This window comes from Pseudomonas sp. GL_103 (assembly GCF_057835175.1).
In genome coordinates this window covers 2,046,191-2,103,861 of sequence record NZ_CM174420.1, presented here as the reverse complement: position 1 = coordinate 2,103,861, position 57,671 = coordinate 2,046,191, and the positions used below count along the sequence as shown (strand labels likewise).

Annotated in this window: 46 protein-coding genes and 1 other RNA gene (1 of these 47 cut by a window edge); 25 read left to right on the top strand and 22 right to left on the bottom strand. The window is 59.2% G+C overall.

Going from position 1 to position 57,671, the window contains the following annotated elements; genetic code table 11:
• The first annotated feature begins 104 nt into the window (after window positions 1–104).
• From ccoG to AC3IP0_RS09540, 8 genes are all read left to right on the top strand, one after another.
• Window positions 105–1,520 (top strand): cytochrome c oxidase accessory protein CcoG, encoded by a 1,416-nt coding sequence (gene ccoG, locus AC3IP0_RS09575; protein WP_489319740.1) that lies wholly within the window; start codon window positions 105–107, stop codon window positions 1,518–1,520.
• 11 nt (window positions 1,521–1,531) lie between these two features.
• Entirely contained in the window at window positions 1,532–2,065 is a 534-nt protein-coding gene (locus tag AC3IP0_RS09570) for a FixH family protein (RefSeq protein WP_489319043.1), read from the top strand.
• Window positions 2,066–2,160: 95 nt separating this feature from the next.
• Window positions 2,161–4,611, top strand: a complete 2,451-nt coding sequence (locus AC3IP0_RS09565; RefSeq protein ID WP_489319042.1) for a heavy metal translocating P-type ATPase — start codon at window positions 2,161–2,163, stop codon at window positions 4,609–4,611.
• A 22-nt stretch (window positions 4,612–4,633) separates the two neighbouring features.
• Complete coding sequence (gene ccoS / locus AC3IP0_RS09560; protein ID WP_056721958.1) at window positions 4,634–4,852, top strand: cbb3-type cytochrome oxidase assembly protein CcoS; 219 nt, start codon at window positions 4,634–4,636, stop codon at window positions 4,850–4,852.
• Entirely contained in the window at window positions 4,845–5,528 is a 684-nt protein-coding gene (locus AC3IP0_RS09555) for a sulfite exporter TauE/SafE family protein (RefSeq protein WP_103394973.1), read from the top strand. Before ccoS ends, AC3IP0_RS09555 begins: the two co-directional genes overlap by 8 nt.
• A 114-nt stretch (window positions 5,529–5,642) precedes the next feature.
• On the top strand, window positions 5,643–7,025 hold the full coding sequence (gene hemN, locus AC3IP0_RS09550; RefSeq protein ID WP_489319739.1) for an oxygen-independent coproporphyrinogen III oxidase: 1,383 nt from the start codon (window positions 5,643–5,645) through the stop codon (window positions 7,023–7,025).
• 90 nt (window positions 7,026–7,115) lie between these two features.
• The gene (gene fnr, locus AC3IP0_RS09545; RefSeq protein WP_046041331.1) at window positions 7,116–7,850 is read left to right on the top strand and encodes a fumarate/nitrate reduction transcriptional regulator Fnr; all 735 of its coding nucleotides are present in this window, start codon (window positions 7,116–7,118) and stop codon (window positions 7,848–7,850) included.
• 77 nt (window positions 7,851–7,927) lie between these two features.
• The gene (locus tag AC3IP0_RS09540; protein ID WP_489319041.1) at window positions 7,928–8,476 is read left to right on the top strand and encodes an adenine phosphoribosyltransferase; all 549 of its coding nucleotides are present in this window, start codon (window positions 7,928–7,930) and stop codon (window positions 8,474–8,476) included.
• 147 nt (window positions 8,477–8,623) lie between these two features.
• Here AC3IP0_RS09540 and AC3IP0_RS09535 read toward each other — a convergent pair whose 3' ends face one another.
• From AC3IP0_RS09535 to dnaX, 5 genes are all read right to left on the bottom strand, one after another.
• Window positions 8,624–9,772, bottom strand: a complete 1,149-nt coding sequence (locus AC3IP0_RS09535; RefSeq protein WP_489327243.1) for an acyl-CoA dehydrogenase family protein — start codon at window positions 9,770–9,772, stop codon at window positions 8,624–8,626.
• A gap of 184 nt (window positions 9,773–9,956) precedes the next feature.
• Complete coding sequence (gene recR, locus AC3IP0_RS09530) at window positions 9,957–10,559, bottom strand: recombination mediator RecR (protein ID WP_489319039.1); 603 nt, start codon at window positions 10,557–10,559, stop codon at window positions 9,957–9,959.
• A 79-nt stretch (window positions 10,560–10,638) separates the two neighbouring features.
• Entirely contained in the window at window positions 10,639–11,670 is a 1,032-nt protein-coding gene (locus tag AC3IP0_RS09525) for an NADP-dependent oxidoreductase (protein ID WP_489327242.1), read from the bottom strand.
• Between the two features lie 195 nt (window positions 11,671–11,865).
• On the bottom strand, window positions 11,866–12,204 hold the full coding sequence (locus AC3IP0_RS09520) for a YbaB/EbfC family nucleoid-associated protein (RefSeq protein WP_007971455.1): 339 nt from the start codon (window positions 12,202–12,204) through the stop codon (window positions 11,866–11,868).
• Window positions 12,205–12,271: 67 nt separating this feature from the next.
• Window positions 12,272–14,353, bottom strand: coding sequence for a DNA polymerase III subunit gamma/tau (dnaX, locus tag AC3IP0_RS09515; protein WP_489319037.1), 2,082 nt, complete (start codon window positions 14,351–14,353; stop codon window positions 12,272–12,274).
• Window positions 14,354–14,476: 123 nt separating this feature from the next.
• Here dnaX and AC3IP0_RS09510 point away from each other — a divergent pair, with 123 nt between their 5' ends.
• From AC3IP0_RS09510 to AC3IP0_RS09500, 3 genes are all read left to right on the top strand, one after another.
• Window positions 14,477–15,274, top strand: coding sequence for a substrate-binding periplasmic protein (locus tag AC3IP0_RS09510; protein WP_489319036.1), 798 nt, complete (start codon window positions 14,477–14,479; stop codon window positions 15,272–15,274).
• Between the two features lie 292 nt (window positions 15,275–15,566).
• Window positions 15,567–16,859 (top strand): site-specific integrase, encoded by a 1,293-nt coding sequence (locus AC3IP0_RS09505; RefSeq protein WP_489327241.1) that lies wholly within the window; start codon window positions 15,567–15,569, stop codon window positions 16,857–16,859.
• Between the two features lie 501 nt (window positions 16,860–17,360).
• Complete coding sequence (locus tag AC3IP0_RS09500) at window positions 17,361–17,915, top strand: hypothetical protein (RefSeq protein WP_489327239.1); 555 nt, start codon at window positions 17,361–17,363, stop codon at window positions 17,913–17,915.
• A gap of 838 nt (window positions 17,916–18,753) precedes the next feature.
• On the opposite strand, the gene AC3IP0_RS09495 is transcribed toward AC3IP0_RS09500, so the two are convergent.
• Window positions 18,754–19,695, bottom strand: coding sequence for a DUF4145 domain-containing protein (locus tag AC3IP0_RS09495; RefSeq protein ID WP_489327237.1), 942 nt, complete (start codon window positions 19,693–19,695; stop codon window positions 18,754–18,756).
• A 344-nt stretch (window positions 19,696–20,039) separates the two neighbouring features.
• Here AC3IP0_RS09495 and AC3IP0_RS09490 point away from each other — a divergent pair, with 344 nt between their 5' ends.
• Window positions 20,040–20,255 carry a hypothetical protein gene (locus AC3IP0_RS09490; protein ID WP_489327236.1) on the top strand — a complete coding sequence of 72 codons (216 nt, stop codon included), beginning with the start codon at window positions 20,040–20,042 and terminating at the stop codon, window positions 20,253–20,255.
• Between the two features lie 67 nt (window positions 20,256–20,322).
• On the top strand, window positions 20,323–21,066 hold the full coding sequence (locus tag AC3IP0_RS09485) for a recombinase family protein (protein ID WP_489327234.1): 744 nt from the start codon (window positions 20,323–20,325) through the stop codon (window positions 21,064–21,066).
• 267 nt (window positions 21,067–21,333) lie between these two features.
• Here the strand turns inward: AC3IP0_RS09485 and AC3IP0_RS09480 are convergent, their stop codons facing one another.
• From AC3IP0_RS09480 to AC3IP0_RS09430, 11 genes are all read right to left on the bottom strand, one after another.
• Window positions 21,334–22,113 carry a hypothetical protein gene (locus tag AC3IP0_RS09480; RefSeq protein WP_489327231.1) on the bottom strand — a complete coding sequence of 260 codons (780 nt, stop codon included), beginning with the start codon at window positions 22,111–22,113 and terminating at the stop codon, window positions 21,334–21,336.
• Window positions 22,110–22,496 (bottom strand): hypothetical protein, encoded by a 387-nt coding sequence (locus tag AC3IP0_RS09475; RefSeq protein ID WP_489327230.1) that lies wholly within the window; start codon window positions 22,494–22,496, stop codon window positions 22,110–22,112. Before AC3IP0_RS09475 ends, AC3IP0_RS09480 begins: the two co-directional genes overlap by 4 nt.
• Before the next feature lie 42 nt (window positions 22,497–22,538).
• Entirely contained in the window at window positions 22,539–23,024 is a 486-nt protein-coding gene (locus AC3IP0_RS09470) for a hypothetical protein (protein WP_489327228.1), read from the bottom strand.
• 52 nt (window positions 23,025–23,076) lie between these two features.
• Window positions 23,077–23,454, bottom strand: a complete 378-nt coding sequence (locus tag AC3IP0_RS09465; protein ID WP_489327226.1) for a Rap1a/Tai family immunity protein — start codon at window positions 23,452–23,454, stop codon at window positions 23,077–23,079.
• 61 nt (window positions 23,455–23,515) lie between these two features.
• Window positions 23,516–24,421 carry a DUF4352 domain-containing protein gene (locus tag AC3IP0_RS09460; protein ID WP_489327224.1) on the bottom strand — a complete coding sequence of 302 codons (906 nt, stop codon included), beginning with the start codon at window positions 24,419–24,421 and terminating at the stop codon, window positions 23,516–23,518.
• Between the two features lie 348 nt (window positions 24,422–24,769).
• Window positions 24,770–24,866: signal recognition particle sRNA small type (gene ffs / locus AC3IP0_RS09455), an RNA gene on the bottom strand.
• A gap of 111 nt (window positions 24,867–24,977) precedes the next feature.
• Complete coding sequence (locus AC3IP0_RS09450; protein WP_489327222.1) at window positions 24,978–26,144, bottom strand: zinc-binding metallopeptidase family protein; 1,167 nt, start codon at window positions 26,142–26,144, stop codon at window positions 24,978–24,980.
• 173 nt (window positions 26,145–26,317) lie between these two features.
• Window positions 26,318–28,675 (bottom strand): NAD-dependent DNA ligase LigA, encoded by a 2,358-nt coding sequence (gene ligA / locus AC3IP0_RS09445; RefSeq protein ID WP_489327220.1) that lies wholly within the window; start codon window positions 28,673–28,675, stop codon window positions 26,318–26,320.
• Between the two features lie 150 nt (window positions 28,676–28,825).
• Entirely contained in the window at window positions 28,826–29,686 is an 861-nt protein-coding gene (zipA, locus tag AC3IP0_RS09440; RefSeq protein ID WP_489327218.1) for a cell division protein ZipA, read from the bottom strand.
• 258 nt (window positions 29,687–29,944) lie between these two features.
• Window positions 29,945–33,433 carry a chromosome segregation protein SMC gene (gene smc / locus AC3IP0_RS09435; RefSeq protein WP_489327216.1) on the bottom strand — a complete coding sequence of 1,163 codons (3,489 nt, stop codon included), beginning with the start codon at window positions 33,431–33,433 and terminating at the stop codon, window positions 29,945–29,947.
• Between the two features lie 2 nt (window positions 33,434–33,435).
• Window positions 33,436–34,095 (bottom strand): GntR family transcriptional regulator, encoded by a 660-nt coding sequence (locus AC3IP0_RS09430; RefSeq protein WP_489319031.1) that lies wholly within the window; start codon window positions 34,093–34,095, stop codon window positions 33,436–33,438.
• 277 nt (window positions 34,096–34,372) lie between these two features.
• Between AC3IP0_RS09430 and xdhA the strand changes: the two genes are divergently transcribed.
• From xdhA to guaD, 4 genes are all read left to right on the top strand, one after another.
• A complete protein-coding gene (gene xdhA, locus AC3IP0_RS09425) occupies window positions 34,373–35,827 on the top strand; it encodes a xanthine dehydrogenase small subunit (protein WP_489319030.1) in 1,455 nt (484 codons plus the stop codon).
• A complete protein-coding gene (xdhB, locus tag AC3IP0_RS09420; RefSeq protein ID WP_489327214.1) occupies window positions 35,820–38,219 on the top strand; it encodes a xanthine dehydrogenase molybdopterin binding subunit in 2,400 nt (799 codons plus the stop codon). The genes xdhA and xdhB overlap by 8 nt, the downstream gene beginning before the upstream one ends.
• A 136-nt stretch (window positions 38,220–38,355) precedes the next feature.
• Window positions 38,356–39,213, top strand: a complete 858-nt coding sequence (gene xdhC, locus AC3IP0_RS09415; protein ID WP_223542336.1) for a xanthine dehydrogenase accessory protein XdhC — start codon at window positions 38,356–38,358, stop codon at window positions 39,211–39,213.
• A gap of 7 nt (window positions 39,214–39,220) precedes the next feature.
• Window positions 39,221–40,525: a guanine deaminase gene (gene guaD, locus AC3IP0_RS09410; protein WP_489327213.1), complete on the top strand. Its 1,305-nt coding sequence runs from the start codon at window positions 39,221–39,223 to the stop codon at window positions 40,523–40,525.
• A 142-nt stretch (window positions 40,526–40,667) separates the two neighbouring features.
• Here the strand turns inward: guaD and AC3IP0_RS09405 are convergent, their stop codons facing one another.
• Window positions 40,668–41,432: a GntR family transcriptional regulator gene (locus AC3IP0_RS09405; protein ID WP_489319027.1), complete on the bottom strand. Its 765-nt coding sequence runs from the start codon at window positions 41,430–41,432 to the stop codon at window positions 40,668–40,670.
• Between the two features lie 293 nt (window positions 41,433–41,725).
• On the opposite strand from AC3IP0_RS09405, the gene AC3IP0_RS09400 reads away from it, so the two are divergent.
• Complete coding sequence (locus AC3IP0_RS09400; protein WP_489319026.1) at window positions 41,726–42,916, top strand: benzoate/H(+) symporter BenE family transporter; 1,191 nt, start codon at window positions 41,726–41,728, stop codon at window positions 42,914–42,916.
• Window positions 42,917–42,975: 59 nt separating this feature from the next.
• On the opposite strand, the gene AC3IP0_RS09395 is transcribed toward AC3IP0_RS09400, so the two are convergent.
• Window positions 42,976–43,320: a YggL family protein gene (locus AC3IP0_RS09395; protein ID WP_489319025.1), complete on the bottom strand. Its 345-nt coding sequence runs from the start codon at window positions 43,318–43,320 to the stop codon at window positions 42,976–42,978.
• Window positions 43,321–43,554: 234 nt separating this feature from the next.
• Here AC3IP0_RS09395 and dacB point away from each other — a divergent pair, with 234 nt between their 5' ends.
• Window positions 43,555–45,015 carry a D-alanyl-D-alanine carboxypeptidase/D-alanyl-D-alanine endopeptidase gene (gene dacB / locus AC3IP0_RS09390; RefSeq protein WP_489319024.1) on the top strand — a complete coding sequence of 487 codons (1,461 nt, stop codon included), beginning with the start codon at window positions 43,555–43,557 and terminating at the stop codon, window positions 45,013–45,015.
• 124 nt (window positions 45,016–45,139) lie between these two features.
• Here the strand turns inward: dacB and AC3IP0_RS09385 are convergent, their stop codons facing one another.
• Together AC3IP0_RS09385 and rlmKL are read right to left on the bottom strand one after the other, a co-directional pair.
• Window positions 45,140–47,539, bottom strand: coding sequence for a sensor domain-containing diguanylate cyclase (locus tag AC3IP0_RS09385; RefSeq protein WP_489319023.1), 2,400 nt, complete (start codon window positions 47,537–47,539; stop codon window positions 45,140–45,142).
• A 142-nt stretch (window positions 47,540–47,681) separates the two neighbouring features.
• Complete coding sequence (gene rlmKL / locus AC3IP0_RS09380; RefSeq protein WP_489319022.1) at window positions 47,682–49,952, bottom strand: bifunctional 23S rRNA (guanine(2069)-N(7))-methyltransferase RlmK/23S rRNA (guanine(2445)-N(2))-methyltransferase RlmL; 2,271 nt, start codon at window positions 49,950–49,952, stop codon at window positions 47,682–47,684.
• Window positions 49,953–50,482: 530 nt separating this feature from the next.
• Here rlmKL and rmf point away from each other — a divergent pair.
• The gene (gene rmf / locus AC3IP0_RS09375) at window positions 50,483–50,698 is read left to right on the top strand and encodes a ribosome modulation factor (protein ID WP_003223300.1); all 216 of its coding nucleotides are present in this window, start codon (window positions 50,483–50,485) and stop codon (window positions 50,696–50,698) included.
• Between the two features lie 223 nt (window positions 50,699–50,921).
• Here the strand turns inward: rmf and AC3IP0_RS09370 are convergent, their stop codons facing one another.
• Complete coding sequence (locus tag AC3IP0_RS09370) at window positions 50,922–51,941, bottom strand: quinone-dependent dihydroorotate dehydrogenase (RefSeq protein ID WP_008048626.1); 1,020 nt, start codon at window positions 51,939–51,941, stop codon at window positions 50,922–50,924.
• A 228-nt stretch (window positions 51,942–52,169) separates the two neighbouring features.
• Here AC3IP0_RS09370 and AC3IP0_RS09365 point away from each other — a divergent pair, with 228 nt between their 5' ends.
• From AC3IP0_RS09365 to nirB, 5 genes are all read left to right on the top strand, one after another.
• Entirely contained in the window at window positions 52,170–53,381 is a 1,212-nt protein-coding gene (locus tag AC3IP0_RS09365; RefSeq protein ID WP_489319021.1) for a CmpA/NrtA family ABC transporter substrate-binding protein, read from the top strand.
• 15 nt (window positions 53,382–53,396) lie between these two features.
• Window positions 53,397–53,972: an ANTAR domain-containing response regulator gene (locus AC3IP0_RS09360; protein WP_150671837.1), complete on the top strand. Its 576-nt coding sequence runs from the start codon at window positions 53,397–53,399 to the stop codon at window positions 53,970–53,972.
• Between the two features lie 319 nt (window positions 53,973–54,291).
• Entirely contained in the window at window positions 54,292–55,503 is a 1,212-nt protein-coding gene (locus AC3IP0_RS09355) for a nitrate/nitrite transporter (protein WP_489327211.1), read from the top strand.
• A gap of 7 nt (window positions 55,504–55,510) precedes the next feature.
• Window positions 55,511–57,178: a bifunctional protein-serine/threonine kinase/phosphatase gene (locus AC3IP0_RS09350; RefSeq protein ID WP_489327210.1), complete on the top strand. Its 1,668-nt coding sequence runs from the start codon at window positions 55,511–55,513 to the stop codon at window positions 57,176–57,178.
• Window positions 57,179–57,468: 290 nt separating this feature from the next.
• Window positions 57,469–57,671, top strand: partial view of a nitrite reductase large subunit NirB gene (gene nirB, locus AC3IP0_RS09345; protein ID WP_489319018.1) — the start only. Its footprint extends 2,251 nt past the window's final position; the window shows 203 of its 2,454 coding nt (coding positions 1–203); it begins with the start codon at window positions 57,469–57,471; the stop codon falls past the right edge of the window.

The window sequence follows — 57,671 nt, the reverse complement described above, 5'->3', positions numbered from 1 at the left end:
AGGCTAGAGCGACAGGCGTATCATTGCGCCACTGCAACACCCCTTTTTGACCGCGGTCGGCACGTACTGACCGAGGCATTTTTCCACTGCCGTGGGATGCAATGATGAGCAACCAGATTCCGGTACACGACGTCACTCCACCCACCAGGAACGCGAACAACAGCGTCGACCTCTACGCCGCCAGGGAAAAAATCTACACCCGCGCCTTCACCGGCCTGTTTCGCAACCTGCGGATGACCGGCGGAGCCCTGTTGTTCCTGCTGTATTTCGGCACGGTGTGGCTGAACTGGGGCGGTCATCAGGCCGTGTGGTGGAACGTGCCGGAGCGCAAGTTCTTCATTTTCGGCGCCACCTTCTGGCCTCAGGACTTCATTCTGCTGTCCGGCATGTTGATCATCGCCGCCTTCGGCCTGTTCTTCATCACCGTGTACGCAGGACGGGTCTGGTGCGGCTATACCTGCCCGCAAAGCGTCTGGACCTGGATCTTCATGTGGTGCGAAAAAGTCACCGAAGGTGACCGCAACCAGCGCATCAAGCTCGACAAGGCGCCCATGAGCGCCAACAAGTTCCTGCGCAAGTTCAGCAAACACAGCCTGTGGCTGCTGATCGGCTTCGTTACCGGCATGACCTTCGTCGGCTACTTCTCGCCAATCCGCGAACTGGTGTTCGACTTCTTCACCGGCCAGGCGGATGGCTGGTCGTACTTCTGGGTCGGTTTCTTCACCCTCGCCACTTACGGCAACGCCGGTTGGTTGCGCGAACAGGTGTGCATCTACATGTGTCCGTACGCACGCTTCCAGAGCGTGATGTTCGACAAGGACACCCTGATCGTTTCCTACGACCCGCGCCGTGGCGAAGGCCGTGGCCCGCGTAAAAAAGGCATCGACTACAAGGCTCAGGGCCTGGGCGACTGCATCGATTGCACCATGTGCGTCCAGGTCTGCCCGACCGGCATCGACATCCGCGACGGCCTGCAAATCGAATGCATCGGTTGCGCCGCCTGCATCGATGCCTGCGACGCCATCATGGACAAAATGGATTACCCGCGCGGGCTGATCAGCTACACCACCGAGCACAACCTGTCCGGGCAGAAAACCCATAAACTGCGCCCGCGCCTGATCGGCTATGCCGTGGTGCTGCTGGCGATGATCAGCCTGCTGGCGACGGCGTTCTTCATGCGTGCGCTGGTGGGCTTCGATGTCAGCAAGGACCGCGTGCTGTACCGCGAGAACGCCGAAGGCCGGATCGAAAACGTCTACAGCCTGAAAATCATGAACAAGGACCAGCGCGACCATACCTACCTGCTCGAAGCCTCCGGCCTGCCGGATCTCAAAATGCAGGGTCGACGCGAGATCAAGGTCGCGGCCGGCGAGATCGTCAGCCAGCCTGCCGAACTGTCCGTCGCGCCGGAAAAACTGCCGTCGAGCACCAACGAGGTGAAATTCATCCTCAAGGACGCCGATGACGAAAGCGTCCACATTGAAGCCAAGAGCCGGTTCATCGGCCCACAAATTCGTTGAGAGAACTGAACATGCCCGCAGCAACTGCCGCTAGTCCCTGGTACAAGCACCTCTGGCCGTGGATCATCATCGGGATCCTGGCCTGCTCGGTGACCCTGACCTTGTCCATGGTGACCATCGCGGTGAACAACCCGGACAACCTGGTCAACGACAACTACTACGAGGCCGGTAAAGGCATCAACCGCTCCCTCGACCGTGAGCTGTTGGCCCAGACCCTGAAAATGCGTGCCAGCGTTCATCTCGATGGCATGACTGGCGAGGTTGACCTGCGCCTGAGCGGCGACAGCCAGCCCGGGACCCTGGAGCTGAACCTGATCTCGCCGACCCAGCCGGAAAAGGATCGCAAGATCACCCTGACCCGCAGCGAAACCGAACAGGGCCGCTACATCGGCCAGTTGAGCGACAAGATCGAAGGCCGGCGTTTTGTCGAGTTGCTTGGCACCCAGGACGAGCACATCTGGCGCATGTTCGAAGAGGAACTGGTCGGCCATGACAAGGACCTGCTGCTGGGTGACGAACCGCTGCAAGGTGCCGAAGACCTGTAGGAGCTGCCGAAGGCTGCGATCTTTTGATCTTGCTTTTTAATTAATCCAGAAAGATCGCAGCCTCGTTTCACTCGTCAGCTCCTACGGAATATTTGATGACCACCCCACTCCCCTGCTTCCACTGCGCCCTGCCCGTCCCGGCCGGCAGCCGCTTCACCGCTGCGGTCCTCGGGCAAACCCGCGAGTTCTGCTGCCCGGGTTGCCAGGCCGTGGCCGAAGCCATTGTCGCCGGCGGCCTGGAAAGCTATTACCAGCACCGCAGCGAAGCCTCGGCCAACCCCGAAGCGCTGCCGGTGCAACTGGTGGATGAACTGGCGCTGTACGACCGTGCCGATGTGCAGCAACCCTTCGTTCGCCACGAAGGCGAACTCGCCGAAACCACACTATTGATGGAAGGCATCAGCTGCGCGGCCTGCGGCTGGCTGATCGAAAAACACCTGCGCACCTTGCCGGCCGTGGCCGAAGCGCGCCTGAACCTGTCCAACCATCGCCTGCACGTACGCTGGGCCGATGGGCAATTGCCGCTGAGCCAGGTCCTCAGCGAGCTGCGCCACATCGGTTACGCCGCGCACCCGTATCAGGCCGACCGCGCCAGCGAACAACTGGCCAGCGAAAACCGCCTGGCCCTGCGCCAGCTCGGTGTGGCCGGGCTGTTGTGGTTCCAGGCGATGATGGCAACCATGGCCACCTGGCCTGAATTCAACATCGACCTCAGCCCCGAACTGCACACCATCCTGCGCTGGGTCGCGCTGTTCCTCACCACCCCGATTGTGTTCTACAGCTGCGCGCCGTTCTTCAAAGGCGCCATGCGCGATCTGCGCACCCGCCACCTGACCATGGACGTTTCGGTGTCGCTGGCCATTGGCAGTGCCTACATCGCCGGGATCTGGACGTCGATCACCGGGGTCGGCGAACTGTATTTCGATGCCGTCGGCATGTTTGCCCTGTTCCTGCTGGCCGGGCGTTATCTGGAGCGGCGCGCCCGCGAGCGCACCGCCGCCGCCACCGCGCAGCTTGTGAATCTGTTGCCCGCCTCGTGCCTGCGATTGACAGCCGACGGCCAGAGCGAACGCATTCTGCTCAGTGAACTGCGTGTCGGCGATCAGGTGCTGGTTCATCCGGGCGCCATTCTCCCGGCTGATGGCAAGATCCTCGACGGCCAGTCGAGTGTCGACGAGTCGCTGCTGACCGGCGAATACCTGCCGCAACCACGCACCCTCGGCGACGCGGTCACCGCCGGCACCCTGAACGTCGAAGGCGCACTGACCGTCGAGGTCCAGGCCCTGGGCCAGGACACTCGCCTCTCGGCCATCGTTCGCCTGCTCGATCGTGCCCAGGCCGAAAAGCCGCGACTGGCGGAAATCGCCGACCGCGCCGCGCAATGGTTCCTGCTGTTGTCGCTGATCGCTGCCGCCGCGATTGGCCTGCTGTGGTGGGAACTGGACTCATCGCGTGCCTTCTGGATCGTGCTGGCGATGCTCGTGGCGACCTGCCCGTGCGCCTTGTCGCTGGCGACGCCGACCGCCCTCACCGCTGCCACCGGCACACTGCACAAACTCGGCCTATTGCTGACCCGTGGTCATGTGCTGGAAGGCCTGAACCAGATCGACACAGTTATTTTCGACAAGACCGGCACCCTCACCGAAGGTCGCCTGGCGCTGCGTTCGATCCGCCCCCTCGGCGCGCTCGACAGCGATCAATGCCTGAGCCTCGCCGCCGCCCTGGAAAACCGCTCCGAACACCCGATCGCCCGTGCTTTTGGTCGTGCGCCGATGGCTGCCGAAGAAGTCCACAGCACACCGGGCCTTGGCCTGGAGGGGCTGGTTGATGGGCGCCGCCTGCGCATCGGCCAACCGCGTTTCGTCTGCGAACTCAGCGGCGCCGTAGTGCCGTCGATGCCCGAAGAAGCCGGCCAATGGCTGCTGCTGGGCGACAGCCAGGGACCGCTGGCCTGGTTCGTCCTCGATGATCGCTTGCGGGCCGATGCGCCCGCGCTGTTGGCCGCGTGCAAGGCGCGGGGCTGGCGCACGCTGCTGTTGTCCGGCGACAGCTCGCCGATGGTCGCCAGCGTGGCGGCGGAACTCGGTATCGATGAAGCCCGTGGCGGTTTGCGTCCGGACGATAAACTGCAGGTCCTGCAACAATTGCACAAAGAAGGTCGCAAGGTGTTGATGCTGGGGGACGGGGTCAATGACGTGCCAGTGCTGGCAGCTGCGGATATCAGCGTCGCCATGGGCTCGGCCACCGACCTGGCGAAAACCAGTGCCGACGCCGTGCTGCTGTCCAACCGCCTCGACGCGCTGGTGCAAGCCTTCAGCCTGGCGCGGCGCACCCGCCGGGTCATTATCGAGAACCTGTTGTGGGCCGGGTTGTACAATGGCCTCATGCTGCCCTTCGCCGCCCTCGGCTGGATCACTCCGGTCTGGGCGGCGGTGGGCATGTCGATCAGTTCGTTGACCGTGGTGTTGAACGCGCTGCGCCTGACTCGCATGCCGAGCGCGCCCGCCCCCGGCACCACGCCAGAAACCCGCCCGCTGCCGGCTTGAGCCGCGCGAGCATGGAGTCCAGATGCCAGCTCTTTACGTGATGATTCCCGCTGCATTGCTGATCGTGGCCATCGCCGTCTATATCTTCTTCTGGGCGGTGGACAGCGGTCAGTACGACGACCTCGACGGCCCGGCCCACAGCATCCTGTTCGACGACCAGGACCCGAACCACACCGCCGCAGTCGATGAGGCCAGCGGCCAACCGGCCAAAACGGACGACAAGGCCCCGCCCCATGCTTGAATTGGCGCCACTGCTGGTGTCTGCGGTGATCCTCGGCTTGCTCGGCGGTGGCCATTGCCTGGGCATGTGCGGCGGCTTGATGGGCGCACTGACCCTTGCGATTCCCAAGGAACAACGCAGCCGCCGCTTTCGCCTGTTGCTGGCCTATAACCTGGGCCGGATCCTGAGCTATGCCTGCGCCGGATTGCTGATCGGCCTGGCCGGATGGGCCGTGGCCAGCAGCCCGGCGGCGATGTTCCTGCGTATCCTCGCCGGGTTGCTGCTGATTGCCATGGGCCTGTACCTGGCCGGCTGGTGGAGCGGCCTGACCCGTATCGAAAGCCTCGGTCGCGGCCTGTGGCGGCATATCCAGCCAGTCGCCAACCGATTGCTGCCGGTATCGAGCGTGCCGCGCGCGCTGCTGTTGGGCGCGCTCTGGGGCTGGCTGCCGTGTGGCCTGGTCTACAGCACCTTGCTATGGTCGGCCAGCCAGGGCAACGCGCTGGACAGCGCCTTGTTGATGCTCGCGTTCGGGCTCGGCACCTGGCCGGTGCTGCTGGCGACAGGCCTTGCCGCCGAGCGCATCACCGCACTGTTGCGCAAACGCAGCGTACGGATGGCGGGCGGATTGCTGGTGATGTTGTTCGGCATCTGGACCTTGCCGGGGCCGCATCAGCATTGGCTCATGGGGCACTGATCCACAAAAACCCATCAAAGCCAACAACCACCCTTGATGCAAATCAAGATGCCCCACCCCGCCCTCGCATAAAGTGGCTGACACTGCCAGCCTATCCGGGGGAATGCCCGCATGATGCTCGACGCCATTCGTTGGGACACCGATCTGATCCGCCGCTATGACCTGGCGGGACCACGCTACACCTCGTACCCGACCGCCGTGCAATTCAACAGCCAGGTCGGCACCTTCGACCTGTTTCATGCCCTGCGCGACAGCCGCAAGGCCCAACGCCCGTTGTCGCTGTACGTGCACGTGCCGTTCTGCGCGAACATTTGCTATTACTGCGCCTGCAACAAGGTCATCACCAAGGATCGCGGGCGGGCGCTGCCGTATTTGCAGCGCCTGGAACAGGAAATCCAGTTGATCGCCTGCCACCTCGACCCCACGCAGAAAGTCGAGCAACTGCACTTCGGTGGCGGCACGCCGACCTTTCTCAGCCACGACGAACTGCGCCAGTTGATGGCGCATCTGCGCAAACACTTCAATTTGCTGGACGACGACTCCGGCGACTACGGCATCGAGATCGACCCGCGCGAGGCCGACTGGTCGACCATGGGCCTGCTGCGGGAACTGGGTTTCAATCGGGTCAGCATCGGCCTGCAAGACCTCGACCCGGCGGTGCAACGTGCAGTCAATCGCCTGCAAAGCCTGGAAGAAACCCGCGCGGTGATCGACGCCGCCCGCACCTTGCAGTTTCGCTCGATCAATATCGACCTGATCTACGGTCTGCCGAGGCAGACGCCGGAGAATTTCGCCCGCACCGTCGAAGAGGTCATCAACCTGCAACCGGACCGGTTATCGGTGTTCAACTACGCCCACTTGCCGGAACGCTTCATGCCCCAGCGGCGCATCAACAGCAATGAACTGCCGACGCCTGCGCAGAAACTGGAAATGCTGCAGCGCACCATCGAGCAGCTGATCAGCGCCGGCTACCGCTACATCGGCATGGACCACTTCGCCCTGCCCGACGATGAGCTGGCGATTGCCCAGGAAGAATCGACCCTGCAACGCAATTTCCAGGGCTACACCACCCACGGTCATTGCGACTTGATCGGCCTCGGCGTCTCGGCAATCAGCCAGATCGGCGACCTGTACTGCCAGAACAGCAGCGACCTGACCGAGTACCAGAACGTACTTGCGTCCATGCAACTGGCCACCAGCCGCGGCCTGCTATGCAACGCCGATGACCGGCTGCGGCGCGCGGTCATCCAGCAATTGATCTGCAATTTCAGTCTCGAATACGCCGACATCGAGCAGGCCTTCAACATCGATTTCCAGGGATATTTCGGCGATCTCTGGCCCCAGTTGCAAGACATGGCCAAAGACGGGCTGATCGAACTCGATCGCGACAGGATCACCATCCTGCCCGCCGGGCGACTGTTGGTGCGCTCGGTGTGCATGGTGTTCGACGCGTACCTGGAACAACACAGTCGCCAGCGCTTTTCACGGGTAATCTAATTCTGCAAGCAAGCGCCCCAGACTGGCCTCGATATCCTATGGTGAGTTACCCTTACGTCTTATGTGTGAATTCCCACAAGGATTGAAGAAATGTCCGAGCCAGTAAAACTGCGCGCTCATAATCAAGCCCATTGCAAGGATTGCAGCCTGGCCCCTCTTTGCCTGCCACTTTCGCTGAATCTGGAAGACATGGATGCGCTGGACGAAATTGTCAAACGCGGCCGGCCGCTGAAAAAAGGCGAATTTCTGTTCCGCCAGGGCGATACCTTCGATTCTGTCTACGCAGTCCGTTCTGGCGCCCTCAAGACCTTCAGCCTGAGCGACACAGGTGAAGAACAGCTCACCGGCTTCCACCTGCCCAGCGAACTGGTCGGCCTGTCGGGCATGGACACCGAAAAGCACCCGGTGTCGGCACAAGCCCTGGAAACCACCTCGGTGTGTGAAATTCCTTTTGAACGCCTCGATGAACTGGCCCTGCAATTGCCGCAGTTGCGCCGTCAGCTGATGCGGGTGATGAGTCGCGAAATCCGTGACGACCAGCAGATGATGCTGCTGTTGTCGAAAAAGACCGCCGACGAACGCATCGCCACCTTCCTGGTCAACCTCTCGGCACGTTTCCGCGCCCGGGGTTTTTCCGCCAATCAGTTCCGCCTGAGCATGTCGCGTAACGAAATCGGCAACTACCTGGGCCTGGCGGTGGAAACCGTGTCCCGGGTCTTTACCCGCTTCCAGCAAAACGAACTGATTGCGGCAGAAGGCAAGGAAATCCGGATTATCGATCCGATCCAGCTGTGCGCCCTGGCCGGCGGCTCACTGGAAGGCTGAAACAAAACGTTGCGGCTGAGCGAAACGGTTCAGCCGCCGTTATACTGCGTCGATTGCAGCCCTGCCAGGACACCACGATGGTCTTCGACTCCTTCGACATCAAATCCCTCATCCGCCCTGTCATCGACTTCCCGAAACCGGGTGTGATCTTTCGCGACATCACCCCGCTGTTCCAGTCGCCCACGGCCCTGCGCCTGGTCATGGACAGCTTCGCCCACCGTTACGTCGAGGCTGACTTCACCCACATCGGCGCGATGGACGCTCGTGGCTTCCTGATCGGTTCGGTACTGGCCTATCAGTTGAACAAGCCGCTGGTGCTGTTCCGCAAGCAAGGCAAACTGCCGGCTGAAGTGTTGGCTGAGGGCTATGCGACCGAATACGGCGAAGCCTTCCTGGAAGTGCACGCCGACAGCCTGTGCGAAGGGGATTCGGTGGTGATGTTCGATGACCTGATCGCCACCGGCGGCACCCTGATTGCCGCCGCCAACCTGATCCGCCGCATGGGCGCCCGGGTGTATGAAGCGGCGGCGATCATCGATCTGCCGGAGCTGGGTGGCTCGCAGCGTCTGGAAGACATGGGCATTCCTACGTTCTGCCTGACGCAGTTTGCCCTTTCCGATAAGTAAGCGGCGCCTGCACGGACGCTATCGCGAGCAAGCTCGCTCCCACAGAGTTCTTTGTCATGCACAAAATTTGTGTGCGCTGTAGATCCCTGTGGGAGCGAGCTTGCTCGCGATGGCGTCAGCGGCAACACCACTAAATTCAAGATCGGTTCAAAGCCCCATCTGCTTGCTGATGATCTCGTTCATCACTTCCCGCGTCCCGCCGCCAATCGATAGGATCCGGTTGTCGCGATACAGCCGCTCCACCAGACTCTCGCGCATGTAACCCAACCCACCGAGTATCTGCACCGCATCGGTGACGATCCGGTCCGCGGTATCCGTCGCAAAATTCTTGGCCATGGAAATCTCCTTGATCACGCTCTGCCCCGCCGCCATTTTCGCCGCCTGGCGGTAAGTGAACTCCCGGGACACTTCCAGCGCGGTCGCCATCTCGGCGAGGCGATGCTTGATCACCTGAAACTTGCCGATCGGTTTGCCAAAGGCTTCGCGCTGGCGCGCCCATTTCAGGCTCTCTTCCAGCGCAAGTTGTGCGGTCATGTTGGCCATCAACGCCAGGGCCAGGCGTTCGCTCTGGAAATTGCCCATGATGCAGGCAAAGCCCATGTTCTCGGCGCCGATCAGATTTCCTACAGGCACTCGGCAATCATTGAAGAACAGTTCAGCGGTGTCTGACGCCCACCAGCCCATTTTCTTCAGCTGCCGTCCTACGGTAAAACCGGGCGTGCCCTTCTCGATCAGTAACAGGCTGATGCCACCGAAACCCGGCTCGCCCGTTCGCACTGCAACCGTGTAGAAATCCGCGCGCACGCCGCTGGTGATAAAGATCTTGCTGCCACTGACCCGGTAGAAATCGCCGTCGCGCACGGCACGGGTTTGCAGGTTGGCGACGTCGGAGCCGCCGCCAGGCTCGGTGATGGCCAGGGCGCTGATCTTCTCTCCCGACAGCACCTGGGGCAGCACACGATCCCGTACTTCGGGTCGGGCCCACTTGAGAATGGGCGGCAAGCCGATATCCAGCGACCCCAGGCCGGCAACCAGCCCGCCTGAGCCGCAGCGCATCAACTCTTCACTGGCGGCAACCTTGGCGAACAGATCCCCTTCGTGGCTGCCTCCGTAAGCCTCCGGGTAGCCGATGCCGAGAATCCCTGCCGCGCCGGCCTTGAGATAGAGCTCGCGAGGAAAGCTTTCGGCTTCTTCCCACTGCTCGATATCAGGAAGTATCTCGCGCTCGACGAAACGTCTGACGCTGTCGCGGACCAATTGGTGGCTGGGGTCGAAGTATTCCTGAAAGGCAGACATCGGCGAGCTCCACTGAAGGGGTCAGTGAAGTTAACCGAGCGCTTGCTTGGTTTTCAACAGGATTGTGAAACCGCGTCGCCTGCATCGCGAGCAAGCTCGCTCCCACATTGGTTTTGTGTGCACCGCAGAACCCCTGTGGGAGCGAGCTTGCTCGCGATGGCGTCAGCATGGACGCCACATGAACTCAGAGCGAAATCGGCTTTCGCCCCGCAAACGAATGCGCCAGCGTCCCGCCATCCACCAGCTCCAGCTCGCCACCCAGCGGTACGCCGTGGGCGATGCGCGAGGCGATCAGGCCTTTGCTGCTGAGCAATTGGGCGATGTAGTGCGCTGTGGCTTCACCTTCCACGGTCGGGTTGGTGGCCAGGATGACTTCGGCGAACGTGCCGGCCTCTTCGATTCGCGCCATCAACTGCGGAATGCCGATGGCTTCCGGCCCCAGGCCGTCGAGCGGCGACAGATGGCCCTTGAGCACGAAATAGCGCCCACGAAAACCGGTCTGCTCCACCGCATAGACGTCCATCGGGCCTTCCACCACGCAAAGCACGGTGTCGTCGCGACGGGTATCGGCGCATTGCGGGCAAAGATCATCTTCCGTCAGCGTACGGCACAAGCGGCAGTGACCGACCCCCTCCATGGCCTGGCTCAGGGCCAGCGCCAGTCGCGAGCCGCCGCTGCGGTCACGCTCGAGCAACTGCAACGCCATGCGCTGGGCGGTTTTCTGACCCACGCCTGGCAAAATTCGCAGGGCGTCGATCAGTTGGCGAATCAAAGGGCTGAAGCTCATGGTGGAAAAGTCCGACAAAACAACGAGACGCGGTTTATACCCGCGCCTCGGTTGAGCGTCAAATTGCAGCGTCAATTACTCAGTCCCGGGAAACCCGAACCACCAGTTTGCCGAAGTTGCGCCCTTCCAGCAGGCCGATAAACGCATCGGGCGCCTGTTCCAGGCCATCGACCACGTCTTCGCGGAACTTCACCTTGCCATCGCGCACCCAGGGCGCCATTGCGCTGAGGAATTCCGGCTGGCGATCACCATAGTCATCGAACACGATGAAGCCCTGGATGCGCACTCGCTTGGTCAACAGGGTGCGCTGCAACAGTGGCAGGCGATCCGGGCCGCTCGGCGCCTCATGGGCGTTATAGGACGCGATCAAGCCACACAGCGGAATCCGTGCCTTGGGATTGAGCAATGGCACCACGGCGTCGAACACCTTGCCGCCGACGTTTTCATAATAAATGTCGATGCCCTTGGGACAGGCTTGCGCCAGTTCCTCAGAAAAATCCGGGCTTCTGTGGTCGATGCAGGCGTCGAAGCCTAACTCGTCGACCACATAACGGCACTTTTTCGCACCACCCGCCACACCCACCACGCGCAGCCCCTTGATCTTCGCCACCTGGCCGACCACCGAGCCCACCGCCCCGGACGCCGCTGCGACCACCAGGGTCTCGCCGGCCTTCGGCTGACCGATGTCCATCAGGCCCATGTACGCGGTCATGCCCGGCATACCCAGTACCCCAAGGGCCATCGAAGGGCTTGGCAGCGCGGGAATCGGAATGATGCTGCGACCGTCATTGATGCTGTGGCTTTGCCAACCAGTGGCACCGACCACCAGATCGCCCTCCTGAAACTTCGGATTGAGCGAGCGCTCGACCCGGCTGACAGCGCCCCCGGTCATGACATCGCCGATTTCCACCGGCGCGGCGTAGGAAGGTGCGTCACTCATGCGTCCGCGCATGTAGGGATCCAGCGACAGGAAAACGGTCTTGAGCAGCACCTGACCGTCGGCCAGGTCCGGCAGCGCCACCCGCTCCATGCGGAAGTTTTCCGGCGTTGGCGCGCCCACCGGGCGAGAGGCCAGGACAATGCGTTGATTGAGGGTCATGGGGTCAGACATGGCAGCGTCTCCTGTGATCGATGAGGTTCAGTGATATAGGGAGCAGACCTTTGTGGCGGTATGGCGTTCGATGTTTATTCAGTTGAACCGAAGCGACTTCTTCGCGAGCAGGCGACACATACCTAACAGGCAGAAACAAAAATGCCAGGCGCTATGCCTGGCATTTTTGTAACTCATCTGCCGCCTGAAGGCGAATCAGAATGGCAGTTTCATGCCCGGCGGCAGTTGCATGCCGGCAGTCATGCTGCCCATTTTGTCCTGGCTGTTGGCTTCGATCTTGCGCACGGCATCGTTGACCGCGGATGCGATGACCGCTTCCAGCATTTCCTTGTCGTCTTCGCTCATGCCTTCGACCAGGCTCGGGTCGATGGTCACGCTCTTGACGTCATGACGACCGGTCATCACCACGGTGACCATATCGCCACCGGCCTTACCGGTGACTTCGGCGTTGGCCAGCTCTTCCTGCATCTTGGCCATTTTTTCCTGCATCTGCTGCGCCTGCTTCATCAGGCCGGCCATGCCACCTTTCATCATGGTAATCACCTCAAAAGTACTTGGATTAAAACAGCGCCTGGCCCATGCGGCCGGGCGCCTTCAGTTATTAGCCCTGAGTGACCAGGGCGTCGACAGGTTCAATAGTATCGTTACGGACCACCGCACCGAACTGCTGCATCATTTGCTGGATGAACGGATCACCGTGGATCGATTCCTCCGCCTCGCGCTGACGGTTGGCGCGGCGGCGCGAAGCCGCTTGTGCCGGAGTTTCCTGCTCGGGCTTGATCAGCTCGATGCTCAGGGTCAGCGTGCGCTGGTGATACTGGTTCAGCGCATCGTTGAGGCGACGCTGTTGCGTGGCGTTGAACAAGGCACTGTGGGCCGGGTCCAGGTGCATCAGCCAATTGTCGCCATCCACCGCGATCAGCGTGCAGTTGGCGGCGATGCTGCCGGTCATGCCGGAGATCGGCAATTTCGGGAACAGCTCCAGCCATTGCAGGGCCAGGCCGGTGGCCGGCATTGCCGCGGGCTCTGGCTCGGGCTCCGGAGCCGGGTCGGCGGCGTGCTCGCTGGCCAGTTCGTCGAGGTAACTGTAGGCCGAATCCATGTCCGGCTCGATGTAATCCTCGTCCAGCGGCGGCTCGTCGTCCAGATCCATGCCCGGCGTCGCGGCATCGACGGCGGCCACCGATGGTTCCGGGATCGGCGCGGCGGCCCACTCCGGGGCGTCCGAGACCACGCTGTCCGGCGTCGGCAACGGCATCGGCGGTAATTCGGGTTGTTCGCTGGCGGTTTCCAGCATCGGCTCCACCGCCGGTTGCTGAACGGGCGCTGGCTCGACCGGGTCATTCCACGGCAGGTCGACCACCTCTTCGACCACGACCGCTTCAACCACAGGTGCAGGCGCTGGTTCCGGCACAACGACCGGCGCAACCGGTTCCGGTGCAGGCGCTGGAGCCGCCACCGGCGCAACCGCTGCCGGTGCAACGGCCGCAGCGACTACCGGCGCAACAACCGGCGCGGCAGCCACTGAGTTTGCGGAATCAACTGTGGCCTGGCTGATCCCCACTGGCTTTAGCGGTTGCCTCGGGGCATCCGCGGTGTCTGCGGGCCGGAACGCCAGCATCCGCAGCAACACCATTTCAAAACCGCCCCGGGGATCCGGCGCCAGCGGCAGGTCGCGGCGGCCGATCAGACCCATCTGGTAGTAGAACTGCACGTCTTCGGCCGGCAACGCCTGGGCCAGTGCCAGCACGCGATCACGGTCGCCGTGACCGTTGTCGACACCTTCCGGCAAGGCCTGGGCGATGGCAACGCGGTGCAGCACATTGAGAATTTCCGAGAGCACGCCATTCCAGTCCGGGCCTTGTTCGGCCAGGTGGCGGACGGCTTCGAGCAACGCCTTGGCATCGCCTTCGATCAGCGCATGCAGGACGTCGTAGACCTGCCCGTGATCGAGGGTCCCGAGCATCGCCCGCACGTCGGCGGCCATGACCTTGCCTTCACCGAAGGCAATCGCCTGGTCGGTCAGGCTCATGGCATCACGCATCGACCCGTCGGCGGCACGGCCCAGCAGCCACAGCGCATCGTCCTCGAACGGCACGTTCTCGACACCCAGTACGTGGGTCAGGTGCTCGACGACGCGTTCGGGCGTCATGTTCTTCAGGGAGAACTGCAGGCACCGCGACAGAATCGTTGCAGGAAGTTTCTGCGGATCTGTGGTCGCCAGGATGAACTTGACGTAGGGTGGCGGCTCTTCGAGGGTTTTGAGCAGTGCGTTGAAGGAATGGCTGGAGAGCATGTGCACTTCGTCGATCAGGTAGACCTTGAAGCGCCCACGGCTCGGGGCGTACTGCACGTTGTCGAGCAATTCGCGGGTGTCTTCGACCTTGGTGCGGCTCGCGGCGTCGATCTCGATCAGGTCGACAAAGCGGCCTTCGTCGATTTCGCGACACACCGAGCACTCGCCACAGGGGGTCGAAGTGATCCCTGTCTCGCAGTTAAGGCATTTGGCAATGATCCGCGCGATGGTGGTCTTGCCGACCCCACGGGTACCGGTGAAGAGGTAGGCGTGGTGCAGCCGCTGGCTGTCCAAGGCATTGATCAGAGCCTTGAGCACATGGGTCTGGCCGACCATTTCGCGGAACGAGCGCGGACGCCATTTACGTGCAAGAACCTGATAACTCATCGAAAACCGTCGCAGCGAAGGAAGCAGAAGCGGCTAATGCTAGCGGAGCAAGGGACAAATTGCATCCGGTGCGCTCGTGTATTGTGGCTAAGCTGCACATCGGGGGCTATTAATGGAGTGTTTATGCGGCTGGCCTTGGGGGCATTGCTGTTGATCAGCCTGGACGGCGTGGCTGCGCAAGCACCGCTGCGCTTCGTGATAACCGACAGCTGGACCATGCCCATGGTGCAGCTTGAACGGGGCAAACCGACCCAGGGCATCCTGCATGACGTGATGCTCAGCCTCGCGACCCAGATCGGCGTACCGGCCGAATTCCATGTATTGCCCCGCAGGCGCATACAAAGCGCCATGGAGCAAGGCGAGGTCGATGTCCGCTGTTATGCCGCGCAATCGTGGCTGCCCGATCAGCCTGGCGATTATCTCTGGAGTATCCCGCTCTTCATTCAACCCGACGTGCTGATCACCCGGCATGCGCCGCCCGGCGCAGTCAAACCCGCCGACTTGCTACAACAGTCCATAGGCACCGTGCTGGGTTACAGCTACCCGACCCTGCAGCCGCTGTTCGACACCGGCCAACTGCAGCGCGACGACGCACGCAATCAGGAACAAGTGCTGGAAAAGCTCCTGGCCGGCCGCAATCAATATGCCGTCAGCAATCAATGGAGCCTGGACTGGTTCAATCACCGCCTGCTGCCGGAGCAGCAACTGCAAGGCGTGGCAGTGCTGCAGGAACACCGTATCGGTTGCTACGTTCGCAACGACCCACAGCTCCCGGTGCAGAACATTCTGCGCACCCTGGCGCGGATGAAGATGTCCGGGGAGATCGATGAGATTGTTCGGCTGTATACCGGTGGCGAGCCTGCAGCTGTGGATAAACCGCAAACGGCAAAAAACCGCCCCGGAGAAGATCCTGGCAGCTAGCGAAAGTCTGATTTCAGAAAGATAACGCGAGAGAACACTCGCGTGGCGTTAAGGTGGTAACCCCACCAGCCACACCCCGGCACACAATGTTCCCGCTGTGGCTGCTTCCTTCCGGATCTGACCAGGTAGCATGCAAGCATGCTCGGTAATCGTTGCAGACCTTGTGTAATAAGGGTTTCAGGCTTTTGAGGTTCCAAGATATCTACCGTGCGAACTCGCTGCACGGACAGTTAAAAACTCGGGGTGTAGCCAGCACTGTCACACTTTGCTGTAACACTTTGGTGTCACACTCATGGCCTACATTATCAAGCGCGGGGCGCTCTATTACCTCAATCTCAAGCTGCCCAAGCTCCTCTTCCCGAGGTGTAACACTTTACGTTTGAGCCTGAATATCCGGCAGCGGCAGAGCGCCCTGTTCCTCGCCGCTTCGCTCGCCCAGCAAGTCCACAACCACCTGAACGAACACCCCCTAGCAGACCTTCAGACGCTCCGTGCGTTGTGCTCGAAGTGGCGAGACGCTACCCCAACGCTGACAACCCAGACTGCTCCAAGAAAGGCACCAGCGGCCACCGTGAAGCAGAAAAGCGATGGCCCTACTCTCGCCACCTTGTCCAAGATGTATATAGAAGAAGGAAAACGTGGGGGCACGTGGCGAACCGTCAGCACCTTCGAGGTGGAACGCGCCCTGCGTGATCTGTTCGAGCTGATGGGTGATATGCCCGCTGAATCGTTCGATGTGCAGAAAGCTCGACTGCTGAAAGAACGGTTGAGCCGTTGCCCGCAATACTTCGGCCTACGTCCCGAGTACGAGGGCAAGACACTGAGACAGGTCGTCGAGTCAGGCAGCACTTACAAAACCATCACAGCGGTAACGGTAAACAACCGCCTACGCAAACTCTCTGCCTTTCTAAATTGGTGCAAGGCCAACGGCTACATCATGGACAACCCGCTGGTGGGAGTGAAGGTGATGACTGGATCAGCCAAGGAAGCGAGACTGTCCTTCGACCAACAAGACTTGTGCACTCTACTCAATCTTAATGAACTCAAGACGGAGTCCCGTAAGCATCCTTGGCGATACTGGATACCCTTGATGGGGCGCTTCACGGGTGCAAGATTGGAAGAGTTATGCCAACTGCACGTAGACGACTTCATTCAGCAACAGGGTATTCAATGCATCCGTATCGATGACAGCAGCGAAGGCCAGAATCTGAAGAACTCTAATAGCCGACGTTTGCTACCCCTCCACCCCGCCTTGTTTGAACTTGGTCTACTGCGGCATGTGGAGTCAGTCAAGGCTACCGGGGTAGATCGACTGTTCCCAGAACTTGAGCCGGTACGGGGAAAACTGGGCCATGCACCTTCCAAATGGTTCGGACGTTACAAGACAAAACGGGGGATTACGGACCCCAGGAAGACATTCCACAGCTTCAGGCATACGCTGATTGACGATCTGAGGGATGCTGGTGTGCAAGATTCACTGATCAAGCGGATCGTCGGACATGAAGACAGCTCAGTAACTTTCGGCGTCTATGGGAGCAGGACACCTTTAAAGGCGATGCAGGAAGCCCTGCACCACATCACCTGACCAGCCGAGACTGGGCGACTGGCTCACACATCAGCGTCCCATTACTGGACACCATCAACATGCATGCTCATGAGCTTACGGAGATACAGGCTCTGGACTTTAGAGGTATTGAGCACAGATTGGAAACCTATCGGAAACGCTGATAAACCTCGGTAAAACCTGCATCACTTTCTTCAAATTCCGATCACCCACTTCAGTTTCGTCTAGTGTTTACGGGGTAGATGGGTGATCTGGACTAAGCAAATGCTTTTCTCTCTCGCTGAAAAATGGTTTTCCAAACTTGACGAACGGAAAAGTCAATACCCAAGGGGTTGCTTTTTTACAGGATTCGTGTAAAATCCTCATCCTGCCTTAGAGGGCAGATACGACACCTCGAATAGCCTCTCACGAACACTGTTACGACAGCGTTTTAGAAGAGGCTTTTTGTGGCGTCGAATAATTAACTGGCACAACCCGAGGGCTTGCCTACTGAAGTGAACTAACTGAACAGGAGAATTCCCCATGAAAACGCTCGTCTCGCAATTGACCCCCGATACATCCGATACCCTCGCACTACTTTCCACTCAAGCCAAGGCCAAGCGTGGCCCCAAGCCCAAGGTGACGCACAATCCCATTGCTCATTTGATCCGTATGGCAGTTGCGGACAACATGTCTTTCATCGATGACGCGGTTATGGCTGGCCTTTACATCGCTGTAGGTGACAGTAACGGGAAGTTGAACGTACGCACACGCCATCTTCGAGAGGTGATTTGTCTGGAAATCATCTCTACAGCTGAAATTCTGCCTCGATTCTTGAGCAATACTGCTGAACCCATCTCAGAACGTACAGCCCAATATTTGGCAGCAGGAGCGCGGGTTGCTCTTGGTGGTATCGAACATTACCTTCATAGGCACCCACTCTTGAAAGCTCGTCTACAGGCTCAGTGGGACACGCAGCAACGTGACTACCGCGAATGCGACCATGGTGACTGGGGTTTCGCCTTGGATAGCAGCTTGGTTAGCAGCTTACTAACTGACTGGGACGATTCGTACTGGCAGGAAGGGGACGCTGCTTGAATTACCGCAGGATATAGATAGAGAGTAGGAGCTGGCTCACGCCATCTCCTGAATTACCGCAGGATATTAGTTAGATAGGGTGTGTCGCACTCTCAAAGGTCACTCTCAGACCGACAGGTCTAAGCTTGATACAACTCGACCATAGGTCACAGCCAACTCACCTCAAGTGTTACTGGGGAATAATAATTGATGAAAATCAATTTCCCCCAAAAATGAAATGGATCACTCTGTGTCGGTGCGACACGGGGCTACCCCTTCAACTCCGTTGATTCTCTCTGCACCGTACAATCAAGAGCGGCAAGCTCATCTGGATTGGTTTCTATTAGTTTGTTGATCTGGGTATCAATCTGTACTGCCGTACAGCATGCGCAACTAGCAGCTTTTGACCTTGATGTTCTTGGTATGCGGAGCATGACGTGTACTCCTTGTAAGCGTGGCTTAAAGGTTGACTCCACTGAAATGAAAGGGGATGAATGATATATAATATCATCCCCCTCACCCCCAAGGCTGCCGCCTTGCTGTGCAATCAGCTAAGCGGAGCTTGAGCGGGATACTATTGTTAGCTGCCGCTAACCACGCACACCAACAATCAAGATCAAAGGCAAGAGCTGGACCTGTGTAAAACTTATGTAGTGCTGGAGTACACCCGAAGGAATGCCGGCGGTCACGCCGTAGCTGAATCACTATTAAACTAGCACTTTTGTTGCATACACAGTGGAGAACCTCTCGCAACGATAAGACATATTCCAACGTATGCCGTGAGTAGTGGACTATAAGTACTACGCGATTAAAATTTAAGCTCGAAAAAACTTAGCAGTCAGCCTGTTTAATTGTGAGCCTAGAATGGAATATCGTCTGGAAACTCGTCATCTTTTTTAAAGTAGTCAACTACAATATCGTAAAGCTGAATAGTTTTTCCGTTTTCAGTTTGCACACTGGCCTTGGTTAGGAATGGCACCCTACCGTTGTCGATTTCATCGATCAACTGTGCTTCAGTGGCTTCTAGATTGACAGCAACAAGTCGTTTTTGTCGCCCTAGCAATCCAATGAGATTGGTAGCCAACCCGCCCTTATGCTTACCAGCACAAAGCTCCAACAACGTCATAAATTCAGAATAAGTTTCCACAGTGGTCTCTAAGCCTTTGGCTCTACTTTCCAAAATGAAAACTGCATTCAACAAGTGCTCGACAATCTCCAACGCTACACGAATATCTGCAACCGATGGCTGCTTAATTTCGTGCGCGGCGTCATTCCCTAGAAATCGAATTGCATGAAGTCGCTTCTTATCTCCGTTTGAAACGTGCCCTGCCTTGAACAAAGAGTCAATGCGCTTCTGGAGATTCGTCCCCGATATCTCCAAGTGATTACATACAGCCTCAATACATGCCCTGAGCCCAATACTCCCTAGGGTGTTAGCATTTTGACTCAGAGCTTTAAGGGTTTGGCGATATATATTGTTTATCAGCCTGGGAAGGAAGTGCGTCGAAGTGAGCGGTCTATGATTTTTAATTACGCTTGGGTAAACATTTATGATCACTTCGTGACGAAGCTCGCCCTCAAAATCTTCTTCGAGCTGATCAAAATCTTCGTGCTTATGTTGAAATGAATAAGTATGACAGCCCAAGCATCTTACAACGCACCAAGAGTCTAATTCGTTAGTATGCCATTCCTCTATCTTGTCAGTTGCCACGCCCATAACCTCATGGCGGGTATTGCTATTGCACTCTCGGCAATCACTGCGAAGCACACTACCCACTTCGATGAGGTTTTGATCCGTCACCTTTCACATCCTTACAAGAACTTCCGATAATAGCCTAATGCTACTCTTTGACTCATGCTCTCGTCCAGATTGTTTAGCAGCCAAGCTCGCCTATAACCTAACCTCCCCCCCAAGAAAACCCTTTCACCAACAAATTCAGTCAGAACGTCAATTTTAAGACCACTACCCGGAGAGACCGCACTCCCAGAAATTGTAGCTTTGGTGCGATTTAGCTCGACCCGGTGAGGGAGGTTTCAGCGCCTCAACTCTCGCCAAATCTGGGTTTTTACTGCATAACAGCACCACCCTGCCTCAACGCGCGCCCGACTCAGCTAGGATCAGCCCCCCCTCAAGGATGACCGCCCATGACAGTCAAGAACGAAGCCGTAGCCAATGCCCTGGAGCTGCTGATGATCAATCAGAACGGTATTGGCACTGCTATCGAAGAACTCGCCAAGTGGATCGCTGAACGCGGCTCAACGGACATTGCAGACAACGCAGTCACAGCCTTGCAAGTACTCGACCTCAACGCCGAAGGCATCACTTCTGCCATCCGTCTGCTACGTCAGGAGCAAACTTAACATATTGCTGACGACCGTCAGCAATATGTTATGATGGCGCCATCACCAACAATGGCAGGGGCGAACGATGAAACAGGTAGTGGCTTATGCGAGGGTATCGACTGACGATCAATGTCTTTCCGTAGCTGGTCAGTTCGCCGCTATCAAGATCGCCGCTGAATCCAACGGATGGGAGATTGTTGCTGAGTACACTGATCAAGGTGTATCAGGCAGTGTTGATCCAATGGAGCGCCCACAGTGCAGACTTGCCCTAGCTATGGCGAAGGGTTTGGGTTGCCCAATCGTTGTTCACCGCCTCGACCGTCTTGGCCGTGACCACGCGCACTTCGTCACTTTGCAAAAGAAGTTCAAGGTGATTGAAGCTGAAGACGTGCATGGCAGTGGTCTGGTGCGCAACATCAAATCTCTGTTGGCTGAAGAAGAGTTGATCAAGATTCGCCAACGCACTAGGGACGGATTAGCAGAGTTGAAGGTAGACGCCCTTCTAGATAACAAGAAGGGTGAAGAAGCTCGCCAGAAGATTGCACGCCGGGATGCTGGCCGTAAGGCTGCTTGGGCTGTTGGTAATGGTGCTGCTGTAAAGGCTAAGGCCATCAAGGCCAACAACCGTGCAAAGTCGTTAGAAGCTGAGTTGAAAGCCTGCTTGTACGATGGACAACCAACATTCGCCGCTATTGCCAAATGTTTGAACACTAAAGGTATCACCACCGAACGGGGAAGTGCATTCCAACCTATGACAGTGAAGCGCCTGATGGAACGCCTGAACCTGGCCCTTGTAAACCAGCCTCAGAAGCCTACAGAGACACGCTAATACAGCAATGCAGTCCTGCCTATAGCAACTGCTTCAAGCGCTCTATAATCAACTTGTAGGGTCTTCAGGGGCGCTCAGGGTTATTTCTGAAAATCAGACGTTTCCCATTGGGACGCTCGCACACCACTCATTACCTCACGCTAAAATCCCAGTCTCCAAATGGCCACCCTGTATTACTTTTTAGGCTGAAAAACTAAACTCATAAAAGACGAGGCTGAAAATTTTGGCGCGGGATTGGTTTTCGTGCAAAAAATCGTCCCTGTCTTATTAGATAATTTTGTGCGGTGTCCTTCCATCTTGGATATTCCAGTAGAAGCTTTTGTACGCCGTTGCAAAAGCTGGCATATGGCGACGGAATAGAATCTTTGGTGTTCTGTCTATCAAACCAAACCTTGCCAGTCGGTGTATTACCTCAGCTAAAGCATGAAGCGGTCTGGCAGGATCGCTATCGAAGTATGAGTAGACTTTTCCGTTTATATATACCTGCCCCTCCTTGGGCTCTCTGTGCGTAAAGTTCATTCTATTAGCGAGCTCCATGCAGCCGAGCATCCACTTTGGAAAATCTTCCTCCGTTGGTGGTAGTTCGCTTTCAGCTATATCCCTGAGTTGATCATAACGATTTCCCCAGCCTAGGATAACAGTGGAATCCGCATGCAATGAGAATGGTTTGTCAGCGTACCGGTTGCTTGGAAACATATTATCGTACAGTTCAATACGCCTAAAGAACGCTATCCCCATCTCTGCTTGAGACTCATCTAGAAGCCTGTCGAACTGTTGTTGATGTTGGATATATGTCTGTATTCGCGTGGATGCCCTGCTATCCATCGCTGTAACCCGTGCAGTATCAGCAGACCTGAACGCTGCATAGGCAGCCAATGCTGTAGCAATAGCGGCCACGATATTAAAAATGGTTCCTATATCCAGTTTCTCCTCCCAAACAAAGAACACTGCTGGCAGGTAACCAAGCTGAGCTAACAATCTTGCAAAAACAAATCCAGAGGCAAACAATCCGACACAACCAACGAGAACTACCCAGTCCTTTTTCATTTTCCAGTTATCGCCTTAACTAATTCTCTGACTCTTCTCAGCAGGAAGTACCAAGCATATGGAAGTGCGAACACTCCTAGAAGCAGCATAGCAAGTAGCTGACTCCAGAAAAAGTAATCCCCGCGCCCCAAATAGCTCTGTCTAACCTCTTTCTGTATACCTATTATATCGGGATAACCTATTAGCTCAGTAGGCTCACACACTAGAGGGACTTCCTGATATTTCTGCCACGGCCCTTTAGGCGCCCCCATCGTCTCTGTCTTGCACTTCGCAACTAGTGTATCCAGTGCAGCCTGCTGCCGCTTATCTAGAGCGTAGCCCACTGCCAGTACGATTAAACTAACCACCACACCAATGAAGAAAGTCTTTGCAGGCTTGCTCATTATTATCTACACCTGTATGTGGTAGGTGTGGAGACGCTCGCATTAGAGGAACGTCCAACCCCTGACATTATGGAAGCTGAGATAAGCTTTTAGCTGATCTTCTAACTTCAGTATATCTTCCCCCATCTCTAGATGTGCCGATATAGATTTCTCTGACATTTTCCACCCCATATCAGAGTTATGATTAGGGTCTTTCCTGAACTCTTCATGAGCCCTGACGAAAGCACCATTCTTCTGAATTTTCTTTAATGCTTCATAAATCTCATCTTTCGAATCAAACAGAAAATTTGACTCTCTATACGCATGTATAAGTTTATTCGACTTCTCCTTCAAGACATCCTTAGACTCAGAGTGGATGTTCTGATAATACTCAAGTGCAGCCAGATACACGCTAAATCTTTTGTTGTACAAGTCGAGCTTCGTTTTAGCGCTTGCAATCTTCATCTGTGACCAAGCTACGGTCAATGCAATCAATCCAACCACACCGCCCACCACACTTACAATCACTGTAACTTGTGAACCCTCCATTTTAAATCCCCGCTCTACTATTCGCACCAGCAATAACAATGATGAATGAAGCTCACTTACAAGGGTATGCATCTTGAAGTGCGGCCCATATCAAGCCAACCCTAGGTAAATTCAACAGCTTCGGATTGTCTTTTAAGTACTTAACCACAATACGCACTTGCTGATTACTCGTTACACTAGCGGGAGTACAAAACTTTGCATCATCCTTGAGGTCATCACTGAGTAAGAAAATCGTACCTTGAACCCCCTGCACTAAGCCGACACACCTACCCGCGTCAATGCCGTTAAAGTCCTTTTCTAAGTCTGCTGCCTTGATGTAGTGCTGGCACAACCTCAGTAAATCATTTCCATCATGCTTTGCGTCTGCTGCCATGACAGCCCCACTCCCCAGCATCCCAAACAGTGCAACTGCCATCAAAACTACTTTCATAATGAATTTCCCGATTACGTTAATAGCAGTTGGCGCTCACCGCCTGACCATAGGGCAAGTATCAGGCGGCAGGTAACCGAGTACACCAAAGTTTCTTGTCCTCTGCGTTTCTACCCGGCTTCCAATAAACGTCACCACTCAACTCATTGGGAACCTTGTAGACAATCTTCGTTGTGAGCTTGATGAAGGGATTTAGTGATCGCAATCGGATGCCGTACCCTTCACTCATTACAGACTCTGTGGTGTCAAATTTATAATCCTTGCCATCCTTCGTGATAAACAGACTTCCCTCAAATGGAAGTCGGCCCTCATTGTCTGTATTCTTAAAAGTGGCGTTTACCGTGAGATAACGGGCGTCAGCATCTGGCTTTACAGCGGTGTAGCGATTGCCAGTATCAATTGACTTACTGAGAGTGCAATCATTGACAGTCACGTCGAAATAGCCAACTTGCCCCTGCATACCAGCCTGCCTCTCCTCAAGCCCCTTCAGGTAAGTTGTGACATACATGTTATAGGCATTGGTCGAGGTGCTTGCCATGGCACCTACACGGCAGACACCGACGTTGTAGACATCCGTTGAGAGCTTCCGCTCTTTAAGCGCAACTCCCAATGCGGTGTTAGCCTCATCGAAGTCATGCCCCATCAGCCAGCCCATGGATTGCTTGCGGGATAGCTCCTTGAGCTTCATCAAATCAGCGTTGAACTCCTTACCCTTCCTTTGGGCGTAGAAGCCTCCTAGAACGGTGTCGTTACCAACAGCAAACCCGAGAAACTCGGCAGTCATCAACGCTTTCTGGACGGAGAAAAGGAACTCATTTTCTTCTGTCGATAGGCCGCTCCCATCAACTAAAACTTTGTCACAGTCTGGCAGCGCCTGCTTATTGGCGCCCTTCTTCGTTGCCGCAATGGACAAACCGGGTGCTACAAGACAGATCATAAGAGTGATCGCGAAGCGACTGGTACGCATTTCAAGTCCCTTTGGACGGTATTAAGTGATGGGCGAAGCGTATCCAGATGGCACGTTGCCAACAACAGATTTCACTTGGATATTAATTACGGATGACCCGAAGACATCCAGAGGGTGGAGTGCATGCTAGCGTCGAAATGACCGCGACAAACCTTAGCCCCTCCCCCGCATAGCCACGGATACTCAACAATGGCAATGCAACCTAAACAGCTTTGATGGCGAGAGAAAAATGGTCAAGGTAAGATTGCCAGCACAGTGCACCACTTAGGTGTACCTAAACGCTGTCACACTTCGAAATTTTTTACTGAGAAAGCCTTGAGAATTCAAGGACTTAGAGATAGGTGGTAACCCCACCAGCCACACCCCGGCACACAATGTTCCCGCTGTGGCTGCTTCCTTCCGGATCTGACCAGGTTCACGGGTAATCGTTGCGGGGGGACCGATGGGGTCACCATAACGACGCTCACCTGTCGGCGAGCCGCGCCATTGTACCTATCTGAAGCGAAGTTACAACCGTTGGTTTCGGAATAAAAACATGAGGGGCTTCAAGCACTTGCTATTGCGCCTCAAGCACCTCGTCCGCCCTGCCGCCCTCCTGCTGAATCACCAGGTGAATAAAGTGCAGCTTGGCAATGACGGCTGGCGGCAGGACGAATGGATAGAAATCCGGCTGCCCCATGCTGCGTGACAATTCGTTGAGCATGCCCGCCAGTTCGATCCATGCATTGACGAACGATAGGAACGCCGCGCCGCCCGGATGCAGCGGATCGTAAAGGGTTTCAGGTGGAAACGGCTGATAGTCGAAGTCCATTTCCCGGGCACTCATGCCAAACCCTAGCGCGGTGTCCACCGCATCCATCATGTGCAGGTAATGGGCCCAGGTTTCAGCCCAGTCTTCCCACGGGTGCATGGTGGCGTAGGCGCTGACGTAATGCTGCTGCCAGTCGAGCGGTGCGCCTTGCTGATAATGTCGCTTGAGGGCTTCGGCATAGCTGGCGCGCTCATCGCCGAACAATCCGCGAAAAGGCTCAATCCACTGGCTATTGGCGATCAATCGATCCCAGTAGTAATGCCCGACTTCGTGACGGAAATGCCCGAGCAGCGTGCGATAGGGTTCGTGCATTTGCACTCGCACCTGCTCGCGGTGGGCATCGTCGGCTTCCTTGATATCGAGGGTGACCAGACCATTGGCGTGTCCGGTGGTGGGCGGTTTACCTTCGAGGTCCACGCCGATGAAATCGAAGGCGAGCCCCGTCTCTTCATCGACGGTTTTGGGAATCACCTGCAACCCCAGGCTGAGCAGTTGCGCGACCAGACGCCGCTTGGCGGTTTCCACCTTGCGCCAGCGCTCGTGGTTATCGGCTATCGACAGGTCAGGAATGGTGCGGTTGAGGCAGCAGGCAATGCACAAGGCATCATGGTCATTGGCAGGCAGCAACCAGTTACAGGCCGCCGGGGAGTCGAGATTGGCGCAGCGTCGAAACAGGCCAGCCCCGGGATCGGCCTCAAGTTGCCAGGTGCCCGCCTGCACCCCCGGTTGCAGCGCAGACAAGCGACTCTGCTCCGGCTGATAACCCAACGCCGCCGAACAGGCCAGGCACTGGCTGTTGCGAAAGAACAGCGACTGCCCGCAACGACAGGGCCAGACCTTGCTGTTGCGCGAATTTTCAGCCATGAACGGCGCGGCGATGCGCGAGCTGAGTTGCTCGAAGAAAGGGTACATGGCGATCTCTCCCTGGGGCTTGCAGAGACTAGATCATTCCCGAGAGCTGATCGTTCCCGTTTTCTGTGGTGCTGCTGAAATCGCCTTCGCGAGCAAGCCCGCTCCCACATTTAACCGAGTTCTTCCTGTAGGAATCCGATCGAATGTGGGAGCGGGCTTGCTCGCGAATGGCTTCACACCGAAATATCATGCTTGCGCAGAAACTCGACAAACTCCTCTTCATCCAGCACCTTCAACCCCAGCTCATTGGCCTTGGTCAACTTCGAACCGGCACCCGGCCCTGCCACCACGCAATGGGTCTTGGCCGACACCGAACCGGCGACCTTGGCGCCGAGGCTTTCGAGTTTGTCCTTGGCGATGTCGCGGCTCATCAGCTCCAGCGAGCCGGTCAGCACCCAGGTCTGCCCGGCCAGCGGCAAACCTTCGACGACCTTCTTCTCGCTCTGCCAGTGCATGCCGAAATCGGCCAGTTGCTTCTCCGCCGCTTCGGCCAACTGGCGATTTTCCTCGAGCGCAAAGAACTCGCGCACCGAATTGGCCTGTTTTTCCGGCAGCGCCTGGCGCATATCCAGCCAGTCAGCGCCGATCACCGCCTGCAGCGAGCCGAATTTGTCCGCCAGTTTCTGCGCCCCGCCCGGCCCGACCAAGGGGATATGCAGCTTGTCGAGGAAACCACCCAGCGTGGTGCTCGCCGAAAACTCGGCACCCAACTCGCCCTGATCCTGAATTTGCAGGCCATGCCTGAGCAAATCAGCGATCACCTGCTGGTTATGCGCGTCCTCGAAGAAGCTGTGGATCTCGTACGCGACTTCCAGGCCAACATCCGGCAAGTACGTCAGCACCTGCGGCAAGGCCTGCTGCACCCGCTCCAGCGAACCCAGAGAGCGCGCCAGAACCTTGGCCGTCTCCTCGCCGACATCGGGAATCCCCAGGGCGTAGATGAACCGCGCCAGGCCCGGCTTCTTGCTGTCTTCGATGGCGCCAAGCAGGTTCTTGCTCGACAGTTCGGCAAAGCCTTCCAGATCGACGATCTGCTCGAAGGTCAGGGCGTACAGATCGGCCGGCGAGCTCACCAGGCCTTCGTCGACCAGCTGCTCGACGCTCTTCTCACCCAGGCCTTCGATGTCCATGGCGCGACGGGAAACGAAGTGAATAATCGCCTGCTTGAGTTGCGCACCACAGGCCAGACGACCGACGCAGCGATACACCGCGCCTTCGCTGACCGTTTCGCGGCCCTTGCTGCGCTTGATCAGCTGCGTGCGCTCGACATGGGAACCGCACACCGGGCACTGCTCGGGAATCTGCACCGGCCGGGCGTTTTCCGGACGGCGTTCCATGACCACTTGCACCACCTGCGGAATCACGTCACCGGCGCGGCGGATGATCACCGTGTCGCCGATCATCAAACCCAGGCGCGCGACTTCGTCCATGTTATGCAGGGTGGCGTTGGCCACCGTGACGCCCGCGACCTTGACTGGTTTCAGACGCGCCACCGGCGTCACCGCCCCGGTGCGGCCGACCTGGAATTCCACATCGAGCAGCTCGGTGAGCTCTTCCATCGCCGGGAATTTGTGGGCGATGGCCCAACGCGGTTCGCGGGCGCGGAAACCCAGTTCACGCTGGGAAGCAATGCTGTTGACCTTGAACACCACGCCGTCGATTTCATACGGCAGCGCACTGCGACGCTCACCGATGTCGCGGTAGTAGTCCAGGCACTCGGCGATGCCGTGCGCCAGTTTCAGCTCATGACTGATCGGCATGCCCCAGGCCTGGAGTTGCTGCAAATTACCGATGTGCGTATCGGCGATGTCCGCCGACACCTGGCCGATGCCGTAGCAACAGAACTCCAGCGGGCGATTGGCGGTGATCTTCGAATCCAGCTGGCGCAAACTGCCCGCCGCTGCGTTGCGCGGGTTGGCGAAGGTCTTGCCGCCGACTTCCAGTTGCGTGGCGTTGAGCCGCTCGAAACCGGCCTTGGACATGAACACTTCGCCGCGCACTTCCAGGGTCGCCGGCCAACTGGTGCCGTGCAGCTTGAGCGGGATGTTGCGCACGGTGCGCACGTTGACGCTGATGTCTTCGCCGGTGGTGCCGTCGCCACGGGTCGCGCCGCGCACCAGGATGCCATCCTGGTACAGCAGGCTGACGGCCAGGCCATCGAGCTTGGGCTCACAGCTGTACTCGACGGTTGCGCCGCCACCGAACAGATCGCCGGCCGGCAGGTCCAGGCCTTCGGTCACCCGGCGGTCGAACTCACGCATGTCGGTTTCTTCGAAGGCGTTGCCGAGGCTGAGCATCGGCACTTCGTGACGCACCTGGGTAAACGCCGACAGCGCCGCGCTGCCCACTCGCTGGGTTGGCGAGTCGCTGGTGATCAGTTCGGGATTGGCCGCTTCCAGAGCCTTGAGCTCGTTGAACAAGCGGTCGTACTCGGCGTCCGGAATGCTCGGCTCGTCGAGCACGTGGTAACGATAGTTGTGCTGATCCAGCTCAGCGCGCAGCTCTAAAATACGGTTCTTGGCGGCGGTCATGGGTGTTCTCTCATAAAGCAAAAGAGCAGCCGAGGCTGCTCATTTTTCATCTCTTCAAGAGATCGCAGCCTCGTTTCACTCGACAGCTCCTACGGCAAATCGCAATCATGTAGGAGCTGTCGAGTGAAACGAGGCTGCGATCTGTTGCTTTTATCGTTTCTGGGTCAGGGCGCGGCGTTCGAATTCCACGATGCGCTGACGGTAGTGCTCGATCGTCTGAGCGGTCAGTACGCTGCGCTGGTCGTCTTTCAATTCGCCGTTCAGCTCTTGCGACAATTTACGCGCCGCTGCCACCATCACGTCGAAAGCCTGCTTCGGATGGCGAGGGCCTGGCAGCCCCAGGAAGAAGCTCACCGCCGGAGTGCTGAAGTGGTCGATGTCGTCCAGGTCGAATACACCAGGCTTGACGGCGTTAGCCATGGAGAACAGCACTTCACCGTTGCCGGCCATGCTTTCGTGACGGTGGAAAATATCCATCTCGCCGAAACGCAAACCGCTCTCCAGAATGTTCTGCAACAGCGCCGGGCCCTTGAAGCCGGCAGCGTCGCGGCAGATCACGCTGATCACCAGCACTTCTTCAGCTTGCGGTTGTTCTTTGCCGTTGACCGCTGGCGAAGCCTTGGTGTCATCCGGGAAATCGTCGTCGCGGCGGCTGAAGCTCGGGCCGCCGTCCAGATCCAGGCTGAGGTTCATGTCGCCCTGGGAAGGCTCGCTGTGGCCACGTTTACCGCGCTTGGAGCCCGACTCGCGAGGCTCGCGGGCCGGCATGCTCACCGACGGCAGATCGTGCTCGTCCAGTTGCGGCTCTTTATGCGTGTCCAGCACGCGCGGCGGGCCCAGCAGCTCGGCGCTGGCGCTGCTGTCCTCGTCCGGCAGGTTGGACAGACTTCGATCAAGACGGAACTTCAGTTTTCCCTTGCCGCCGCGCATACGGCGCCAGCCATCGAAAAGAATACCGGCAATGACAATAATGCCGATGACGATCAGCCACTCGCGCAGACCGATTTCCATGTAATCCCGTGCCTCTATAAAAAATGCTGAAAAATAAGGGGTTTACAACCTGCAAACCGCTTTAAAACGTGGCGCCAACTCTATGTTCTGACAGGCGTTTTGCCCACGTATACGAAAAATTGACATTAAACTAGCACGACCAAAGGCAACTTTACACCGTCTACCACCTTGGCTGGCGCGAATATGTCGATTGGCCAGCAAGTCGAAGCCAGGAAAAGAGTCCTACACACCGTAAATCCCATTTCCTACAACCACGACTCAGGCATCCACCATCGCCATCGCCTCCTCGACATCCACTGCCACCAGGCGTGAACAACCGGGTTCGTGCATCGTCACACCCATCAGTTGTTCGGCCATTTCCATGGCGATCTTGTTGTGGGTGATATAGATGAACTGCACTGTCTGTGACATCTCTTTTACCAATCGCGCGTAGCGTCCAACGTTAGCGTCATCCAGTGGCGCGTCAACCTCATCGAGCATGCAGAACGGCGCCGGGTTCAATTTGAAGATCGCAAAAACCAGGGCCAATGCGGTCAGGGCTTTTTCGCCACCGGAGAGCAAATGGATGGTGCTGTTCTTCTTCCCGGGCGGCTGCGCCATGATTGTTACCCCTGTATCGAGTAAATCTTCGCCCGTCAGTTCCAAATACGCGCGGCCTCCACCGAAAACTTTTGGGAAAAGCGCCTGTAAACCGCCATTGATCTGATCAAAGGTATCTTTGAAACGGTTGCGGGTTTCCTTGTCAATCTTGCGAATCACGTTCTCAAGGGTATCGAGCGCTTCCACCAGATCGTCGTTCTGCGCATCCAGATAACGTTTACGTTCCGATTGTTGCTGGTACTCATCGATGGCCGCCAGGTTGATCGCGCCCAGACGCTGAATCCTCGCAGCGATGCGCTCGAGTTCTTCCTCGGCATCCTTCTCGCTGGCCTCGGCAGTCAATGTTGCGAGTACGCCGTGGAGATCGTAGCCGTCTTCCAGCAATTGGTCCTGCAAGGTCTTGCGGCGCACGGTCAGGGCTTGCCATTCCATGCGCTGGGTTTCGAGCTGGCTGCGAATCAACTGGGATTGTTGTTCGGCCTGGCTGCGGCGCTTCTCGGCGTCGCGCAGTTCGCGGTCGGCGTCTTCGAGGGCGATCTGCGCGGTCTTGAGTTCTTCGTCGACGGTCATGCGCTTGTCGAGCAACTCCTCGAGTTTCAGGCGCAGCTCTTCCAGCGGTGCTTCGCCCTCCTCCAGATTGAGGCTCAGTTGCTCGCGTTTTTCGGTCAGGCGCTCGGACTGCATCTCCAGACGTTCCAGCGCCTGACGCGTTGAATCGTGCTGGGCCTTGAGCGAGCCCAGACGCACCGCCAGCTGGTGGGCGTGATCCTTGTGCTGCCGCGCTTCCTGACGCACCCGGTCCAGACGCTCACGCAGGCTGTCGCGCTGGGCCAACAGCAATTCACGCTGCTCGGTGTCCTGCGCCATGCTGTCGAGGGCTTCCTGCAATTGCAGGCGCGCTTCACCGATGTTTTCGTGCTCCAGCGCTCGCTGCTCATCGAGTTCGATAAGCTCTTCGTCGAGACGGGTACGGCGCAGGGTCAATTGTTCGGCCTTGGCTTTGCCGGCGGACAATTGAGCCTTCAATTCACCTTGCTGACGTGCTTCGTCCTGCAGCAAACGGCGCAAATGTTCGCGACCGTTTTCCTGCTGACGCTGCTGCGCCCTGAGATTCTGCAGTCGGGCTTCCAGGGTTTCGACTGCGGCTTCGCGCTCTTCACGCTCAAGGCCCAGTTGCTGGATTTCCTGACCACGGGCGAGCACGCCGCTTTCCGCTTCACTGGCCCGACGCACCCGCAGAAAATGCCGTCCGACCCAGTAACCGTCACGGCTGATCAAGCTCTGCCCGGCAGCCAATTGGCCCCGCAAGGCCAAGGCCTGTTCGAGACTGTCCACCGGCTTGACCTGCCCCAGCCATGGCGACAGATCGAGCTGCGCCTCGACCTTGTCCAGCAAGCTGCCCGGCACCCGTACGCCATCACTGACCGGGGTGAGCAAGCGCAAGTCGCCTTGGGCAAAACCCGACAGATCGAAATCGTTGAAGTCATCCACCAGCACCGCTTGCAGATCGGCGCCGAGCACGGTTTCCACCGCCAGCTCCCAACCGGCCTCAACCTTCAGGCCTTCGGCCAGGCGCGGGCGATTCGCAAGATTCTGTTCGCGCAGCCATTCGGCGGTGCCGGTGCCCGGATCAAGCGCAGCTTGCTGCAAGGCTTCGAGGGAAGCCAGCCGACCGTTGAGCCGCTGTAAATCGCCTTGCGCCTGCTGTTGCGCAGTCAGCGCTTGCTGCAATTCCTGACGCAACTGCTCGAGCTTTTCGACCTGTGCTTCTTCGCTGGTCTGCAAATCCTCAAGGGTCGCTTCGGATTCGGCGAGTTGCTCGCTGAGCTCCATGATCGCCGCGTCTTCCGGGTCCGCCGAGAGCAAGGCGCGTTCTTCGCCAAGACGCTTCTGGCGATCGGCCAGACGCTCGAGGCTGGTTTCCAGTTGCTGGATCCGCGATTGCTGCACTTCGGCCTGACGGCGCGGCTCGGCGGCAGTGAGGTTGAACGTATCCCACTGCTCCTGCCAGCCGTGCATGGTGGTTTCGGATTCTTCCAGCGCGGCGGCGGCCTCTTCGGCGGCGGCGCTAGTGACTTCCTGTTCCGGGGTGAGCATGTCCAGCTCTTCGCCGAGGGTCAGCAGCAGCGTGCGGTCGTGGCCCAGGTGCGATTCGGTTTCCAGGCGTGCGCGCTCGGCCTCTTTCAGGTCATCCTGCAATTGGCGCAAACGCTGCTGGCCGTGCTGGATGCTCTGCTCGACCCGGGCAATGTCGCCGCCGACCGAGTAGAAGCGCCCCTGCACCAGGTTGAAGCGCTCCGACAGGTCGTGGTGGCCGTCACGCAGGCGCTCGATGCTTGCGTCGGCATTGCGCTGTTCGGCCACCAGGGCTTCGAAAGAAACTTCCTGGTTGCCGATGATCGCTTCACGCTGGCCGACCTGATCGTTCAGCGCCTGCCAGCGCAGGGCCGACAGCTGGGCCTTGAGCTGACGCTCCTCGCCCTTGAATTCCTGATACTTCTTGGCGGCCTCGGCCTGGCGGTGCAAGCGTTCGAGTTGACGCTCGAGTTCTTCGCGCAGGTCGGTCAGGCGCTCAAGGTTTTCGTGGGTGCGGCGGATGCGGTTTTCCGTCTCGCGCCGGCGCTCCTTGTACTTGGAGATGCCCGCGGCTTCTTCGATGAAGTTGCGCAGGTCTTCGGGCTTGGACTCGATCAGCTTGGAGATCATCCCCTGCTCAATGATCGAGTAGCTGCGCGGGCCAAGGCCGGTGCCGAGGAAAATGTCGGTGATGTCGCGACGACGGCATTTGGTGCCGTTCAGGTAATAGGTGGTCTGGCTGTCCCGGGTCACTTTGCGGCGAATGGAGATTTCCGCGTAGGCGGCGTACTCCCCGAGCAAGGTGCCGTCGGAGTTGTCGAACACCAGTTCGATGCTCGCCTGGCTCACCGGCTTGCGGCTGGTGGAGCCGTTGAAGATGACGTCGGTCATCGACTCGCCGCGCAGGTTCTTCGCCGAACTCTCGCCCATCACCCAGCGCACGGCGTCGATGATGTTCGATTTGCCGCAGCCATTGGGCCCGACCACCGCCGCCATGTTACTGGGGAAGTTCACCGTGGTCGGGTCGACGAAGGACTTGAACCCCGCCAGCTTGATGCACTTGAGCCGCAAGATCAGGCGTCCGTCAAGGCGGAGATCACCAGATCGCAACTGCGCTGGGCGTAAGCCGTCAGCACCACGCGAATCTGCGCAAAGTCACGAGCCAGCACGGCTGCGAGCAAGCGTTCGAACAGCTCGAGGAATTCGCTCATCGACGCTTTGCGCTGATCCAGCGCGAGGAAATACGCACGGCTCATGGCCGGCTGCAGATTCTCGACTGTCTCCTGCAAGTACGGGTTGTTGGCGAACGGGTACGCGGCGCGCATCACATTGAAGCTGTCGTCGACGAAAGTGCGGATGTCCTGACGCTCGTAGCTGGCGGTCAGGCGTTGCTGGATCTGCACGAACGGCGCCATGTCGGCCTGGGTTTTCCAGCCGCTGGCCACGGAGTTACCGAGCAGGATATAGAGTTCGCTCATCAGCGTGCACAGGCTCTGCACCTTGTGCGACGTGAGTTCGGTGACATGGGCGCCACGTCGCGGCAGGATCGCGATCAGGTGCCGACGCTCGAGGATCAGCAAGGCCTCGCGGACCGAACCACGGCTGACATTGAGGGCCAGCGTGACCTTCTGTTCCTGGATGCGCTCCCCGGGCTTCATTTCGCCGCGAATGATGCGTTCGGCGAGGTGGTGAGCGATTTGCTCGGCGAGGCTGTCCGGCGCCTTGAACGTCATGGTTGTCCTTCAAACTCTTTGATCTGTACAAGCGGCGCAGTGTAGCGCAATTGCTGCGTCAGGGCGGAGTGCCCGCCCGGAGGTTTTTGGCACGATTCAAGCCAATTCAAGCAAAAAGGCAGGCTAACGAACCAGCGACAATAATTAAGGAACAGGTGGTTAATCGACAAATTGCAATTTCCTGACCTTTAAGTCAGAAAATCATTGACCGAAAAGTCAGACCTGCTAAATTCAGTTCCTATCGGTTAACAACAATAATGAGTCTGCGAGGCCTTCCGTGATCCAGTTTTTACTAAACCAGGAACTCCGTAGCGAGCACGCCCTGGACCCGAACCTGACCGTGCTCAATTATCTGCGCGACCATGTGGGCAAGCCCGGCACCAAAGAAGGCTGCGCAAGCGGTGACTGCGGCGCCTGCACCGTGGTGGTCGGCGAATTGCAGACCGATGATGACGGCCGCGAACACATTCGCTATCGCAGCCTCAACTCGTGCCTGACCTTCGTGTCGTCCCTGCACGGCAAGCAACTGATCAGCGTCGAGGACCTCAAGCACAAGGGTGAACTGCACAGCGTGCAGAAAGCCATGGTCGAGTGCCACGGCTCGCAATGCGGCTTCTGCACCCCCGGTTTCGTGATGTCGCTGTTTGCCCTGCAAAAGAACAGCGATGCACCGGATCATGCCAAGGCCCACGAAGCACTGGCCGGCAATCTCTGCCGTTGCACTGGCTACCGGCCGATCCTGGAAGCCGCCGAACAGTCCTGCTGTGGCAAGCAGCCGGACCAGTTCGACGCCCGCGAGGCCGACACCATCGCGCGCCTCAAAGCCATTGCCCCGACCGATATCGGCGAACTCAACAGCGGCGACAAACGCTGCCTGGTGCCGCTGACCGTGGCCGACCTGGCCGATCTCTACGACGCTTATCCACAGGCCCGCCTGCTGGCCGGCGGTACTGACCTGGCGCTGGAAGTCACGCAGTTCCACCGCACCCTGCCGGTGATGATCTATGTCGGCAACGTCGCCGAGATGAAGCGCATCGACCGTTTTGACGATCGCCTGGAAATCGGCGCCGCCACGTCCCTGTCCGATTGCTACGAGGCCTTGAACGCCGAGTACCCGGACTTCGGTGAATTGCTGCACCGCTTCGCCTCCTTGCAGATCCGCAACCAGGGCACCCTGGGCGGCAACATCGGCAACGCCTCGCCGATTGGTGACTCGCCGCCCCTGCTGATCGCCCTCGGCGCGCAAATAGTGCTGTGCAAAGGCGAAACCCGCCGCACCCTGGCGCTGGAAGACTACTTCATCGATTACCGCGTCACGGCGCGCCAGGAAAGCGAGTTCATCGAGAAGATCATCGTGCCGCGCGCCAGCGTCGAAAAACTGTTCCGCGCCTACAAGGTCTCCAAGCGCCTGGACGATGACATCTCGGCAGTTTGCGCCGCCTTCAACATTCGTCTGGAAAACGGCGTAGTCGCTGAAGCCCGCGTCGCCTTCGGCGGCATGGCCGCCATCCCGAAACGTGCCGCAGCCTGCGAAGCCGCGCTGCTCGGCTCGCCATTCAACAACGCCACCGTTGAACGCGCCTGCGCTGCCCTGGCCGAAGACTTCACACCGCTCTCGGACTTCCGCGCCAGCAAGGAATATCGCCTGCTCAGCGCGCAGAACCTGCTGCGCAAATACTTCATCGAACTGCAAACACCGCACATCGAGACTCGGGTGACCGCTTATGTCTAATCATCACGCCGTAGAGAAGACCCAAGCCGAATTGGCTGAACTGTTCGCCAAGGACCTGAGCACCGGTGTCGGGCGCAGCGTCAAGCACGACAGCGCCGCCAAGCATGTGGCCGGTGAAGCGCAATACATCGACGATCGCCTGGAGTTTCCGAACCAGTTGCACGTTTATGCGCGCATGTCGGACCGTGCCCACGCCCGGATCATCAGCATCGACACCTCGCCCTGCTACGCCTTCGAAGGCGTGCGCATCGCCATCACCCACGAAGACGTGCCGGGCCTGAAAGACATCGGTCCGTTGCTGCCGGGCGATCCGCTGCTGGCGATCGATACCGTGCAATTCGTCGGTCAACCGGTGATCGCCGTGGCGGCGAAAGACCTGGAAACCGCGCGCAAGGCGGCCATGGCCGCGATCATCGAATACGAAGACCTGGAACCTGTTCTGGACGTGGTCGAAGCCCTGCGCAAGCGCCACTTCGTACTCGACAGCCACACCCATCAGCGCGGCGACTCGGCCACGGCGCTGGCCACTGCCGAACATCGCATCCAGGGCACGCTGCACATCGGCGGCCAGGAACACTTCTATCTGGAAACCCAGATCTCTTCGGTGATGCCGACCGAAGACGGCGGCATGATCGTCTACTGCTCCACGCAGAACCCCACCGAAGTGCAGAAGCTGGTGGCCGAAGTGCTGGACGTGTCGATGAACAAGATCGTCGTCGACATGCGTCGCATGGGCGGTGGTTTCGGCGGCAAGGAAACCCAGGCGGCGAGCCCGGCGTGCCTGTGCGCGGTGATCGCCCACCTCACCGGCCAGCCGACCAAGATGCGCCTGCCGCGGGTCGAAGACATGCTGATGACCGGCAAGCGTCACCCGTTCTATGTCGAGTACGACGTCGGCTTCGACAGCACTGGTCGCCTGCACGGCATCAACCTGGAACTGGCCGGCAACTGCGGTTGCTCGCCTGACCTGTCGGCGTCGATCGTCGACCGCGCGATGTTCCACTCGGACAACTCGTACTACCTGGGCGATGCGACCATCAACGGTCACCGCTGCAAGACCAACACCGCGTCGAACACCGCCTACCGTGGTTTCGGCGGCCCGCAAGGCATGGTCGCCATCGAAGAGGTGATGGATGCCATCGCACGCCATCTGGTCCTTGATCCGCTTGCCGTGCGCAAGGCCAACTACTACGGCAAGACCGAGCGCAACGTCACTCACTACTATCAGACCGTCGAGCACAACATGCTCGAAGAGATGACTGCGGAACTGGAAGAAAGCAGCCAGTACGCCGAGCGCCGCGAAGCGATCCGTCGCTACAACGCCAACAGCCCGATCCTGAAAAAAGGCCTGGCGCTGACCCCGGTGAAATTCGGCATTTCCTTCACCGCCAGCTTCCTCAACCAGGCCGGTGCCCTGGTGCACGTCTACACCGACGGCAGCATCCACCTCAACCACGGCGGCACCGAAATGGGCCAGGGCCTGAACACCAAGGTCGCGCAGGTCGTGGCCGAAGTGTTCCAGGTGGAAATGGACCGCGTACAGATCACCGCGACCAACACCGACAAAGTACCGAACACCTCGCCGACCGCTGCTTCCAGCGGTGCCGACCTGAACGGCAAGGCCGCACAGAACGCCGCCGAAACCATCAAGCAACGCCTGGTGGAATTCGCGGCTCGCCAGTACAAGGTCAGCGAAGAAGACGTGGAATTCCACAACGGCCACGTGCGGGTCCGCGATCACATCCTGACCTTCGAAGCACTGATCCAGCAGGCGTACTTCGCCCAGGTGTCGCTGTCGAGCACCGGCTTCTACAAGACCCCGAAAATCTACTACGACCGCAGCCAGGCTCGCGGCCGTCCATTCTACTACTTCGCCTTTGGCGCGGCGTGCTGCGAAGTGCTGGTCGACACCCTGACCGGCGAATACAAGATGCTGCGCACCGACATCCTCCACGACGTCGGCGCCTCGCTGAACCCGGCCATCGACATCGGTCAGGTCGAGGGCGGTTTCATCCAGGGCATGGGCTGGCTGACCATGGAAGAACTGGTGTGGAACAACAAGGGCAAGCTGATGACCAACGGCCCGGCCAGCTACAAGATCCCGGCCGTGGCGGACATGCCCCTGGACCTGCGGGTGAAGCTGGTGGAAAACCGCAAGAACCCGGAAGACACGGTGTTCCATTCCAAGGCCGTGGGCGAGCCGCCGTTCATGCTCGGCATCGCCTCGTGGTGTGCGATCAAGGACGCCGTGGCGAGCCTGGGCGATTACAAACATCAGCCGAAAATCGACGCCCCGGCGACCCCGGAGCGGGTGTTGTGGGGCTGTGAGCAGATGCGCCAGCTGAAGGCGGCGAAGGCTGTCGAGGCGGAGACCGAGTTGGCTTCGCTCTAAGACCGAGGTGCGGCCTTCGCGAGCAAGCCCGCTCCCACAGGGTTATGTACTGACTGATGGACCTGTACAAATCCAATGTGGGAGCGGGCTTGCTCGCGAAGAGGCCGGTACAGACAACAGAGATGTCGAGGTGAACATGTACAACTGGATCGACGCCCTCGCCGACCTGCAAAACCGGGGTGAGCCCTGCGTGCTGGTGACCATCATCGAAGAGCTCGGCTCGACGCCGCGCAACGCTGGCTCGAAGATGGTCATCAGCGCGAACCAGAGCTTCGACACCATCGGTGGCGGGCACCTGGAATACAAGGCCATGAAGATCGCCCGCGAGATGCTCGCCAGCGGCAAGCAGGATACCCATCTGGAGCGCTTCAGCCTCGGTGCCAGCCTCGGCCAGTGCTGCGGTGGCGCCACGGTATTGCTGTTCGAACCGATGGGCCAGGTTCAAGCGCAGATCGCCGTGTTCGGTGCCGGCCACGTCGGCCGCGCCCTGGTGCCGCTGCTGGCAAGCCTGCCTTGCCGGGTGCGCTGGATCGATTCGCGGGAAGATGAATTCCCCGAGCAGATCCCCCATGGCGTGCGCAAGATCGTCAGCGAAGAACCGGTGGATGAAATCGATGATCTGCCGGCCGGCAGCTATTGCATCGTGATGACCCACAACCATCAACTCGACCTCGAACTGACCGCTGCGATCCTCAAGCGCAACGACTTCGCCTACTTCGGCCTGATCGGTTCGAAGACCAAACGGGTGAAGTTCGAACATCGCCTGCGCGACCGCGGTTTCGACAACAGCGTCGTGCAACGCATGCGCTGCCCGATGGGCATCGGCGAAGTCAAAGGCAAGTTGCCTGTGGAAATCGCCATCTCCATCGCTGGCGAAATCATCGCCACCTATAACGCCAATTTCGGCCAGCAAACCTCCAGCGCCGAGCCGATTGCCAAACTGCTGCCCGCCTCGCGCCGCAGCCAAACCGCAAACTTGAAAGCCTCGAACTGAGAATCTCATGCCTTTGACTCGCAAAGCTTACCGCGCCGCCATCCTGCACAGCATCGCCGACCCAGCCATCGTGGGCATCGAAGCCTCCTACGAGTATTTCGAAGACGGCTTGCTGATTGTGGATAACGGCCAGATCAGCGCCCTGGGCCACGCCAGCGAACTGCTGCCGACCCTGCCGGCTGACGTCGAAATCACCCACTACCAGGATGCACTGATCACCCCCGGCTTCATCGACACCCACATCCACCTGCCGCAAACCGGCATGGTCGGCGCCTATGGAGAGCAGTTGCTGGACTGGCTCAACACCTACACCTTCCCGTGCGAAAGCCAGTTCGCCGACAAGGCCCACGCCGACCAGGTCGCGGACATATTCATCAAGGAACTGCTACGCAACGGCACCACCACTGCGCTGGTATTCGGCAGCGTGCACCCGCAATCGGTGAACTCGTTCTTCGAAGCCGCCGAGCAGCTAGACCTGCGGATGATCGCCGGCAAGGTGATGATGGACCGCAACGCCCCGGACTACCTGACCGACACCGCCGAATCCAGCTACGTCGAAAGCAAGGTACTGATCGAGCGCTGGCACGGCAAGGGTCGCCTGCACTACGCGGTCACCCCACGCTTCGCACCGACCAGCACCCCGGAACAGCTGACCCTGGCCGGCCAGTTGCTGACCGAATACCCGGATCTGTACATGCAGACCCACATCAGCGAAAACCTCAAGGAAATCGAGTGGGTCAAGGAGCTGTTCCCGGAGCGCAAGGGTTACCTGGACGTCTACGACCACTACCAGTTGCTCGGCGAGCGCTCGGTGTTCGCCCACGGTGTGCACCTGTGCGATGAGGAGTGCGCGCGACTGGCAGAAACCGGTTCGGCCATCTCGTTCTGCCCGACCTCGAACTTCTTCCTCGGCAGCGGCCTGTTCAACCTGCCGATGGCCGAGAAGCACAACCTCAACGTCGGTATCGGCACCGATGTCGGCGGCGGCACCAGTTTCTCGCTGCTGCAAACCCTCAACGAAGCCTACAAGGTCATGCAACTGCAAGGTGCGCGCCTGAGCCCGTTCAAGTCGCTGTACCTGGCCACCCTCGGCGGCGCCCGCGCGCTGCGCCTGGAAGACAAGATCGGCAACCTGCAACCGGGCACCGACGCCGACTTCCTGGTGCTGGACTACAACGCCACGCCGCTGCTGGGCTATCGCCTGAAGCAGGCCAATAACATCGCCGAGACGTTGTTTGTGCTGATGACCCTGGGGGATGACCGGACTGTTCAACAGACCTATGCGGCGGGGAATCTGGTGCATCAGCGCTAAGTTCTTCCGGGCATAAAAAATCCCCCGAAGCTTTTCAGCCCGGGGGATTTTTATTGCCTGAAAAAAGATCGCAGCCTTCGGCAGCTCCTACAGGCGTACGCATACCCTTGTAGGAGCTGCCGAAGGCTGCGATCTTTTTCTATCAGAGCTTCGCGGTCGATCGCCCAGGCTTTTTGGTCTGCAGCAAATGCGAGAACACCGCATGCAGATCATCCGAAGCACTTTCCTCGTCGAGGTTGAGCTTGCTGTCGATGTGATCCATGTGATGCATCATCAGGTTCACCGCCAGTTCAACGTCGCGCTTCTCGATGGCGTCGATCAACTGGGTGTGCTCGTCGTAGGAACAGTGGGAACGATTGCCGCTTTCATACTGGGCGATGATCAGCGAAGTCTGGGACACCAGGCTGCGCTGGAAGCTGATCAACGGGGCGTTTTTCGCAGCTTCGGCCAGTTTCAGGTGGAACTCGCCCGACAAGCGGATACCGGCACCACGATCGCCACGAGAGAAGCTGTCGCGTTCGTCGTTGACCATCTGGCGCAATTCGGCAATCTGCTCGGCGGTCGCGTGCTGAACGGCCAGCTCAGTGATCGCTCGCTCCACCAGACGGCGGGCCATGAACACCTGGCGGGCTTCCTCGACGCTCGGGCTGGCGACCACGGCGCCGCGATTCGGACGCAGCAACACCACGCCTTCATGGGCCAGGCGCGACAAGGCGCGGCGAATGATGGTGCGGCTGACCCCGAAAATTTCCCCCAGCGCTTCTTCGCTCAACTTGGTGCCGGGCGCCAGACGCTGCTCGAGGATGGCCTCGAAGATATGCGCGTAGACAATATCGTCCTGGGTACCGCTGCGGCCGGCTTTGCCTGCTCGCGGTTGTTTCTTTAGGGGTTGCAACTGTTCGTTCATGGGCACTCGAGTCGGAAGAACTGCGGCGAATTGACCGCGACTGTAATACGGCACAGTGGGTCGCTGGCAAGTATCGCGTAAAAAACACTGCGATTGTACACAATGGAAGGTGGCAACACGACTGTACGGCTGAATGTTGCCTCGGCTGTATTGCAACGCCTGATTACTTTTGAGTTTAGGCTTGTTCGCAGAATCCGCCTTCGTAACGAGATCCCTGTGGGAGCGAGCTTGCTCGCTCCCACAGGGATCTCGTTGCAGCGGACATCTTCATCTGTAAAAGGAACACCACCGTCATGAACGACGCCACCCACACGCAAATCCGCCCGCTGGCCGACACCTCGCCCTCGGCCATCGTCGCCGGCTTCATCGCCATGATGACCGGCTACACCAGCTCCCTGGTGCTGATGTTCCAGGCCGGGCAAGCCGCGGGCCTTAGCAGCGGGCAGATTTCTTCGTGGATCTGGGCGATTTCCATCGGCATGGCGGTGTGCTCCATTGGCCTGTCCCTGCGTTATCGCACGCCGATCACCATCGCCTGGTCGACCCCCGGCGCCGCGCTGCTGATCACCAGCCTGGGCGGCGTGAGCTACGGCGAAGCCATCGGCGCCTACATCACCTGCGCGGTGCTGGTGACGATTTGCGGGATGACCGGCAGCTTCGAACGGCTGGTGAAAAAGATTCCGGCATCCCTGGCCGCCGCCCTGCTGGCGGGGATCCTGTTCAAGATCGGCAGCGAGATTTTCGTCGCGGCGCAACACCGCACCGCCCTGGTACTGGGGATGTTTGTCAGCTATCTGGTGGTCAAACGCTTGTCGCCGCGCTATGCGGTGCTGGCTGCATTGCTGATCGGCACGGCATTGTCAGGCTTCATGGGGCTGCTGGACTTCAGCGGTTTCCACCTGGAAGTGGCCACGCCGGTCTGGACCACGCCGCACTTCTCCCTGGCCGCGACCATCAGCATCGGCATCCCGCTGTTTGTCGTCGCCATGACCTCACAAAACATGCCCGGCATCGCCGTACTGCGCGCCGATGGTTACACGGTGCCCTCCTCGCCGCTGATCACCACCACCGGTATCGCCAGTTTGCTGTTGGCACCGTTCGGCTCCCACGGGATCAACCTGGCGGCGATCAGCGCAGCGATCTGCACCGGACCCCACGCCCATGAGGATCGCAACAAACGCTACACCGCTGCGGTCTGGTGCGGGATTTTCTACGGGATCGCCGGCGTGTTCGGCGCGACGCTCGCGGCATTGTTTGCCGCGCTGCCCAAGGAACTGGTGCTGTCGATTGCGGCGCTCGCGCTGTTCGGCTCGATCATCAACGGCCTGAGCATCGCCATGAGCGAAGTGAAGGAACGTGAAGCGGCGCTGATCACCTTCATGGTCACGGCATCGGGGCTGACGCTGTTTTCCATCGGTTCGGCGTTCTGGGGGATTGTCGCGGGAGTGGTGACGCTGGTGATTCTGAACGGGCGCAAGGACTGAAATACACAAAACCGGGCATAAAAAAACGGCGACCCTTGGGTCGCCGTTTTTTTAGAACATCAAGCTACCGGATTGATCGGCTTTTCCGGGTACCAGACGTCCAGCAGCGGGCTGACTTCAACGCTGGTCAGCTCGGTGCGGCCTTTGAGCCAGGCTTCAACGGCAACGCGCTGTTCAGCGCTGACCGAGCCACGCTTCTGCAGGCAAACCAGACCGTAGTCGTCGCCGCCAACATAACCCAGACCGTTGGCTTCCATGGCTTCTTTGAGGAACGCATCGAGGAAAGCATCAATGGCTTCATCAGCCAAATCTTCTTTGAAATCCAGGTTCAGTTCGAAACCCAGCTCTTGAAATTCATCGACGCACAGTTTTTTGCGCAGACGCTGGGAACGGTTAGTCGCCATTGGAACAATCCTCTTAAGTAATAACGGGCGGCACTTTAGCAGTTTAAGCCGCCGATTGCCTGACTCTCTGGGCCACCACGCCTACCGTCGGTAAAAAAATAGCCGATTAGACGAACAGCGTACGGCACAAGCTGTGACACCTTGGGGCATAATGCCGACACTTTCATGACCATTGAGGGAATTTATCTCCATGCCCTCGTCTTATTTCCCCTCGGCTGTAGGGTTTTATTTCAGATGATCAAATCTTTGCGTCCATTGCTGTTGGCCGGCTTTCTTCTCCCCCTGGCCCTCTCCGTTTCCGCCGCCCCAATCAATACTGCGTTGTCGCCCAGCGTTGAAAAAGCCCTGAAAGCCAGCAAGTTGCAGGACAACGCCCTGTCGCTGGTGATGATCCCGCTCACCGGCCCCGGCACCGCGACGGTGTTCAACGCCGACGTGTCGGTCAACCCGGCGTCGACCATGAAACTGGTCACCACCTACGCGGCGCTGGAAATGCTCGGCCCGAACCACCAGTGGAAAACCGAGTTCTACACCGACGGCACCTTGAGTGGCGGCATTCTCAACGGCAACCTCTACCTCAAGGGTGGCGGCGATCCGAAGCTGAACATGGAAAAACTCTGGCTGCTGATGCGCGATCTGCGCGCCAATGGCGTGACCCAGGTCACCGGCGACCTGGTGCTGGATAAAACCTTCTTCGTGCAACCGCAACTGCCGGAGTTCAATGACGACGGCAACGACGAGAACAAGCCGTTCCTGGTCAAGCCCGACTCGCTGCTGGTCAACCTCAAGGCGCTACGCTTCGTCGCGCGCAATGACTCGGGCAAGGTGCTGGTCTCGGTGGAACCGCCGATTGCGAGCATCCGTATCGACAACCAGGTCAAGGCCCTCAATTCCAAGCAATGCACCGGTGGCGTGCGTTACAACCCGGTGGCACAGGCCGACGGCAGTATGACCGTGACGGTCGGCGGTCAGCTGGGCGAAGGCTGCAGTTCGCAGACTTACCTGTCGCTGCTCGACCACGCGACCTACACCGCCGGCGCCGTCCGCGCGATCTGGAAGGAACTGGGTGGCAGCATTCAGGGCAGGGATGTGCTGGCGCCTACACCGAAAGACGCCAAGGTCCTGGCCCGGGCGTTCTCGCCGGACCTGGCGGAAATCATCCGCGACATCAACAAGTACAGTAACAACACCATGGCCCAGCAGTTGTTCCTGAGCCTCGGCCAACGCTTCCGCACCGATGCCGATGGTGACGACGCCAAGGCCGCCCAGCGTGTCGTGCGTCAGTGGCTGGCGAAAAAGGGCATCACCGCACCGCACCTGGTGATGGAAAACGGCTCCGGCCTGTCCCGTGCCGAGCGCGTCAGCGCCCGGGAAATGGCCTCGATGCTCGAAGCTGCGTGGCACAGCCCGTATTCCGCCGAATACATCAGTTCGATGCCGATTGCCGGCACCGACGGCACCATGCGCAAACGCCTGAAGACCACTGCCATGCGCGGTGAAGCCCACGTCAAGACTGGCACCCTGAACACCGTGCGGGCGATTGCCGGCTTCAGTCGCGACGTCAACGGCAACACCTGGGCGGTGGTGGCGATCCTCAACGACAAGGCCCCGTTCGGCGCCTCTTCAGTGCTCGATCAGGTGCTGCTGGACCTGTACCGCCAACCGAAACTGCCGCAGACGGCTTCGGTACTTTAAGCACAACGCAGTCCCATGTGGGAGCGAGCTTGCTCGCGATTGCGACAGTTCAGTCAGCATTGATGTGACTGACAGACCGCCATCGCGAGCAAGCTCGCTCCCACAGGGTCAGTGGACTGCCCGTCTAATTCAGCTCTGCCTCAACCCGATCCCTTCCTGCCTGTTTCGCCGCGTAAACCCCCGAATCCGCGCGCAACAGCAAGGCATCGGCGCCCTCCCCGACCCGCCAACTGGCAATCCCGAAACTGGCGGTGACCGTACCGACACCTTCAATGGGTGAACTGCGCAGGCCTTGCCACAATTGCTGGGCCAACATATAGGCATGCTCGCCGCTGATATCCGGGCACAGCACCATGAACTCCTCACCGCCCAAGCGGCAGAACACATCGGTGCGACGCAGCCGGTGGCCGATCCGTTGGCACACGGCCTGCAACACCCGATCACCGATGGCATGGCCATGCAGGTCATTGATGCGCTTGAAATGGTCGATATCGAGCATGATTACCGACAAATCCCCGCCACCGCGCTCCACCCGGGCCATTTCGATGGTCAGGCGTTCCTGGAAATAACGGCGGTTGTGGATACCGGTCAGCGAATCAGTGACCGACAACGCGCGCAGTTCCTCCTCCACCCGCTTCATATCGGAAATGTCCGAGATGTAGCCGTGCCAGAGCACACCGCCACCGGGCAGTTCCTCCGGCGTGGCCTCGCCACGCACCCAGCGCAGACCGCGTTGCGGCAATTGCACGCGGTATTCCTCGCGCCAGGGGCTGAGGGTGTCGGCCGAGGCACGGATCGAGGCGCGGACACGGGTGGTGTCCTGGGGATGAATCCGGGTGAAGATCGCTTCGGCATTGTGCAGCAGCACGTCAGGTTCCAGCTCGTAGATCTCGCGAATGCCGTCGCTGGCATAGATCACGCTGAAGCGTCCGTCGAACTCCATCTTGAACTGGTAGATGCCACCGGGTACGTGGGCGCTGAGTTTCTTCAACAACAGGTCCCGCGCCGCGAGTGCCTCATGGACCCGTTTGCGTTCGGTGATGTCTATGCACACCGCCAGGTGCCCGACCCACAGGCCTTGCTCGTCGAGCACCGGAGTGGCGAGCATGTTGACCATCAAATGGCTGCCATCGCCGCGTACCAGCGTCCACTCCCGCGCCTCGTGGTCGCCCTCCGCGTCGCCTTCAACCAGCATCGCCTGGCAGGTCGGCACCGGTTTGCCATAGCGCGCGCTCAACTCTGCCGAGCGAGCAATCAGCTCCCGGGGCAGGTGCAGGTTCTCCAGGGTCATATGGCCGACCACTTCGGCACTGGTATAGCCAAGCATCTGCTCGGCACCGGCGTTGAAGGTGCTGATGACGCCGCGCAGGTCGGTGGCGATGATCGCGACCTGGGTGGCGGCATTCAGCACGCCACGCAACTGACCATGGGTGCCACGAAGTTCCAGTTCTCGATCGCGCAGTTCCTGGGTGCGTTGCTCGACCAGTTTCAACGCCCGCTGCCGCTGACTGACCAACACATACAGCAAGGCACTGAGCATCACGCTGAGCAATCCACCCAACACCACCACACTGGTCACGGAGGAATGGTTGGCCTTCACGAATGCGTCGCTGGGCTGGATATCGACTTGATAATCATGGTCGGCCATGCGCAACAGGCGCGTGGCGGACAGCTCGCTGATGGCCGGCGGGTTGGGTGACTCGAACAGCACCTCGTGCTGATCATCGATCGACAAATCGAGAATGCGCACCGAGAGATAGTCATGGCTGGCGTCCGGCAGTCCGTCCGCCAGCAACTGGCGCATGCTGATCACAGCCATGACATAACCGTAGGGCTTCGCGGCTTTGTGGTCCTGACTGTTGCGCTGTATGACCGGCGCGACCAGCAGCACGCCGCGCGCATAAGCCGGCTCGATACTCACCAGATGCATCGGTTGCGACACCGACATGCCGCCATGTTGATCGGCCCGATCGAGCGTGGCACGCCGCAGCGGCTGGGCCAGCAAGTCGTAACCGAGGGGAGCGCCGAGCTTGCTTTGCGTCTGGCTATACAGCACTGGCACGTACTCATCTCGCTCGCCGGCCAGTTGCAATTGGCCGGCGGCGTTGAGTTCTCTCAGGGTGAAGCTGCTCAAGCCTTCGTCACGCACCCGACGCTCGAACGCCGCCCGCTCGTCACGAGTGACCCGTTGGGCAAAGGAATAAGCCTGGGTTCGCAGCAACAAAGGTTGGGTGTAGCCGTCGAATTCCGCTCGGGAAACCGAATCGGAATTGGCGAAAAACCGGCGCAGGCCGTCGAGACGCTGCTCCTGATCTTCGAAACGCTCTTCGATACGGCTGTAACGTTCACTGGCCAGCAGTTGGAAACGTTGCCGCAATTGATGGTGAAACAGATTCTGCGTCGACCACGCCAGCAACCCGGTGAGCACCCCGCCGACCAGCAATATCAGCAGCGCGACCAACCAGGCCGAGGCATCTTCGCTGATAATTCCCAGGATCTTGGGGCGCACGGCGTGCAACGACATAGAACGCAACTCAAAACGCCAGGTGCGGGAAAGCCCTTTGGCCTTGAGTTGAGTTATAGCTATTAGCCACTAATTTGACCAGCACTGATGGGATCCAAGAGCCTTTAAAAATCAAGGCTCTGTGGATCCAGCCACATCAAAGTCAACGAGCCGTGATTTTCCAGGCGCGATGGATCTTGGCGTTGCGGGAAAAATCCGGATCGATGGTCTGGGCGGTGATCTCCTCGACCGCATAACGCTCGCCGAGATTGGCTTCCAGTTCGAACTTGCGGAAGTTGTTGGAGAAGTACAACACGCCGCCGGGTGCCAACCGCGCCATGGCCAGATCGATCAACTGCACCTGGTCACGCTGCACGTCGAAGACACCTTCCATGCGCTTGGAGTTGGAGAATGTCGGCGGGTCGATGAAGATCAGGTCGTACTCGTCACGACTGGCTTCGAGCCACGCCATCACATCACCCTGCTCCAGGCGGTTCTTGTCGGAAAAACCGTTCAGCGACAGGTTGCGACGCGCCCAGTCCAGATAGGTTTTCGACAGGTCGACGCTGGTGGTGCTGCGCGCGCCGCCCTTGGCCGCATGCACACTGGCCGTCGCGGTGTAGCAATACAGATTGAGGAAGCGCTTGCCGGCCGCCTCTTTCTGAATACGCATGCGCATCGGACGATGGTCGAGGAACAGACCGGTGTCGAGGTAGTCGGTGAGATTCACCAGCAGCTTGATCCCGCCTTCATTGACCTCGACGAACTTGCCCTGTGCCGCCTGGCGCTCGTACTGCTTGGTGCCGCTCTGACGCTCGCGGCGCTTGACCACCACGCGGCTCTTGTCGATGTTCAACGCCTGCGGAATCGCCGCCAGGGCATCGAACATGCGCGCCGAGGCCTTTTCCGGGTCGATGGATTTCGGCGCGGCGTATTCCTGGACGTGGACCCAATCGTGATACAGGTCGATGGCCATGGAATATTCCGGCATGTCGGCATCGTACACGCGGTAGCAGTCGATGCCTTCACGCTTGACCCACTTGCCCAGGGCCTTGAGGTTCTTTTGCAGACGGTTGGCGAACATCTGTCCGCCTTCGCTCAGCCGCGGCTGCTCGACCACCGGAGCCGGTGCCGGCGTCGGTTTGATCGGGTTGCCGTTTTTGTTGAACTTGCGTTCCTGCGGTTCGTTCGGCGCCTGATCGTAGGCGGCTTGCTCGCGCTCGACCTGGCGCTGTTCCGGAGTACGACGCTCGCCGGTGACGAACTGATCCGGCAGCACCTTGATCAGCAGCAGCTTGCACGGCAAGGCGCCGTTCCAGAACGAATACTGCTTGTGGCTGCGGATACCCATGCGCTTGCCCAGGTCTGGCGCGCCGGTGAACACCGCTGCTTCCCAGTTCAGGCAGGCCTGACGCAGGCGCTCGCCGAGGTTCTGGTAGAGGTAGAGCAGGCTCGCCTCATCGCCCAGACGCTCGCCGTACGGAGGGTTGCAGATGACCAGGCCTTTCTGGTTCTGGTCCGGGCGCGGCTCGAAAGTCGCGACTTCGCCCTGGTAGATCTTGATCCACTCGCTCAGGCCGGCACGCTCGACGTTGTTGCGGCCCGGTTGAATCAGCCGTGGATCGGCTTCGTAGCCGCGGATCCACAACGGTGTCTTGGCCAGGCCGGCCGCTGCGCGTTCGGAGGCTTCCTCGTGCAATTTTTTCCACAGCGCCGGCACGTGACCGAGCCAGGCGGTGAAACCCCACTGCTCGCGACGCAGGTTCGGTGCGATGTCGGCGGCGATCATCGCCGCTTCGACCAGGAAGGTACCGACACCGCACATCGGGTCAGCCAGTGCGCCGCCTTCGGCCGCGATACGTGGCCAGCCGGAACGGATCAGGATGGCGGCCGCGAGGTTTTCCTTGAGCGGTGCCGCACCTTGCTGCAGGCGATAGCCGCGCTGGTGCAGGCTGTGGCCCGACAGGTCGAGGGAAAGAATGGCTTCGCCACGGTCCAGGCGCAGGTGAATGCGCAGGTCCGGATTGAGCTTGTCGATGGACGGGCGGTCGCCCTGCGGGGTGCGCAGTTTGTCGACGATGGCGTCCTTGACCTTCAGCGCGCCGAAGTGGGTGTTGTCGATACCCGAGCCATGGCCGCTGAATTCGACGGCCAGGGTGCCGTCATTGAGCATGTGGTCTTGCCACTCGATGTCCAGCACGCCGTGGTACAGGTCTTCGGCGTCTTTCATCGGGAAACGCTTGAGCACCAGCAGCACGCGGTTGGCCAGGCGCGACCACAGGCACAGGCGATAAGCGGTTTCCATGGTGGCCATGCCGCGCACGGCAGAGGTGTGCTCGCGCGCTTCCTCAAGGCCAAGCCCGACGGCTTCCTCGATGAGCAGGCCTTCAAGGCCTTTTGGGCAAGTGAGGAAGAGTTCGAAACGATCGGACATGGGAATTCCAGAACCTTTAGCTGAGTGACCGGGCAACGCATTGCCGGTCCGGTTTTCAATCAGGCGCTTTTCTCGAAGAACGCCCGCGTGGCACGAAGGTGTGCCGTTCCACCCCTGCTGCCCGGGTTAAATGAGCTTAGATGCAAGGACAGATAAAAAAGTTGATGCAACAAAATGTCATAAGTCGACCCTTCGTCGAATAGTGCTTCCCGGCAACGGGAGCCATTCTCAGTAAAGGATTAAGCCCATCATCAAGCGCAGGGCCGATCATACCGGGGTTTGGCCAATAAATACGCTACAAACGCTCTGTTACTTATGGCGTTAGCACATGAATGGTTACGTCCTTATGACAAAACGATCATTCCCTCGATGTGACGCATTGGTTAGAACTCAATACAGGTTGGCGCCGCAATGACGCCAACACCTTGGCTCGTCACGCCGGCAACGAGCCCCCAACGGCAGAGTTTTTCTGCCAGACCTCAATAGAGGTCGACGCGATAAATACAGTCAACAAGTGAGGGCAACACCCTATGAGAAGACTTAAGCGTGATCCGTTGGAAAGAGCATTTTTGCGCGGATATCAATATGGCGTTGGTGGTAAATCCCGTGAGCTTTGCCCATTTACTCTACCGTCGGTACGTCAAGCCTGGATCAACGGCTGGCGAGAAGGACGCGGCGACAACTGGGACGGTATGACCGGCACTGCGGGAATCCACAGACTCAACGAACTTCACGCCGTCGGCTAATTACAGGGCACAACACTCCGACACGACAATCTGATTTGTACTGAATTAACCACGCACGTCCCATCCGGACGGCGGGCTCCGGCCCAGGGGCTCCTTTTTGGAGCCCTTTTTTATGCCTGTCCCATATCCCCCATTACCTTGTAGGAGCTGCCGAAGGCTGCGATCTTTTGACCTTGATTTCTAAAATCAAAAGATCGCAGCCTTAGGCAGCTCCTACAGGGGCTCAGCGTAGCGCTGCGATAGCGTCTACCGACTCACGAATCAGCGCCGGGCCTTTGTAGATGAAGCCCGAATAGATCTGCACCAGGCTCGCGCCTGCGGCGATTTTCTCGGCCGCGTGCTTGCCTTCGGTAATGCCGCCCGCCGCAATGATCGGCAAACGTCCGCCCAGCTCCGACGCCAGCACTTGCACGGTGTGGGTGCTCTTGTCACGAACCGGCGCGCCGGACAGACCGCCGGCTTCTTCGCCATGCTCCATGCCTTCGACGCCTACGCGGCTCAGGGTGGTGTTGGTGGCGATGACGGCATCCATCCCGGTTTCGATCAGCGCTTGCGCAACTTGTGCGGTTTCTTCGTCGCTCATGTCCGGCGCGATCTTGATCGCCAGCGGTACATGTTTGCCATGACGCAATGCCAGTTCCGCGCGGCGCTCGGCCAGATCGGCCAGCAGCTGCTTGAGCGAGTCACCGAATTGCAGGCTGCGCAGGCCCGGCGTGTTCGGCGAACTGACGTTGACCGTCACATAGCTGGCGTGGGCGTAGACCTTGTCCAGGCAGATCAGGTAGTCGTCCACGGCACGCTCGACCGGCGTATCGAAGTTCTTGCCGATGTTGATGCCCAGCACGCCTTTGTACTTGGCCGCCGCCACGCGGGCCAGCAGGTGATCGACGCCGAGGTTGTTGAAACCCATGCGGTTGATGATCGCCTCGGCTTCCGGCAAACGGAACAGACGTGGCTTCGGGTTGCCCGGCTGCGGACGCGGCGTGATGGTGCCGATTTCGACAAAACCGAAACCCAACTGGGCGAAACCATCGATGGCCGCGCCGTTCTTGTCCAGGCCGGCGGCCAGCCCCACCGGATTCGGGAAGTCCAGGCCCATGACATTCACCGGCAGCTTCGCCGGGGCCTTGCACAGCAAGCCGTTGAGCCCAAGACGCCCGCCCGCGCCGATCAGGTCCAGGGACAGATCGTGGGAGGTTTCCGGGGAAAGTTTGAACAACAGCTGACGGGCCAGGGTGTACATGGGCGGATTTGACTCGATTGGCGGCGAATTGAGGTGGCGATTATAGCCGGGCAACAGGGTGGCAAGCGAGGCGCGTGATCAAATCAACGGATAATGGCATATGCCTTGCACCACTCTGGGCACCAGCACCCATGCCAACGACCGAATGTGTGCAAAGACAATGGCGTCGTCCCCGGCCTGCTCATGCAAGAACTCGGGACGACGTTTTTTTTGCAAGGTGAACATGCGATGAACGAACCGTCAGCCGGCCCCCTGGCCTGGGTCAATGGCAGCGATGCCCCGGAAAAAACCGAAATCAATCTCGGCTTCATGGCCCTGAGCGACTGCGCCTCGGTGGTTGTCGCCGCCACCCAGGGCTTCGCCCAGCCCCACGGCTTGACCCTGAACCTCAAGCGTCAATCGTCCTGGGCCAACCTGCGGGACAAACTGGTCAGCGGCGAACTCGATGCCGCCCACAGCCTCTACGGTCTGATTTACGCCGTTCACCTGGGTATCGGTGGCGTGGCCGCGACCGACATGGCCGTGTTGATGGGCCTGAATCAGAACGGCCAGAGCATCAACCTGTCCCGCGGTTTGCAAGCGCTTGGAGTGACCAGTCCTGAAGCACTGGATCGACACGTGCACCAAACTCGCTCAAAACTCACCTTCGCCCAGACGTTTCCAACCGGCACCCACGCCATGTGGCTTTATTACTGGCTCGCCAGCCAGGGCATTCACCCACTGCTGGATGTCGACAGCGTGGTGGTACCGCCGCCGCAGATGGTCGCGCACCTGCGGGCCGGGCGTATCGACGGCTTCTGCGTCGGCGAACCCTGGTCCGCCAGCGCCGTGCAACAGGACCTCGGTTTCACCCTGGCCACGACCCAGACCATCTGGCCCGATCATCCGGAAAAGGTCCTCGGCTGCACCCGTGCGTTCGTCGAGCAATACCCCAATACCGCCCGGGTGTTGGTGATGGCGGTTCTGGAAGCCAGCCGTTTCATCGAAGAAAGCACCGAGAATCGCCGCAGTACCGCACAATTGCTCAGTGCCGCGCAGTACCTTGACGCGCCACTGGACTGCATCGAACCACGACTGCTGGGCGAATACGCCGACGGCCTTGGCCACCGCTGGCAAGACCCCCACGCGCTGAGCCTGCACGGGGATGGCGAGGTCAACCTGCCGTACCTGTCCGACGGCATGTGGTTCATGACCCAGTTCCGCCGCTGGGGCTTGTTGCGCGATGACCCGGACTATCTCGCAGTGGCCCGGCAGGTCCAGCAACTGGACCTCTACCGTGAAGCCGCCCGTGCCGTCGGCGTCGCTTCATCAGCCGAGCAAATGCGCAGCAGTCAATTGATCGACGGCAAAATCTGGGACGGCTCGGACCCGGCCGGTTATGCCCGCAGTTTCAAACTGCACGCCATGAGCGACAGCTCGCACCGATCCGCCAGCCGCTGACAGGAGACCACGAACATGCTGCGTATCCTGCTGATCAACGACACCGCCAGGAAAGTCGGACGCCTGAAGGCCGCCCTGACCGAGGCCGGATTCGAAGTGATCGATGAGTCCGGCCTGACCATCGACTTGCCCGAACGCGTCGAAACGGTGCGTCCGGATGTGATTCTGATCGATACCGAGTCACCGGGCCGTGATGTCATGGAACAAGTGGTGCTGGTGACGCGCGACCAGCCACGACCAATTGTGATGTTCACGGACGAACACGACCCCGATGTGATGCGACAGGCGATCAAGTCCGGGGTCAGCGCCTACATCGTCGAAGGCATTCACGCACAACGCCTGCAGCCGATTCTCGACGTGGCCATGGCACGCTTCGAAAGCGACCAGGCCTTGCGTGCCCAACTGCATGCCCGGGACCAGCAATTGGCCGAGCGCAAGCGCATCGAACTGGCCAAGGGACTGCTGATGAAAATGAAGGACTGCAACGAGGAAGAGGCCTACACACTGATGCGCCGCCAGGCAATGAGCCGCCAGCAGAAGCTGATTCAAGTGGCGGAGCAGATTATTGCCATGAGCGAACTGTTGGGTTGAACAACATAAAGATCGCAGCCTTCGGCAGCTCCTACGGGATGCACACATTCTCCTGTAGGAGCTGCCGAAGGCTGCGATCTTTTTGCTTTACACAAATTTCCGATATGGCACAGATCTGGCTAGGTAATCACCACAGGTAACCAACGGCGGTTGCCCCACCTACGACAAAGACGTCGCTCACCTCATTTGCCCTTGGCGGATCGGGTGGCGGCGTTTTTTCGTTTTGGCCCCACAGCACGGGGCCGGTGGTGCGGCCGTATCGGCGCCCCACCTGCAAGCTCATGACTCCTTTCGAGACTCTTCACAGCTGAGGTGCGCGATGAATTCAAGCTTCTGGAAATCCGGCCATACACCTACATTGTTCGCAGCCTTCCTCTATTTCGACCTGAGCTTCATGGTCTGGTACCTGCTCGGACCTTTGGCGGTGCAGATCGCCGCCGACTTGCACCTGACGACGCAGCAACGGGGGCTGGTGGTCGCCACGCCGATTCTGGCCGGGGCGGTGTTGCGCTTCGTGATGGGGATGCTGGCTGATCGCCTGTCGCCAAAAACCGCCGGCCTGATCGGTCAGGTCATCGTGATCTGCGCCCTGTTCGGCGCCTGGAAACTCGGTATCCACAGCTACGAGCAAGCCTTGCTGCTGGGCCTGTTCCTCGGCATGGCTGGCGCTTCCTTCGCCGTCGCCCTGCCTCTGGCCTCGCAGTGGTATCCACCGCAGCATCAAGGCAAGGCCATGGGCATCGCCGGCGCGGGTAACTCGGGCACAGTGCTCGCCGCATTGATCGCTCCGGTGCTGGCGGCGGCGTTTGGCTGGAGCAACGTGTTCGGCTTTGCCCTGATTCCGTTGATCCTGACCCTGATCGTCTTCGCCTGGCTGGCCCGCAATGCCCCCGAGCGGCCAAAAGCCAAATCCATGGCCGACTACTTCAAGGCCCTGGGTGATCGTGACAGCTGGTGGTTCATGTTTTTCTACAGCGTGACGTTCGGTGGATTCATCGGCCTGGCCAGCGCCCTGCCCGGTTATTTCAACGACCAGTACGGCCTGAATCCGGTGACTGCCGGCTACTACACCGCTGCCTGCGTGTTCGGCGGCAGCCTGATGCGCCCCTTGGGTGGCGCGCTGGCTGACCGCTTCGGCGGCATTCGGACCCTGTTGGCGATGTACACCGTCGCGGCGACCTGCATTGCCGTGGTTGGCTTCAACCTGCCGAGCTCCTACGCTGCACTGGCACTTTTCGTCTGCACGATGCTCGGTCTGGGTGCAGGCAATGGCGCGGTATTCCAGTTGGTGCCCCAGCGGTTTCGCCGGGAAATCGGCGTGATGACCGGCCTGATCGGCATGGCCGGCGGCATCGGTGGGTTTGCCCTCGCGGCCGGCATGGGCGCGATCAAGCAAAGCACCGGCAGCTATCAACTGGCGCTGTGGTTATTCGCCAGCCTCGGCGTTCTGGCCTGGTTCGGTCTGCACGGCGTGAAACGTCGCTGGAGAACCACCTGGGGTTCGGCCGCCGTGACGGCTGCGCGGGTCTGAGGCCTCAATGAGCCTGCAACTGAGTTTCGCCGAAGCCACTGCCGTCGGTCCTCGCGAGGAAAACCAGGATGCCCTGCGCTTGGTCACGCCGGCTCCGGCGCTGGCCGCGAGCAAGGGTTACCTGTTCGCGATTGCCGACGGTGTCAGCCAATGCGTCGATGGCGGTCTGGCTGCCCGTTCGACACTGCAGGCCCTGGCGCTGGATTACTACGCCACGCCGGAAACCTGGAGCGTCGCACAGGCGCTCGATCGTCTGTTGCTGGCACAAAACCGCTGGCTGCAGGCCAATGGCGGCGGACAGCCGCTGCTGACCACCCTCAGTGCGCTGGTCCTGCGTGGCCGGCGCTTTACCTTGGCCCATGTCGGCGATTGCCGGGTATATCGCTGGCACGCCGACCAATTGCAGCGAATCAGCGAGGATCACGTCTGGGACCAGCCGGGCATGCAGCATGTGCTGAAACGGGCGCTGGGGCTCGATCAACACCTGGCGCTGGACTTTCTCGACGGTGAGTTGCGTCCCGATGAAAGCTTCGTCCTGCTCAGCGACGGCGTCTGGGCCGTCCTGGGCGATACCGCCATAGCCGCGATCCTGCGCGATCAACCGGACTTGCACAGCGCTGCGCAAACCCTGGTCAATGCCGCACACCTGGCGGGCAGCCAGGACAACGCCAGCGCCCTGCTGGTGCGGGTCGATGCCCTCGGCGAAGCGAGCATTGGCGATGCGTTGATGCACTTGCAGCAATGGCCACTGCCGCCAGCCCTGAAACCGGGTCAGGCGTTCGAGGGCTGGCAGGTCGAAGGAATCGTCGCACAGAGCCAGCAATCGCTGCTTTATCGGGTTCGCGACAGCCAACAACAACCCTGGCTGCTGAAAACCCTGCCGGGCCGCCTGCACGACGATCACCAGGCCGGGCAAGCGTTACTGTCGGAAGAATGGTTTCTCAAACGCGTGGCCGGGCGACACTTTCCTGAAGTCCATGCCGCCAGCCAGCGTCAGCATTTGTACTACGTGATGCGTGAATATTCGGGCGCTACCCTGGCCCAACGACATGAACAAAGCGGCCCCTTGCCGCTGCCCCAGTGGCAGGACATCGCCGAACGCTTGCTGCGAGCGGTCGGTCTGTTGCATCGACGGCAGATTCTGCATCGCGATATCAAACCGGAAAACCTGTTGCTGGGGGACGATGGTGAGTTGCGCATGCTGGATTTCGGCCTCGCCTACTGCCCCGGTCTCTCGCAAGACCTGCCCTGGGCGCTGCCGGGTACACCCAGTTACATCGCGCCAGAAGCCTTTCGCGGCGAAGTACCGACGCCACGGCAGGACTTGTACGCCGTCGGTGTGACCTTGTATTTCCTGCTCACCGGGCACTATCCCTATGGCGAAATCGAAGCGTTCCAGCGCCCGAGGTTTGGCCTCCCGGTCAACGCCAGCCGTTACCGGCCCGACCTGCCGGACTGGATCGCCCATAGCCTGGAGCGCGCCGTGGCAGCGGCCCCCGACCAGCGTTTCGAAACGGCGGAAGAATGGCTGCTGCTGATCGAACAGGGGGAACGCCGCAGCTTGAGCGTGCGCCCCAAGCCCTTGCTCGAGCGCGAGCCGCTGAAGGTATGGCGGACATTGGCGCTGGTGTCCTTGCTGCTCAATCTGGTGCTGCTGGTAATTGCGCTCCATTAGCGGGCAATGCGCCTTGAATCGGTGCATTCCCTCACGGTTCTGCCCTTGTGAACGGTGAAAAAGCCAATAAACACGGGATTCGAGCGACTTGGCATAACCACTGCATTACCTCTTGCAACAGACATTCAGCGCAGGCTTCAACGACGAAGGTTGCACTTCCCGAGAGAACGGGACCAGGACAAAGGCGTCCTCGCTAGGCAACTAGCGGGACGCCTTTTTTTGTTTGCGCAAAATTTGTCGAGCATGGCCTGAACCCTGATGAGGCAGGCCTGAGCTCCCCGGAGAACCTGATGAAAAAACTAAAACTGGTGATGATCGGCAACGGCATGGCCGGGGTCCGGACCCTGGAAGAGCTGCTCAAACTGAGCACTGAGCTGTACGACATCACGGTCTTCGGCGCCGAACCGCACACCAACTACAACCGCATCCTGTTGTCGCCGGTGCTGGCGGGCGAACAAACCTTCGAAGAGATCGTGCTCAACGACCTGGACTG

What these genes read in the sequence shown, in the direction of transcription:
- AC3IP0_RS09490 (WP_489327236.1), top strand. Translation starts at nt 20,040, where the DNA reads ATGACAGTCAAGAACGAAGCCGTAGCCAATGCCCTGGAGCTGCTGATG.
- ligA (WP_489327220.1), bottom strand. Translation starts at nt 28,675, where the DNA reads ATGACCGCCGCCAAGAACCGTATTTTAGAGCTGCGCGCTGAGCTGGAT.
- AC3IP0_RS09465 (WP_489327226.1), bottom strand. Translation starts at nt 23,454, where the DNA reads ATGAAAGTAGTTTTGATGGCAGTTGCACTGTTTGGGATGCTGGGGAGT.
- AC3IP0_RS09555 (WP_103394973.1), top strand. Translation starts at nt 4,845, where the DNA reads ATGCTTGAATTGGCGCCACTGCTGGTGTCTGCGGTGATCCTCGGCTTG.
- AC3IP0_RS09365 (WP_489319021.1), top strand. Translation starts at nt 52,170, where the DNA reads ATGAACGAACCGTCAGCCGGCCCCCTGGCCTGGGTCAATGGCAGCGAT.
- AC3IP0_RS09400 (WP_489319026.1), top strand. Translation starts at nt 41,726, where the DNA reads ATGAACGACGCCACCCACACGCAAATCCGCCCGCTGGCCGACACCTCG.
- AC3IP0_RS09505 (WP_489327241.1), top strand. Translation starts at nt 15,567, where the DNA reads ATGGCCTACATTATCAAGCGCGGGGCGCTCTATTACCTCAATCTCAAG.
- guaD (WP_489327213.1), top strand. Translation starts at nt 39,221, where the DNA reads ATGCCTTTGACTCGCAAAGCTTACCGCGCCGCCATCCTGCACAGCATC.
- AC3IP0_RS09540 (WP_489319041.1), top strand. Translation starts at nt 7,928, where the DNA reads ATGGTCTTCGACTCCTTCGACATCAAATCCCTCATCCGCCCTGTCATC.
- xdhB (WP_489327214.1), top strand. Translation starts at nt 35,820, where the DNA reads ATGTCTAATCATCACGCCGTAGAGAAGACCCAAGCCGAATTGGCTGAA.
- AC3IP0_RS09360 (WP_150671837.1), top strand. Translation starts at nt 53,397, where the DNA reads ATGCTGCGTATCCTGCTGATCAACGACACCGCCAGGAAAGTCGGACGC.
- fnr (WP_046041331.1), top strand. Translation starts at nt 7,116, where the DNA reads ATGTCCGAGCCAGTAAAACTGCGCGCTCATAATCAAGCCCATTGCAAG.
- AC3IP0_RS09405 (WP_489319027.1), bottom strand. Translation starts at nt 41,432, where the DNA reads ATGAACGAACAGTTGCAACCCCTAAAGAAACAACCGCGAGCAGGCAAA.
- AC3IP0_RS09510 (WP_489319036.1), top strand. Translation starts at nt 14,477, where the DNA reads ATGCGGCTGGCCTTGGGGGCATTGCTGTTGATCAGCCTGGACGGCGTG.
- AC3IP0_RS09520 (WP_007971455.1), bottom strand. Translation starts at nt 12,204, where the DNA reads ATGATGAAAGGTGGCATGGCCGGCCTGATGAAGCAGGCGCAGCAGATG.
- zipA (WP_489327218.1), bottom strand. Translation starts at nt 29,686, where the DNA reads ATGGAAATCGGTCTGCGCGAGTGGCTGATCGTCATCGGCATTATTGTC.
- AC3IP0_RS09480 (WP_489327231.1), bottom strand. Translation starts at nt 22,113, where the DNA reads ATGAAAAAGGACTGGGTAGTTCTCGTTGGTTGTGTCGGATTGTTTGCC.
- rlmKL (WP_489319022.1), bottom strand. Translation starts at nt 49,952, where the DNA reads ATGTCCGATCGTTTCGAACTCTTCCTCACTTGCCCAAAAGGCCTTGAA.
- recR (WP_489319039.1), bottom strand. Translation starts at nt 10,559, where the DNA reads ATGAGCTTCAGCCCTTTGATTCGCCAACTGATCGACGCCCTGCGAATT.
- AC3IP0_RS09450 (WP_489327222.1), bottom strand. Translation starts at nt 26,144, where the DNA reads ATGTACCCTTTCTTCGAGCAACTCAGCTCGCGCATCGCCGCGCCGTTC.
- AC3IP0_RS09430 (WP_489319031.1), bottom strand. Translation starts at nt 34,095, where the DNA reads ATGACGTTCAAGGCGCCGGACAGCCTCGCCGAGCAAATCGCTCACCAC.
- AC3IP0_RS09565 (WP_489319042.1), top strand. Translation starts at nt 2,161, where the DNA reads ATGACCACCCCACTCCCCTGCTTCCACTGCGCCCTGCCCGTCCCGGCC.
- AC3IP0_RS09470 (WP_489327228.1), bottom strand. Translation starts at nt 23,024, where the DNA reads ATGGAGGGTTCACAAGTTACAGTGATTGTAAGTGTGGTGGGCGGTGTG.
- ccoG (WP_489319740.1), top strand. Translation starts at nt 105, where the DNA reads ATGAGCAACCAGATTCCGGTACACGACGTCACTCCACCCACCAGGAAC.
- AC3IP0_RS09370 (WP_008048626.1), bottom strand. Translation starts at nt 51,941, where the DNA reads ATGTACACCCTGGCCCGTCAGCTGTTGTTCAAACTTTCCCCGGAAACC.
- xdhC (WP_223542336.1), top strand. Translation starts at nt 38,356, where the DNA reads ATGTACAACTGGATCGACGCCCTCGCCGACCTGCAAAACCGGGGTGAG.
- AC3IP0_RS09485 (WP_489327234.1), top strand. Translation starts at nt 20,323, where the DNA reads ATGAAACAGGTAGTGGCTTATGCGAGGGTATCGACTGACGATCAATGT.
- AC3IP0_RS09475 (WP_489327230.1), bottom strand. Translation starts at nt 22,496, where the DNA reads ATGAGCAAGCCTGCAAAGACTTTCTTCATTGGTGTGGTGGTTAGTTTA.
- AC3IP0_RS09395 (WP_489319025.1), bottom strand. Translation starts at nt 43,320, where the DNA reads ATGGCGACTAACCGTTCCCAGCGTCTGCGCAAAAAACTGTGCGTCGAT.
- AC3IP0_RS09500 (WP_489327239.1), top strand. Translation starts at nt 17,361, where the DNA reads ATGAAAACGCTCGTCTCGCAATTGACCCCCGATACATCCGATACCCTC.
- AC3IP0_RS09355 (WP_489327211.1), top strand. Translation starts at nt 54,292, where the DNA reads ATGAATTCAAGCTTCTGGAAATCCGGCCATACACCTACATTGTTCGCA.
- dnaX (WP_489319037.1), bottom strand. Translation starts at nt 14,353, where the DNA reads ATGAGTTATCAGGTTCTTGCACGTAAATGGCGTCCGCGCTCGTTCCGC.
- AC3IP0_RS09570 (WP_489319043.1), top strand. Translation starts at nt 1,532, where the DNA reads ATGCCCGCAGCAACTGCCGCTAGTCCCTGGTACAAGCACCTCTGGCCG.
- rmf (WP_003223300.1), top strand. Translation starts at nt 50,483, where the DNA reads ATGAGAAGACTTAAGCGTGATCCGTTGGAAAGAGCATTTTTGCGCGGA.
- AC3IP0_RS09350 (WP_489327210.1), top strand. Translation starts at nt 55,511, where the DNA reads ATGAGCCTGCAACTGAGTTTCGCCGAAGCCACTGCCGTCGGTCCTCGC.
- ccoS (WP_056721958.1), top strand. Translation starts at nt 4,634, where the DNA reads ATGCCAGCTCTTTACGTGATGATTCCCGCTGCATTGCTGATCGTGGCC.
- AC3IP0_RS09460 (WP_489327224.1), bottom strand. Translation starts at nt 24,421, where the DNA reads ATGCGTACCAGTCGCTTCGCGATCACTCTTATGATCTGTCTTGTAGCA.
- AC3IP0_RS09535 (WP_489327243.1), bottom strand. Translation starts at nt 9,772, where the DNA reads ATGTCTGCCTTTCAGGAATACTTCGACCCCAGCCACCAATTGGTCCGC.
- hemN (WP_489319739.1), top strand. Translation starts at nt 5,643, where the DNA reads ATGCTCGACGCCATTCGTTGGGACACCGATCTGATCCGCCGCTATGAC.
- dacB (WP_489319024.1), top strand. Translation starts at nt 43,555, where the DNA reads ATGATCAAATCTTTGCGTCCATTGCTGTTGGCCGGCTTTCTTCTCCCC.
- AC3IP0_RS09385 (WP_489319023.1), bottom strand. Translation starts at nt 47,539, where the DNA reads ATGTCGTTGCACGCCGTGCGCCCCAAGATCCTGGGAATTATCAGCGAA.
- AC3IP0_RS09525 (WP_489327242.1), bottom strand. Translation starts at nt 11,670, where the DNA reads ATGTCTGACCCCATGACCCTCAATCAACGCATTGTCCTGGCCTCTCGC.